The sequence below is a fragment of the Phreatobacter sp. GW821-FHT04C01 genome (genome assembly GCF_059420385.1).
Map to the genome: position 1 here is coordinate 1481046 of NZ_JBWKTP010000001.1, position 56112 is coordinate 1537157.

The following is a 56112-nucleotide window of genomic DNA, read 5'->3' on the forward strand; positions in this document are numbered from 1 at the left end:
GACTGGTTCCGCACCGGTGACCTGTTTCGCCAGGACGAGCAGGGCTATTTCTACATTGTCGGCCGGCTGAAGGAGATGGTGCGGCGCGCCGGCGAGAATATCGCCGCACGCGAAGTCGAGACCGTGCTGCGCAACATGGACGAACTCGAGGAGGTGGCGGTCGTCGCCGTGCCCGACGACCGGCGCGGCGAGGAGGTCAAGGCCTATGTCCTTCCCGCCGCGGGAACCGCCGGGAACCAGGCCTTGATCGAGCGGATCATGCGGCATTGCGAGGCCAATCTCGCCGCCTTCAAGATCCCGCGCTACATCGCCTTCGTTGACGAGATCCCGCGTACGGCTTCGCAGAAAGTCGCCAAGACCGTGCTGACCGCCGGCCAGGGCGATCTGCGGATCGGGGCATTTGACCGGGTCGAAGGAATTTGGCGATGAGCGAACCTCTCTGGAGCCGTAGCGCGGCGGACCTGCTGCCCGACCTGAGGGCGGGTGCCCTGAAGGCCGAGACGCTGATGCGAGCCGTGCTCGACCAGGTCGCGGCGCGCAACGGCCCGGTCAACGCCTTCTCCCATCTCGATGCCGAGGCGGCGCTGACCGCGGCCCGCGAGGCCGATCGCGACCTGGCGGCCGGAAAGGCGCCAGGGCCGCTCCACGGCATCCCGTTCAGCGTCAAGGACCTGCTGGCCGTCAAGGACATGCCGCTCGAATATGCCTCGGAAGCTTTCGCCGGCCAGATCAGCGGTGACGATGCGCTGGCCATCGATCGGTTGCGCCGGGCCGGAGCCATTCCCTTCGCGAAGTCCACCACCCCGGAATTCGGCCACAAGGTGCTGACCGACAGCCCGCGCCAGGGCGTCAGCCGCAATCCCTGGAACCCGGAATTCAGCTGCGGCGGGTCGAGCGGCGGCGCCGCGATCGCGGCTGCCATGGGGTTCGGGTCACTGCATGTCTCGACCGATGGCGCGGGGTCGGGCCGCATCCCGGCCTCCTGCTGCGGCGTTGTCGGCCTGAAACCGACATGGAGCGCGGTGCCGCATGAAACGACCACCGATCTCTTCGGCTCGCTGACCTGTATCGGGCAGATGGGCCGCACGGTCGCCGACGTCGCCATGATGTTCAACGTCATGAAGGGGCCGGACCCACGCGATCCCTGGTCGCATGGCGGCTCGTCCGCGCCGGTCGTGCTTTCCGAGGACCCGCTGGCGGCGCTGCGCGGCCTGCGTCTGCGCTATGCGCCGAGAATGCAAAACCGCTGGGTCGATCCGGATATCGAGGCGGCGGTCGGCGCGGCCGTCGACCGGCTCATCGCCGCCGGCGCGGAGCAAGTCGCGATGCCCGCCGGTTTCGCCGTCGACACGGCCTCAGCGCTCATCCTGATGCGGGCCTATCAGCATGCCCGCTTCGGTTCGTTGCTGGATGAATTCGGTGGGCGCATGGACCGTACGGCGCGCCTCGGCCTGACGCCCCAGCCGGAGACGCAGACCTATCCCCGCCTCGCCGCGGCCGCCCGCGCCCGCACCGACATTTTCCGCGAGGTCGAGCGGCTGTTCGAGGGCGCCGACATCTTCATCACGCCGACGGTGGCTTCTCCGGCGCTGCCGGCGGGCCAGGCGTCGGACGAGCCGCTGGTCGTCGATGGTGTCGACCATGGTCCGCTCCGGGATGCCTGGTATCCCTACACCATTCCGTACAATGCCAGCGGCCATCCGGCCATTTCGATCCCCTGCGGCCTGTCGTCGGGCGGCCTGCCGATCGGCCTGCAGGTCGTCGGCCGCTGGCATGACGAGGCGCGCCTGCTGGCCGTCTCGGCGGCGCTCGAAACATTGCAGCCCTGGGCCGGGCATTGGGCCCCGCTTGCCGGCAAAGGACAGCCATCATGATCATCGACTATGGCAGCCGGCCGCCGGTGCCGGGCTTCGGGCCGAAGGGCGCGCAGCATCTCGCCCGTTATCGTCAGGTCTATTCCAGCAGCGAAAGTGCTGCGGAGGCGCTGCAGGGCGATCTCGGCGGCTATCTCGCCGAATATGACAAGGCCGGGGTCAGCCATATCTGCGTCAAGGCGCGCGATCTCGAGACGACCTATGGCTGGCGCATCCGCAACGAGGACGTCGCCGAATTCTGCGAGACGCAGGGCCCGCGCTTCATCGGCTTTGCCGGCGTCGACCCGAACAAAGGCATGACGGCGGTGCGCGAACTCGACCACGCCGTCCGCAATCTCGGCCTGCGCGGGCTGAACCTTCAGTGCTTCGAGCACAAGATGGCGATCAACGACCGGCGCATGTATCCGCTTTATGCCAAGTGCATCGAGCTGGACATTCCCGTGAACATTCACTGCTCGATCAATTTCGCCACCTCCACGCTGATGCGCTATGGCCATCCCTCGCTGCTCGACGAGGTCATGGTCGATTTTCCGGAGCTGCGCGTCTGCGCCTCGCCACCGGGATTTCCCTGGGTCCACGAACTGATCGGCGTGGCCTGGCGCCATGCCAATGTCAGCATCGGCCTCGTCGCGGTGCGGCCGAAATATCTCGAGGTCGCCGGGTCGGGTTATGAGCCGCTGCTGCAATATGGCCGCACCATCCTGAAGGACCGGATCATCTTCGGAAGCGCCTATCCGCTGGGGCCCATCGGCCGGGCGATCGAGGAGATCAAGGCGCTGCCGATCGGCGACGACGTTCGCCATCTCTGGCTCTACGAGAATGCGCGCCGGTTTCTGCGGCTGCCGCCGGCGCCGGCCTCCTGACGCGGCGATCCGCGGCCGTCGATATCGGCCGCGGGACGTCGACCCGGTTTACACCGCCGAGGGTCTTGCCGGCCGGCGCGTTCGAGCCGAAGCGGCGCGCGGGCCATCGGCGATGAACCTCGCCCGATCCAAAGACGTCAGTCGGCCATCGCCCAGGCGAGGACAATATCCTTGGCGCGCTGCCCTTCGCGGGCGCCGCGCGCCTTGGCCGTCGCGTTGACGGCGGAAATGACGCCGTCGAGGGTGGATTGGCCATTGCCGATGCGCGCGCTGGCGGCGGCGATGGCGATCGCCGCGATGCCGCGGGCGTCGAGGGCCGCGAGCCGGCCGAGACCGGCGCGGTCGATGCCGATGCCGGCATCGTTGAAGGCCGCGGCCACCCCCTCGGCACGCAATGCCATCGCCGGATCGCCGCCGACCAGGCCGCCATGCGAGCCGGTGACGATGACCGCACCTCGATCGGCCGCCGCGTCGACCAGCGCGGCGGAATCGATGATGGTGATCGGCCGCCGGGCGCCGTCCGGCCGCCAGACGCTGCGCGCTTCCTTGGACTTTTCCAGGTGCGCGCGACGGTAGGGCGCCCGCGCCAGCAGGGTGGCAGCCTCGGCGCAGGTGCGGCCAGGGGTGACGCCGAGCGCGGCCGCGGCGGCATTGGCCCGGCTCAGCACGCCGCGCGCCATCATGTCGTCGGTGTCGCCGATCCGGCTGGTCAGATGCGAAACGGCCGCCGCCGCGATGCCGAGACGGTCGAGGATCGCCAGCGCTTCGACGCCGGCCTCGTCGAGGCCGATGCCGGCATCGTGGAAGATCGCCGCCCTGACGCCTGCCGCAACCGCGAGCTGGCCGCAATAGGCGCCGCCATGGGAACCGGTGACGACGACCAGGCCCTGGCAATCCGGCAGTTTCGTCATGGTCGGCGCGATCACCGGCGCTGGTTGGTTTGCGCCGCCGAAGGGTGTCTCCTGCACCATCGTGTTTTCCCCTCTTGTTTCTTTTGTTCCGAAATGATCCTATCGAACGATAGGAAAATGGAACAGAGGCGCTGAAGCGCCCGCTCCGGGAAACGTTCAAGGCGAGCATAGTGCAAGATTTGACGGTCAAGACCGTCGATCGCGTTGCAGCGATCCTTCATGTCCTGTCGACCGGCGGGGATGAGGGCGTCAGCGTGACCGACATGACGGTGGCGACGGGCCTGAGCAAGGCGACCGTGCACCGGTTGCTCGGCGCGCTGGTCAGCGTCGGTTATGCCTTTCAGCAGTTCCCCGAACGCAATTACCGGCTCGGCGCGCGCGCCGTGGCGCTCGGCGGCGCGGCGCTGCGTCACCACTCGGCCGGCCTGGTCCAGCCGATCCTGCGCCGCATCGCCGACGAGACCGGCGACACCGTCTTCGCCTCGGTCCGCGAGGGGCTGGCCGCCGTCTGCGTCGCCCGTGCGGTCGGCACCTATCCGATCCGGACGCTCACCCTCGACGTGCGCGACCGGCGGCCGCTCGGCGTCGGCGCCGGCAGCCTGGCGCTGCTGGCCGCGATGTCGGATGGCGAGATCGACGCGATCCTCAGGCAGAACGAGAACTGGCTCAGGGACTTCCAGGCTTTCGACCGGGACTCCCTGCAGGCCCTGGTCGCGCGCACCCGCAAGGATGGCTACGCGCTGAACGAAGGCCGCATCGTGCCGGGCATGTGCGCGCTGGGCGTGGTCGCCCGCGACCCCGACGGCCGGCCCTTCGTCGCGCTCAGCCTGGCGGCCATCAAGGACCGCATGAGCGAGGGGCGCATCGCCGAGATCGTCCGGCTGCTGCAGGCCGAGGCGCACAGGCTCGAAGCCGATTTGGCGTCGCCCTTGCCGGCGACAGGAACGTGAGACGACAGACATGACCCAGCAAGGCTCACCGGATTTCACGCCGCATCCCCGAACCAATCTCGACGTCGCGCGGCTGCGCGGCCACCACCTGCTGATGCATCGCATCCGCGCGCTGGAGGAGGTCGCGATGCGCGGGCTCGACGACAAGGTGGTGCTGGGCGCGATCCATCCCTCGATTGGCCAGGAGGCGGTCGCCGTCGGCGTTCTCGCGCATCTGACGCCGCGCGACCTGCTGCTGTCGACCCATCGCGGCCATGGCCACACACTGGCCAAGGGCGCCTCCAGCCAGGCGATGTTCCACGAATTGCTCGGCCGGCTCGGCGGCAATTGCGGCGGCAAGGGCGGCTCCATGCATATCGCCGATTTCGGTGTCGGCATGCTCGGCGCCAATGGCGTGGTGGCGGCCAATATCGTGATCGCGGCGGGCGCCGCCCATGCCATCAAGCTGAAGCGCGAGGACCGCATCGTCGCCTGCTTCTTCGGCGATGGCGCGACCAATCGCGGTCCCTTCCTCGAAGGACTGAACTGGGCCGCGGTGTTCAAGCTGCCGGTGCTGTTCGTCTGCGAGGACAACGGCTATGCGGCGACCACACGGACCCGGACCATGACGGCCGGGCCGGGCTTGTCCGAGCGCGCCCGCAGCCTGGGCGTGCCGGCCACCGAGGTCGACGGCAACGACGTCCTGGCGGTGGAAGCGGCGGCAGCCGACCTGGTGGCGGCGATCCGGGCCGGCGGCGGCCCGCGCTTCCTGCATGCCCATACCTATCGCATCACCGGGCATACCGGCGCCGACCCCGCCACCTATCGTCCGGCCGGCGAAGTCGAGGCCCAGCGCGGCAACGACCCGATCGGGCGGCTCGGCCAGGTGCTGATCGCAGCCGGCGTCGCCATGGCCGATCTCGATCACGACCGCGCGGCCGCGCTGGCTGAAATGGAAGCCGGCTATGCGAGCGCTAAGGCGGCGCCGTTCCCGCCGGCTTCGGCCGCTTTCGAGGACGTCCAGGACGTCGGTTCTCCGCTGGTGGATGCATTCTGATGGCGAAAATCTCCTATCTCGAAGCCGGGCGCCTGGCGCTCAGCGAGGAAATGGATCGCGACCCCATGGTCTGGGCGCTGGGCGAGGATCTCGGGCGGGGCGGCGTCTTCGGCCAATATCGCGGGCTGGTCGAGAAATTCGGGCCCGAGCGGATTTCCGATGCGCCGATCTCCGAGGCGGCGATCCTGGGCGCCGCCGTCGGCGCCGCCATGATGGGCACGCGGCCGGTGGTCGAGATGCGCTTTTCGGATTTCGCGCTCTGCGCCATGGACGAACTGGTCAACCAGGCCGCCAAGGCCCGCTACATGTTCGGCGGCCAGGCGCGCGTGCCGCTGGTGGTGCGCGAGCCGACCGGCATGTGGCGCTCGTCCGCCGCGCAGCATTCGCAGTCGCTGGAAGCCTGGTACGCCCATGTGCCGGGGCTGGTGGTGATCTGCCCGGCGACGCCGGCCGACAACAAGGGCCTGCTGAAGTCCGCCATCCGCTGCGACGATCCGGTCGTCTACATGGAGCACAAGTCGCTCTGGGGTTTCGAGGACGAGGTGTCCGACGATCCCGATCTGCTGGTTCCGATCGGCAAGGCGCGGCTGGTGACCGAGGGCGGCGATATCACGGTCGTGTCCTGGTCCAACCAAGTCCATATCGCCGAACGGGCGGCCCGGGCGCTTTCCGGACAGGGCGTGGCGGTCGATCTCATCGACCTCAGGACCATCTGGCCGTGGGACAAGGAGGCGGTGTTCAGGAGTGTCGAGAAGACCGGCCGCCTGCTGGTCGCCCATGAGGCGGTGGCGGTCGGCGGTTTCGGTGCGGAAATCGCCGCGACCATCGCCGAGCGTTACGGCGCCGATCTCAAGGCGCCGGTCCGGCGGCTCGGCGCGCCGCGCGCGCCGGTCGGCTACGCGCCGCCGGTCGAGGACGCCCTGCGCGTCACCGAGGCGGCCATCGTCGCTGCCGCCCATTCCATGATGAAACCCATTACCCAACGCGCCGGAGCGCTCGCATGAAGAACGAAATGACCGGTGGCGAAGCCCTGGCCCGGATGATCCTGGCCCACAAGGGCGGACCGATGTTCGGCATGGGCGGTTTCCAGCTTCTGCCCTTCTACGATGCTGCCCGCCGTCTCGGCCTGCAGCACCATCTGATCAATGACGAGCGCGCCGGCGTGTTCGCCGCCGATGCCTATGCCAAGATCACCGGCCGTGTCGGGCTGGCCGATGCGACGCTCGGACCCGGCGCGACCAATCTCGTCACCGGGCTGGTCGAGGCACTCAATGCCGGCACGCCGATGGTCGTGCTGACCGGCGACACCCATCGCCTGCACTCCTGGAAGAACATGACCCAGGAGACACGCCAGATCGACATCCTGCGCCCGGCCTGCAAGGAGGTCATCCGCGTCGAGGTGGTGGAGCGCATTCCGGAGCTGATGCGGCGCGCCTTCGCCATTGCCACGACGGGCCGGCCCGGGCCGGTGGTGGTCGACGTGCCGGAAGATGTCTGCCACGGCACTTTCGGTTTCGACGACGACGACTTCCACGCCGACCCGTCCCACGAGGCGGCGCCCTCGCTGCGCTGCCGGCCGGACACCGAGAGCTTGCGGCAGGCCGCGGCCCTGATCGCCAAGGCGGAGCGTCCGCTGGTGCTGGCCGGCGGCGGCGTGCATCTGAGCGGCGCCACCGAGGCGCTGACGGCCTTTTCCCGGCGCTTCGGCGTGCCGGTGGCCCATACCATGACCGGCAAGGGCGCCATTGCCTGCACCGATCCGCTCAGCGCCGGGCTGTTCGGCCGTTATGACCGCATCGCCAACAAGCTGATCGAAGAGGCGGATCTCCTGCTGGTCATCGGCTGCAAGCTCGGTGAGATCGCCACCAAGCGCTACACCGTGCCGCCGGCGGGCAAGGCCATCGTGCATCTCGACATCGTCGCCGAGGAGTTCGGCCGCACCGTCGATCCGCGGGTCAGGCTGTGGAGCGATGCCCGCGCGGGCATCGAGGCGCTGGGCGAGGCGCTCGCCGATCAGGCCGGCGCGATCAAGGCGCGTCTCGCCGGCTATGGCGACGACGTCGCCCGGCGCATGGCGGAATGGCGCGAGGCGACCCGGGAGCGCTATCTCTCGGAAGAGGTGCCGGTGGCGATGGGCCGCCTGATGGGCGAACTGAACCGGCTGATGCCGGCCGACGGCATCCTGCTCGCCGATGGCGGCTTCGCGGCGCATTGGGGCGGACTGCTCTACGACACCAAGCAGGCCGGCCGCGGCTTCGTACCGGACCGGGGCTTCGCGTCGATCGGCTACGGGCTGCCCGGCGCCATGGGGGCGGCATTGGCCGCACCCGACCGCAAGATCGTCAGCCTCACCGGCGACGGCGGCTTCAACATGATGCTCGGCGAAATCGAAACCGCGCGACGGATGAACCTGAGCTTCGCGCTGATCGTGGTGAACAACGCCGCCTCCGGCTACGTCAAGGCGTTGCAGCACCTGATGTACGGACCCGGCGCCTATCACGCCTCCGATCTCGCCGAGACCAATTATGCCGGGGTCGCCGAGGCGCTGGGCTGCACCGGCATTCGCGTCGAGACGCCGGACGCGCTGGCGCCGGCCATCGAGAAGGCTTTCCGCACCAAGGGGCCCGTGGTGATCGACGTGGTGGTCACCCGCGACCCGGCCAAGATGCTGCCGGCCGCCGACAATCGCGCCGTGCAGGTGAAGAAGGGCGACCGCGTCGCCTGACCGGCGATGCGGCACGAGGACGACAGAGGGAGGACGCAATGGCGAACCTGACGAGACGCATCATGCTGGCCGGGACCGTGGCTGCCCCGGCGCTTTTGACCGGCCACCAGCTCAGGGCGGCGGAATTCTCCTACAAATATGCGAGCAATGTACCGCTCGACCATCCGCTCAACGTGCGCGCCAAGCAGGCAGCCGACCGCATCCGCACCGATAGCGGCGGCCGGCTCGACATCCAGATCTTCCCGAACAACCAGCTCGGTTCCGATCCCGACATGCTGAGCCAGTTGCGTTCGGGGGCGCTTGAGTTCTTCACCCTGTCCGGGCTGATCCTCTCGACGCTGGTGCCGGTCGCCTCGATCAACGGCATGGGCTTCGCCTTTCCCGACTACCAGCGCGTCTGGGAAGCGATGGACGGCGATCTCGGCGCCCATGTCCGTGCCGCGGTCGCCAAGGTCGGCATCATCGCGATGGACAAGATCTGGGACAATGGTTTCCGGCACATCACCTCCAGCTCGCGGCCGATCCTGACGCCGGCGGATCTCGAAGGTTACAAGATCCGGGTGCCGGTGAGCCCCTTGTGGACCTCGATGTTCAAGAGCTTCGGTTCGGCGCCGATCAGCATCAGCGCCGCCGAAATGTACTCGGCCCTGCAGACCAAGATCGCCGAAGGCCAGGAAAATCCGCTGGCCGCGATCTGGACCACCAAGCTGTTCGAGGTCCAGAAGCACCTCTCGCTCACCGGCCACATGTGGGACGGCTACTGGTTCCTCGCCAACCGCCGCGCCTGGGAAGCCCTGCCGCCGGACATTCGTGCGGTCGCGGCCAAACACCTGAACGAGGCGGCCGTCGACCAGCGGCGTGACCTCGAACAGCTGAATGTCAGCCTGCGCAAGGACCTGGAGGCCAAGGGCATGGTGGTGCACGAGGTCGACAAGACGGCCTTCCGCGAACGCCTGCAGAGAGCGGGCTTCTTCACGGAATGGAAGGGCAAATACGGCGCCGAGGCCTGGGCCGTGCTGGAGAAATATACCGGCAAGATCGCCTGAGGCGTGACCAAGCGGGTGGACCGTGCGCGGTCCACCCGACGATGCAGGACGATGCGGCCGCGTCAATGATCTCCCGCCGGCCCGGCGGAGATGCCGATGCGACCGTTTTTCCAACCAAGACGATCGCGCGCATGCGCGCAGGGCCGGAAACGAAGCGCCGCATCAGACGGTGCGCGGTCCACCGAGGGGAGAGATGCCGTGCAGATCGAACAGGTCCAATCATCGCCGGCGGGCACGGGCGAGGTTAGCGCCGGGGCGCTGCGGTCCCACCCGCTGCTCGCCCGGCTCGAGCACGGCATCGGCGCCCTGGCCGAAACCGCCGCCGGCATCCTGGTCGCGGTCGAGATCGTCATCCTGTTCGGCGGCGTCGCCTCCCGCTACGTCTTTCACAGTCCGCTGACCTGGTCGGATGAACTCGCCTCCATCCTGTTCCTGTGGCTCGCCATGCTGGGCGCGGTCGTCGCCTTCCGCCGCGTCGAGCACATGCGCATGGGCGCCTTCGTCGACGGTGCCTCGCCACGCCGCAAGGCTTTCGCGGCGGCGCTTGCGCTGATGGCCGGCATCTGCTTCCTCGGCCTGATCCTGCATCCCTCGATCGACTATGCGGTCGACGAGATGATGATCACCACCCCGGCGCTCGACATCCCCAATGCCTGGCGCGCCGCGGCCCTGCCGGTCGGTATCGTCCTGATGATCCTGCTCGGGGTGCTGCAGATGATCCGCACCACGCGGCTCGTCGACGCCGCGCTGGCGCTCGGCCTGATCGTCGCGGTCGGCCTTTTGCTGTTTGCCGCCAAGCCGCTCCTGATGGCCATGGGCAATTACAAGCTGCTGGTCTTCTTCGTGGTGCTGGTGGGCGCCTGCGTCTTGACCGGCGTGCCGATTGCCTTCGCCTTCGGCCTCGGCACCTTTGCCTTCCTGGCGCTGACCACGCGCACGCCGGTCAGCGTCGTGGTCGGGCGCATGGACGAAGGCATGAGCCATCTGATCCTGCTGTCGGTGCCGCTCTTCGTCTTTCTCGGGCTGATCATCGAGATCACCGGCATGGCACGGCGCATGGTCGATTTCCTGGCGAGCCTGATCGGGCACGTGCGCGGCGGCCTGCAATATGTGCTGATCGGCGCGATGTACCTGGTGTCGGGCATTTCCGGCTCCAAGGCGGCCGACATGGCCGCCGTCGCGCCGGTGCTGTTCCCCGAGATGAAGGCGCGTGGCGCCAAGCCCGGACAGCTCGTCGCTCTGCTCTCGGCCACCGGCGCCCAGACCGAGACGATCCCGCCGAGCCTGGTGCTGATCACCATCGGCTCGGTGACCGGTGTGTCGATCGCGGCGCTGTTCACCGGCGGCATGCTGCCGGGCGTGGTGCTCGGCATCGTGCTGTGCCTGGTCGTCTGGTGGCGCTATCGCCATGAGGATCTGAGCGCGGTGCAGCGCGCCAGCTGGGGCCAGGCCGGCCGCGCGCTGCTGGTCGCCCTGCCGGCCCTGATCCTGCCGGTGGTGATTCGGGCCGCGGTGGTCGAAGGGGTGGCGACCGCCACTGAAGTCTCGACCATCGGCGTCGCCTATACATTGGTCTATGGCGCCATTGCCTGGCTGCTGCTCGGCGAGAAGGTCGGCTGGTCCAGGATGTGGCCGGCGCTCGTCGCCACCGCCTCGCTGTCGGGGGCGATCCTGCTGATCATCGGCACCGCGACGTCCATGGCCTGGGCGCTGACCCAGTCGGGCTTCTCGCGCGAGCTTGCGGCGGCGATGACGGCTCTGCCGGGCGGCGCCTTCACCTTCATGGCCGCCTCCATCGTCGCCTTCATCATCCTCGGCTCGGTCCTGGAGGGCATTCCGGCGATCGTCCTGTTCGGGCCGCTGATGTTCCCGATCGCCAAGCTGCTGGGCATCCACGAGGTGCATTATGCCATGGTGGTGATCCTGGCGATGGGTGTCGGCCTGTTCGCGCCGCCCTTCGGCGTCGGTTACTACGCGGCCTGCGCCATTGGTCGTGTCGATCCGGCGGAAGGCATGCGTGCGATCTGGCCCTATATGATCGCCCTCATTGTCGGCCTGATCGTGGTCGCCGCCGTGCCATGGATCTCCATCGGCTTCCTGCACTGAGCGAGCGATCGCCAGCACGCGAGGGCACGTTGGTGCCGTGAAGGGATTTGCGCGGCGCGCCCGCATCGCCGCCTTTTGTCTCGTGCCCCCCAGGGGCAGGCGGTGCGGCCGACACACCCAGGCAATATTGCCGCCTGGTTTCCGTCACCTTTGGTTCAAGTGTCATTCAGAGCGGATCACGAAGAATTCAACGCCAAGAGAACGAGCGGGACCGGGAGGATCTGCGATGCTCGGGGGTCGAATTCTTCATTTCGCGATTGTATTATTTGTCTTCCTTTACGGTCTCGGTCCCGGCCAGGCACAGCAGATCGAAAAGCGGATTGCCCTCGTCATCGGCAACAGCGCCTATCAGGCCGGCCCGTTGCCGACGGCGGCGAATGGTGCCGGTCTGGTCGCGCAGAGCCTGCAGGCGGCGGGCTTCGACGTGGTCGGCGCGCGCGACCTGGATGCCGCCAACCTGCGATCGGCGTTCCGCGAATTCCTCGACAAGGCCTGGATGTCGGGGCCCGATACCGTCGCCTTCGTCTATTTCGCCGGCCATGCCGTGCAGTTCGACGGTGAGAATTATCTCGTGCCGGTGGATGCGCGCATCGGTCAGGCCAGCGAGGTGCCGCTGGCGGCGATCCGCCTGACCGATCTCACCAAGCCCCTGGCGGCGCTGCCCCTGAAGGCGCGGGTCGTCGTGCTCGACGCCGCGCGCGCCAACGGCTTCGCCGCATCGGGCGAACGGCTTGCCGCGGGTCTGGCCGTGATGCGCTCGGACGCGGCGACGGTGATCGCCTTCAACGCGACGCCGGGGACGATCGGCTCCGACGGCGGGGCGCCCTACGGCCACTATGCGGCGGCCTTGGCGGAAATGATCAAGGCCGGCGGCCTGCCACTCGACGAGCTGTTCGCGCGCGTCCGGGTGCGGGTCAGCGAATTGACCGGCGGGGCGCAGCTTGCCTGGGATGTCGCGCTGGTCGGACGACCCGTCATGCTGCTCGAACGCAACGTCGCGGCGGAAGCTCCCGATCGTTTCCGCTCGTTGCTGGCGGATTCCATAAAGTCCTTCGACGTCCATGGCGCCTATCTCGCGGTCCTGGCCCGCGACGCATGGCCGGCCTATCGGGATTTCCTGGCCGCTTATCCCGACGACCCGCTCGCCAGGCGCGTGCGGGTCATCATGGCGGTCCAGCGCGAGGCGATCGCATGGTGGCAGGCCACGCGGGCCGATACGCCCGAGGGCTATTGGTCCTATCTCGGCCGTCATCCACATGGTTCGCACGTGGCCGCCGCGCGCCGTCGCCTGACGCTTCTGGCCGCCACGCCCGAACCGCCGTCAACCTTTGCCGCCATTGGCGTCGAGCTTGCGCCGGAGGACGGGATCAGTTCTCCGCGGCGCGCGATCGTGTCCTTCGCGGATCCCGCCCATGGCTTGCCGCCGCCGCCGGTTCCCGTGTTTTTCCTGTCGCAGCGGCCGGCCTATTTCGCCGAAATGCCGCCGCCTCTGCCGCCCGTCGGCGCATTCGTCCTGCCGATCCTGGCCGCCTACCATCCCGTGCCCGCCGGGGTCGAGCGCCCGGCTCATGTGGCGCCGGCGCCGATCAACGTCATCGGCGCCAATATCCACAACATGGTGGGCATCAACCCGGTCGATCGAACCGTGACCGTGACCAATCCGGCCGGCCAGTTGGTTCGGCCTTATCCGGGCCAGGCGCGCGCCGTGGCAGCTATGGCGCTCGCCATCGCCTTGCCGGCGGGTCTCGCTTCGCCGGAGCAGCGGCGCCATGAGGGCGAGGCCCGCCCGGTGGTCCCTGACCGGCGTTCGTCGGCGCCGGCCGCGGCCGGGCGGGTGGCGCCTGTCGTCTCGCCACGGCAGGACCGCGTGCAACGGCAGCGGCTGATCGAGCTGGAGGCGGCGCAGCAGGCGGCCGAGGAGGCGGCCGACGAGCGGGCGCGGGCCGCCGAGCAATCGGCGCAGGAGTGGGCGGAGGCGGCCGAGCGCGACGCCCGCGAACGGGCGGAGGAAGCCGAGCGGTTTGCCGAGCAGGCTACGCAGGAGGAGCGGCAAGCCGCCCGGCAAAGGGTGCTGGCGGCGGAGCAGCAAGCGCGTGACGCGCGGCAAAGAGCGCGCGAGCTGACCGAGCAGCGCGGGCGGGAGGCTCAGCACCGAGCGCGCGAAGCGGCGGAGCGCCGCGCACGGGAGGGGCGGCAAAGGGAGCGCGAGACGGCCGAGCAGCGGACACGGGATGCCCAGCAGAGGGCGCGTGACGCGGCCGAGCAGCGGACGCGGGATGCCCAGCAGAGGGCGCGTGACGCGGCCGAGGAACGGACACGGGATGCCCAACAGAGGGCGCGTGACGCTGCCGAGCAACGGACGCGGGATGCCCAGCAGAGGGCGCGTGACGCCGCCGAGCAACGGACACGGGACGTCCAGCAGAGGGCGCGCGATGCGGCGGAGCAGCGGACACGGGACGCCCAGCAAAGGGCGCGCGAGACGGCCGAGCAGCGGGCGCGGGATGCACAACAACGGGGACGTGAAGCGGCGGAGCAGCGGGCTCAGGACGCTCAGCAAAGGGCGCGTGATGCGGCCGAGCAGCGGGCCCGTGACACACAGCAGCGGGCCCGTGAAGCGGCGGAGCAGCGGGCCCAGGAGGCGCAGCAAAGGGCCCGTGATGCCGCCGAGCAGCGGGCGCGTGACGCACAGCAGCGGGCACGCGAAGCGGCGGAGCAGCGGGCTCAGGAGGCGCAGCAAAGGGCACGCGAGGCGGCGGAGCAGCGGGCGCGAGAGGCCGAACAGAGAGCACGTGAGGCGGCTGAACAGCGGACCCGCGAAGCCCAGCAGAGGGCGCGTGAGGCGGCCGAACGCCAGAGGCGGTAGGACCGCGGGCATCCGGGCGCGTCGCCGCCTTGTCGATCGCGCGGTCGGAGCAAGGCGACCGGCATGGCGGCTCGGGGGCATCCGGCACGGCCATCGGCCACCGCCCGTGGCGGCGGGGCCGGAACCGTGGCGGCCTTTGCCTGTTGTCCCTTTGAAATGCAGGGAGGGTCGTCACATGCCGGATCTCGAACCGAACAGGCTGATGCCCGATCCGGCGCCGGGCCAGCAGGATGGTCCGCCGCCGGTGCCCGAGCCGGAACCCGATCCGGCCTCTCCGCCTATCAAGGAACCGGAGCCGGAGGGCTTGCCCGATGAAACGCCGGATCCCAATCCGGACGAGCGGCGGCCGCCGATACGAACCGCGGGCCGCGGCCCCGCCGCGCCAGCCGGCGCGGCGGCCTGATCACCGGGGCGCGGCGCCGGGCCGCGGTATCGCTCGCGTTCCGTATCGTCCAGGCGCAAGCTCGCCGAGACTCCCGACGGGATCGCCGGCTACGATATTGACCGGCGGCGCCTCGCCGTCGACCTGAACGCGACCGACGGGGGATGCCGCATGCCGACAGTCCGGGCCAACGACATCGACATCTTCTATGACGAGGTGGGTCCCGCCGGCGCGCCCGCGATCCTGCTCATCATGGGGCTCGGCACGCAGATGATCGCCTGGCCCGAGGCGTTTTGCGGCAGGCTCGCCGATCGCGGCTTCCGGGTCATCCGCTTCGACAACCGCGATGTCGGCCTGTCGTCCAAATTCGACCAGGCGCCGAAGGTCGATGTCGCCGCGGCTTTCGTTCGCGCCTTCATGGGGCAGCCGGTCGAGGCGCCCTACAATCTCGACGACATGGCCGGCGATGCGCTCGGCCTCATGGACGCGCTCGGCATTGCCAAGGCCCATATCGTCGGCGCCTCCATGGGCGGCATGATCGCCCAGACGCTCGCCGCCAGGCATGGTGACCGGGTGCGCAGCCTCGTCTCCATCATGTCGTCCAGCGGCGATCCGCGCCTGCCGCAGGCGCAGCCCGCCGCGGCCGCCACATTGACGGCGACACGCCCCCCGGGCGACGAGCGCGAGGCGTCGATCCAGTTCGGCATGACGATCCTCAGGACGATCGGCAGCCCCGGCTATCCGACACCGGAGGCCGAACTGCGCGCCAGGGTCGAACGGGCCTTCGACCGCTCCCACCATCCCAGCGGCATCGCGCGCCAACTGGTCGCGATCCTGGCGAGCGGCAGCCGGGTCGAACGTCTGAAGACGGTCGCCGTGCCGACCCTGGTGCTGCATGGCCAGGACGATCCGCTGGTGCCGGTTGCCGCCGGCGAAGACACCGCCAGGCACGTCCCCGGCGCCACGCTGCGGATCATACCCGGGTGGGGACACGACCTGCCGACCAGCCTGATCCCGACCCTTGTCGAGGCGATCGCCGGGCATTGTCAGGCGGCCGACAGGTCGGCGGGTTCACCATGATGGCGCTGCCCGGTGCCAGAAATCCTGGGGTAGTTCCTCATCCGGAATAGTCAGAAAGCCGGATTGCTCGTAATACAATGCCGGGTGATCTTGACCAGGGGATCTTGCCCAAGGGGTCTTGCCGCAATGCGGAAGCCCGTCGCGGTGTCCTTGGCCGCAGCAATGGTAAACGGGGCTTCGCCGCGAGGGCGGCCCATGGACGGTGACGGTGGCGATCGAAATCGAACGCAAATTCCTGGTAACGGGTGAGGGATGGCGCCAGGGCGCCGTCGTCAGGCGGATCGAGCAGGGCTATCTGCCCGTCACCGGCGATGTTTCGGTCCGTGTCCGCCTGCAGGACGGCGCGGCGACGCTCTCGGTCAAGGGAGAGCGCGCCGGAATCTCCCGCGAGGAATATGAATATGCGATCCCGCTGGCGGATGCTCAGAACATGCTCCGGCTCTGCCCGCATCAGCCCATCGTCAAGCATCGCTACGAGATCGCCCATGGCGGCAAGCTGTGGCAGGTCGATGCCTTTGACGGGCGGCACGCCGGCTTGGTGATCGCCGAAATCGAGCTGGACCACGCGGCCGAGGACTTCGAGCGGCCGGATTGGCTCGGCGTGGAGGTGTCGGAAGATCCACGCTATCGCAATTCGGCGCTCGCCCGCTCGGGAGTACCGGTGGAGGGCGAGGTTCTGCCGCTGCGCCGGCCGGCGACCGGCCTGGCCGCTACCGACCTTTCCAGGCAGCGCAAGGCGCTTTGAACCCATCGACATCGCCGCGAACGGATCGGTGGCCGGGGTGGCCTCGCCGCGCGGCCGGATGGCGGATCGCAAGCCGAGCCTTGTCCAGGCTGGCATGCTGCCGGCCGGAACGGCCCGCCGCGGCGTCATGGCACCCGACCGACAGGGCTGGCGCGACAGCCGCTTTCCCCGCTTCACATCATCGCGAGGGCGCGCCGGAACCGGTGGCAAGCGGGGATATTCCGCCTCGAGGGGAATGGCCCTATTCCATTGCCGGCCATCCGCCTCTTTAGTGTCTCGTAACTTTTCGGACATCGAATGAAATTCGACCGAACGGCATGGGCCCGGGGCTGAGAACGACTGATGGAAACGGCGGCGCCTTCCGAAATCTTCCCGCATGTCCGAATCGTTCTCGGCATGGTCATCGGCCTCGGCATCGCCCGCATCCTGACGGGGGTCGCGAGTTTCATCCAGCATCCCGGGCGCAACCGCGTCTCCGTGCTCCATATGTTCTGGGCCGCCTCGATCCTGATCGAGCTGGTGCTGTTCTGGTGGTGGGAATTCGGCCTGTCCCGCATCAGCTACTGGAGCTTCAGCGTCTTTCTCTTCCTGATCAGCTATGCCGTGGTGCTCTTCCTTCTCGCCGCGCTCCTGTTTCCCGACAACATCTCGGAATATGGCGGCTACGAGGACTTTTTCATCAAGCGGCGGCGCTGGTTCTTCGCGCTGCTGGCGGCCACCTTCGTGTTCGACGTGGTCGACACGCTCATCAAGGGGCCGGAACACTGGAACCGGCTCAGCGCCGAGCATCTGGTTCAGGTGCCGCTCGGCCTGACGCTGTGTATGGTCGCCTGGGCTTTCAAGAACCGCAAGGTCCAGCTCGCCGTCGTCCTGATCCACATCTCCTACCAATTCGTCTGGATCGCGCGGGTGTTCAACAGGATCCATTGAGGCCCGCCGGCCGCTTGGGCGGCGATCACGATGCGAGAGCGGCAAGATCCGTTCCGGCCGGGCAGGGCGTCCCTGCCGAGGACGCACTCCTCTCCGGCGCAAGGCTGAGCGAGATTGCGCACATCCCATCTTCCAGAGGACCAGGTCGCCATGATCACCCACGACAAACAAGCCGCGCTCGACCGACTGATGCGCTTTCTGCGGATCGAGGGGGTGACCGGCCAGGAGGCGGCGATCGGGGCCGACGTTGGGCGGGCGCTCGTGGAGGTGGGTGTCCCCGCCGATGTCATCGGCTTCGACGATGCCAATACGCGCATTCCGGTGCCGACCGAGACCGGCAACCTGATCGTCAAGCTGCCTGGGCGCGGTGCGCTCAGCAACAACCCGCCGCTCATGTTCATGACCCATCTGGACACCGTGCCGCTCTGCGCCGGCGCCAAGCCGCGGATCGACGGCGAGCGGATCGTCAGTGGCGGCGACACGGCCCTCGGCGGCGACAACCGGACGGGCTGTGCGGTGCTGGTGTCGCTCGCAGCCGAACTCGCCCGCCAGAATCTCGACCATCCGCCGCTGGTGCTGGTGTTCTGCGTCAGGGAGGAAAGCGGGCTCTGGGGCGCGCGCTACATCGACCTGGAGCGGGTCGGGCCGGTGGCCATGGGCTTCAACTTCGATTCGAGCAAACCATCCGACATCGTGACCGGCGCGGTCGGAGCCGATAGCTGGGAGGTCGAGATATCGGGTCGCGCGTCCCATGCCGGCGTTGCGCCCGAGCGCGGCATTTCCGCGACGATGATCGCGGCGCTGGCTCTCGCGGAGGTCCAGGCCGGCGGGTGGTTCGGCAAGGTGGTCAAGGATGGCCGGACCGGCACCAGCAATGTCGGTACCGTCGCCGGTCACGGCGGCAAGGCGGCCGGCGACGCGACCAATGTGGTCACCGACTATGCCTTCGTCGAGGGCGAGAGCCGCAGCCACGACATGGCTTTCGTCGATGACATCACCAACGCCTATGAGGCCGCGTTCCGCAACGCGGTGAAATCCCTGCCCAACAGCGAAGGCAAGACCGGCAGCATCACGTTCACCCGCCACCGGAAATATCACGCCTTCGCGCTGGATCGCAGCTTGCCCGTCGTCGCCCATGGCACGGCTGCGGTGTCGAGCCTGGGGCTCACTCCCAATCTGCGGCTTGCCAATGGCGGCCTCGATGCGAACTGGCTGACCCTGCACGGCATACCGACCGTCACGTTCGGGGCAGGACAGAACGAGCCGCATACCGTCGATGAATGGATCGACATTCCCGCGTTCCAGGACGCCTGTCGCCTGGCTATCGCGCTGGCGACGCAGCGCTGACCGCGCCGGATCGCCCGCGCCGCCGCGGCAGGCCAGATGCGGGCGATCGCTGTTGACGTGCCGGCCCGTCTTGCGGGCCGGCAGGTGCGCGCCTCGCCCCCGCCTGGGCCATGCGCCGGCCGTCACCCGGGTCGACCAGGCATGCGGGAGGGCCGCTGCCGCCTTCGTGCGGAGCGTCGCCGCGGTCCGCGTCCACGCCTGAAATCGCCGCGCCGAACCGATCGCGCCATCGTCACATGCGCCCCGACCAGAATTAACGCCCGTATAACGCTCGATTAACGGCCACGCCGACGGCAACGGGATTGTTGTCGACTGCAAGGAGCCTCGTTCCGGGCGCGGATCGTTGGGGGAAGCATGAACAGTTTGTATCCGTTTCGGGTACGGGGGCGAGCGAAGCGGCTCTCCACTGTCGCCGCCATGTCCGCCGCCGATGTCAGCGCCCTTGCGTCGCGAGCGCTGCATCGACGTTCTCGCGTCGGGGCCGTCCTCAGCGGCGGCAGCGCCGCGGCCATCGAGGCTGGCTTCCGAGCCGCTCCGGCACGCCCTGGCGGCTGTGGCATCGATGGCGCCGGAGCAAGCGATGGCCGTTGACCCGGGCTTCAATGGCGGAGCGGGGGCGGGGGCGGAGCTTGCCATGAAGCTGCAGCTCACGTCCCTGGCGCTGGGATGCTCGACCAGCAAGGAGCTCTGCGCACGCTTTGCGGCGGTCAATCCGGAGACGGCGTTCACCGTGCAGAATGCCTATAAGTGGGTGCGCGGCAAGGCGACGCCGCGACTTTCGAGCGTCTATGACGATTGGGCGCGCATTCTCGGCGGCGGGCTTGCCGCCTCCTTCGTCGCAGCCTCCTCCTTCGACGAATTCGCCCAGACGGTCCGCCGTCACCTCCCGGTCCCCGATGCGGCGCTCGCCAGGCTGCGCCAGGATCAATCCACGCCGCCGGTCCCGGCACGGGCAGTGAACGAGCCTGCCTCCAGACCGGCGATACGACAGACGTCCTGGCGGCCGAACCATTGGCTGGCCGGGCGCTACCTGGCCATTTCGCCGTCCTGGTCGCAGGCGGAGATGGGCAATCTCATTCTCGGCCGCGCCGAGATCATGCCCGCCGACGGCGACGACTTCGCGGTCCGCTACACCGAGAGCCTGTTCGGCCAGGACATCACCATGACCGGCCCGATGTTCTGCGACGGGCGAACGGCGCAGGCCGCGTTGCGCTGCAGCTTGAGCCTCCGGACCTATTTTCTGGCGCTCCGCGCACCATCTCCGCCGGCCAATATCGTCGGCGGCATCCTCAGCGGCGCAGCCCTTCACGACTTCGAGGCGCGCTCGATGGCGGGGCGCATCGTCCTGGTGCGTGATCATCTGGAACGCCGCGATCCGCTCCACGGACAAGGATATCTCGCCGCGTCGCCCGATCTCCTGGACGAGCATATCGGCCATCTCGGTTATGTCGATGACCCGCGGCGCATGGTCGCGAGCAGGCAATTGCTCGCCCTGCTCCAGGCGCCGGCCGCGCAAGGCCTGCTCGAAATGCCGCCCGCCGCGCTGGGGGCGCTCGGCCTGGACTTCGACCGCGTCGCACCCAGCGAAACCCACCCCGCCTCCTGACGGCCCGCCGCCCGGGCGGATCTCAACGCGAGGCGCCGCCATCGGCCGCCTTGCCGATGGCACGCAACGCGACGCCCGCAAGGACATCCTGCTCGATCATTTCGAGCGAGCGTCCACGCGTCTCGGGCACGAAGCGGATGCAGATGCCGAGCGCCGCCAGACAAATGGCCAGGAACAGCCCGATCACGCCGGCCAGGCCGATCCATTCGACCAGCGAGAGAAAGGTGAGAGCGACCAGCATGTTGAACAGCCAGCTGGTCGCCGAGGCGACGGCAATGCCGGTTTCGCGAATGGCCGCGGGAAAAAGCTCCGACATGAGCACATAGGGCAGGGCGCCGAGGCTCATCGCAAAGGCCATGATGTAGACGCCGAGGCCCGCGAGGCCGACCCAGGGCCAGTCGCACAGGGCCGCGGCCACCACGGCGGCCAGGCCGAGGGCCATGACGGCGGAGCCGATGATCAGCAGGGGGCGGCGGCCGACGCGATCGACGAGGAGGAGCGCCGCCAGGGTCGCGGCGAAATTGAGCAGGCCGAGGCCAAAGGTCGCGGCCAGCGCCGCCGTGCCGGCCGAGAAGCCGAGATTCTGGAAGATGCGCGGGGCGTAATAGAGAATGCCGTCGATGCCGCTGAGGTTCTGAAGCACGAACAGGGCGCTGCACAGGACGAGAACGGCGCGCGTGCTGCCGAGCGGAATGACCGACCGGAGCGTCGCGCCTCGCCCGGCGGCCGGGTGCGGGACCTCCGCCATGTCGGCTTCGAGGCCCAGCATGCGTGCCGCACGGCCGTCGGCCTCGCGCCCGCTGGACCGAAGCCAGCGCGGGCTCTCCGGCAGGATCATGACCACGACGAGGCCGAATGCCGCGGGCACGATGCCGAGCCCGAGGATCACGCCCCAGGATGCCCCGGGCAGCCCGAGCGGGGTTCCGTAGGCGATGAGAATGCCGGCGGTGATCGCGAGCTGGAACAGCGCGACGACGGCGCCGCGCCGGCGCGCCGGCGTGATCTCGGCGGCATACATCGGCGTGACCATCGACGACAGCCCGATCGACAGGCCGACCAGGACCCGCGCGGCGATCAGCCAGCCATAGGACGGCCCGGCCAGGATGACGACGAAGCCGGCGCCGGCGAGGACGAGGGCGATCAGCAGCGACAGGCGCCGCCCGTGCACGGCCGATAGCGGGCCGGCGACGACGGCGCCGACAAAGCTGGCGCCCGGCAGGCAGGCCACCAGCAGCTGCTCCTGGAAGACGTCGATCGCAAACTGTTCCTTGAGGTGATCCAGGACGCCCGCGATCGATGCCGTGCTGTATCCAAAAAGTATTCCTGAAAATGAAACCATGAGTATGACTAGAATAGTCGCTATTCCGCGCATGTTTTCCACTTTCTTCCGGAAATTTCCGATATCAGCGAATTATGCCGATATCGACGCCGGGGTGAGCTGTGCAATACTATTTCTTGGCGCGGTATAGTCGATATTGATAAGTATTTCCAAACATATTTGGAGATCGTCGAAATGAAAAAGAGAGTATAGATCGATGGCAACGGAAGAATCCGCCACGCTCAACCCTCAGCATCTGCGTCCCAATCGACTTGCGATCGACGGTGGGACACCGGTCCGCGCGGAGCCGCTTCCCTGGGAGCTGCCGGGTGCGCAGTGGATCGGCGAGGAGGAGCGGGTGCTGGTGGAGCGCGTCGTCCTGTCGCGAAGCCCATTCCGCTTCTATGGTCCCGACCCGCAGCATATGGTCGAGACATTCGAGCGCGAATGGTGCGAGATGTTCGGCCACCGCCATGCGCTGGGCGTGTCGTCGGGCACGGCGGCGCTCGCCATCGCGGTCTCCGCCCTGGATATCGGCCCGGGCGACGAAGTGCTCATTCCCGGCTATCTCTGGGTCAGCTGCGTGGCGGCGGTGGTGCGCGCCGGCGCGATTCCGCGGCTGGTCGATATCGACGAGACGTTCTGCATCGATCCGCAGGATCTGCGCCGCAAGATCGGGCCGCAGAGCCGCGCGGTGCTCTGCGTCCACATGAGCGGCGCGCCCGGCCATATCGAGGAGATCGCCGCGATCTGCCGCGAGCACGGCCTGAAGCTGATCGAGGATTGCGCGCAAGCCGCCGGAGGCAGCCAGAACGGGCGCGCGGTCGGCCGGTTCGGCGATATCGGGATCTTCAGCTTCCAGCTCAACAAGAACATGACCTCGGGCGACGGCGGCCTGATCGTCTGCGAGGACGACGCCCCGTTCAGGCGGATCGTCGCGCTGCACGATCTCGGCTATCCGCGCACCGCCGCGGGACGGCTCGATACCTCGGACGAAGCGTGCCAGCTCTGGGGCATGGGCGCCCGCATGTCCGAACTTGCCGGCGCCATGGCGCTCGGGCAGATGCGCAAGCTGCCCGCCATTACCGCGGCCATGCGCACGGCGAAATGGCGGATCCGTCACGCCCTGGAGGGCGTTCCGGGGCTCACGTTCCGCAATGTGCCGGATCCCGCGGGCGATACCGGTCCGGTGCTCTTCATGCTGCTGCGCGACGAGGCGACCGCCGCGCGGTTCGTCGCGGCGCTGCGCGCCGAGGGCATTGTCGGTCCGCCCGGAAGCCTTGTCTGCATTTCCACGCGGGAGTGGGGGCTGCACTGGTATTCGAACATCCCCAGCCTGGTGCATCGCCGCTCTAATTCCCGCGACGGCTTTCCCTGGTCGCACCCGGCGAATGCCTTCGCGGCGGACTATCATTATGGCCATGGCGCCCTGCCGGCCTGCGACGCTTTCCACGCGCGGGGCGCGCTTCTGACCATCGGCTCGGTTCTGAGCGAGGCCGATGTCACCGACATCATCCTGGCCATCCGGAAGGTGGCGAGCACTCTCCCGTAATCGGCGGTCTGGTGGAAGTGGAGAGGCTCACATGATCTATTTCGTCGCGGCAATCGCGGGAATTGCCGGTTTTCTGTTCGGCTTCGACGAAGGCGTCATTGCCGGCTCGCTCCATCTGTTGCGCGGAGAATTCAGCATCACGCCCCTCAACGAGGGGCTGATGACGGCGGCCGTTCCGCTCGGCGCGCTTTTCGGCGCCCTTGTCGCGGGCCGGGCGGTCGAGACTTTCGGCCGGCGGGCGCTGCTGCTGTTCGCCGCGGTCCTGTTCGCGGTGGGGGCCATCCTGTCGGCACTGATCGTCGCGGTGTGGATGCTGAGCATCGCCCGGCTGATGCTCGGTCTCGCCGTCGGGATCGCGGCGCTCGTCGCGCCGCTCTACATTGCCGAGAGCGCGCCTCCGGCCCGGCGCGGCATGCTGGTGTCGATCTATCAACTGGCCATCACGCTGGGCATTCTGGGCGCCTATGTCGTCGGCTATGCCTTTTCCGAGTCCTGGCGGACGATGTTCCTGTTCGGCGCGCTGCCGGGCATCGCGCTGTTCGTCGGCATGTTCGTCCTGCCGGATACGCCGCGCTGGCTGGCGATCAAGGGACGATCCGCTGAGGCGGCCGCGGCGATCGCCCGGATCCGGGCGGTTGCGCCCAACAGCCCGCTGGTCACGGCCGAACTGGCGGAGATCGCCCGGATCGCCCGGGATGACCGCGACAAGGCAACCTGGTCCGACCTGTTCGGACCGGTGATCCGCCCGGCACTGGTCGTCGGCATCGGATTGTTCCTGCTGCAGCAGATGAGCGGCATCAACGCCGTGATCTACTACGCTCCCGTCGTCTTCAAGGAAGCCGGCTTCGGCTCGGCATCGACGCAATTGCTCGCCACCGTCGGCATCGGCGTCGTCAATGTCGCGATGACCGTCGTCGGCATGATGCTGATCGACCGCATCGGGCGCCGCAGGCTTCTGTTCATCGGATTTGCCGGCACCGCGCTCAGCTTGGGACTGATCGCCATTGCCGCGGCGACCGACGCCGCCGCGCTCGACGTGCTCGCGATGATCGGCCTCGTGCTCTATATCGCCGCCTTCGCCGCCAGCATCGGCCCGCTGCCCTGGGTCATGATGTCGGAGATCTTCCCCCTGAATGTCCGCGGCATCGGCATGAGCGTCGCCTCGCTGGCGAACTGGGCGTTCAACTTCATCGTCGTCTTCTCCTTTCCCCTGCTGGTATCCTCCATCGGCCTCGGCGGCGTCTTCGCCATCTATGCGGTGGTCTGCGCGGCCGGCATCCTGTTCACGCTGCGCTTCGTCCCGGAGACCAATGGCGTGGCGCTCGAGGAGATCGAGCGCCATCTGCGATCCGGCCGGCCGTTTCGCGACCTCGGGAACTATCCTGGGGAGCCGGAGCGCGGCGGCCTGCAGCCGACTTATGCCGCGCCCGGCGCGGGGAAGGCGGCCGGCCGATGAACGCAGCCGCGATCATGCCACATCAGGACGCGGAAGCGCTCTTGCGGGCGATCATCGGGTTCAGCCCCTACCGCCGTGTCCTCGCGCCGCTGGAGGCCGACATCACGCGCATCGCGCTGGCCAATCGGCAGGTGAGCAGCGCGCTCGCGGCGGTGATCGAGCGTTCCGGCTTCACCGCCGGCGCGAGCCTTCGCCGGGGAGACCTCGGGCCCGAGGCACGGATCTTCGCGGCCTTCCTCGAACATATCCACTTCGCCTCCCCACCTTTCCTCAAATCGGTCGGCGAATGGCCAGTCGGAGGCCGCCGTGGCGGATGAAGCGCAGTGCGATGTCTGTATCGTCGGCACCGGGGCCGGCGGCGGCATCCTCGCCCATACGCTCGCCAAGGCGGGCTTGAATGTGGTGTCGCTGGAACAGGGCGAAATGCTCGCGGCCGACTATTTCCGCACCGTGGCGCCGGCGGGGCCGGCGCGGGACTTCGGCATTGGTCCGGACACCGTCTGGCCGAGCGACCCGCATGACAGCCTGTTCGTGCATCCGCTGTTCGCCGACGGCGCCACCGGCTCGACCAGCCGTCCGGATCGCGGGTTCCGCCATTTCCAGATCCTGGCGGTCAACGGCCTGCAGAATCTCTGGAACGGGGTCAGCGTACGCTTCTCGGAGGCCGATTTCGCCGGCTGGCCGATCGATTATGCGACATTGGCCGGCGACTATGCCGCCGTGGAGCGCCGGATCACGGTCTGCGGAACGACCGAGAACATCCCGGAACTGCCCGACGGCCATTTCGTCGCGCCCAAGCCCCTGCGGCCGGCCGACAGGATGATCGTCCGCGCCGTCCAGTCGCTGCGCGAACCCTATTCTCACGCCATTCCCAATCGCAAGGCGATCAATACCCGGCCGGGAATGGCCAATTCATGCACCTCGACCGGCATCTGCACGTCGGGTTGCCCGACCGGAGCGATGTACAAGTTCTCCAGCCATCTCCTGCCGGAACTGGCCCTGCTGCCGAATTACGAATTGCGAACCCACGCCAAGGTGGTCCGGCTGACGCGCGACAACGGATCCCGCCGCGTGTCGGGCGTGGATTATGTCGATACCCGCAGCGGCGAGCGTCGCATCCTGCGCGCCAGGATCGTCGTGCTCGCCGCCGGGGCACTGGAAAGTCCGCGCATCCTGTTCAATTCCGCCGACGAGGCGGCGCCGTCGGGGCTCGGCAATCGCAACGGCCGCCTCGGGCGGGACTTGCAGGACAATCCGAAAGCGGTGCTGTCGACCTCGCTCTGGCGCCTGTGGGGCAAGCGGCGCGACTACGATATCGGCTATGGCGACCTGCTGATCCTGCTGTCGCGCGGACAATTGCCGGACGGATCGTCCTTCCCGTTCATCGGCCACGCGATCCACGGCATTCCCGACGTGCCGCACTATCTCACCGGCCTCGCACCGTTTCCGGCGGTCCTGAAGACGCCGTTGGCACGGGCCCTGTTCCACAGCTACGTCACGCTCGGGCTGTTCTGCGCGGGTGAGGCGATGCCTGGGAACCGGGTGCGGCCGGGCACGACCTTCGATCGCTACGGCATCCGCCAGGTCGAGGTCGATTTCACCGTGCCGCCCAAGGCCGTGCTGCAGATGCAGTCCATGATGGACTGGGGCAAGAAGGTCCTGCGCAAGGCGTCGTCGACGCTCGTCCATAGCAGCAGCGACAATAGCGGGACCGGCATCCACTACGCCGGCACCACCGCGCTCTCGGGCGATCCGTCGACCGGCGTCGTCGATGCCGACCTGCGCAGCCACGACATCGACAATCTCTTCATCTGCGACGGCGGCGTCATTCCATCGCTGCCCGACAAGCACCTGACCCTGACGATCATGGCTCTGTCGCACCGTCTCGGCCGCCACATCGTGCAAAGGGTGCGCGCGCAAGATTTCGAGGCCGCCTGAAACCACGCCGAAGCGGGTCGCCGGGCCGTGCGCAGGCCCGATGGCGAACCGGTCAGCCGGAAATGCGGGTTCCGACACGGGACACAGGGCGCGACGGTTCCGCGGAAATCCGTCGTTCAGGACGCCGCCAGCTTGCCGGCCTTGGCGGCGAGCAGAGCCTTCAGTTCCCTGGGATAGAGTTCAGGGCCGCCATCGCAATCCAGGCCGTTCAGGTCATACCAGCTTGCGACACCGGGGGCGCCATTGTCCTCGTGGAACGCGATGCGCTCCTGGCCGTCGAAAGCACCGGCGGGAAAGGCGACGTCGAATATGAAAAGGATCTCGTGACCGGCGGTACCTTCGTGGATGTAGAGGTTTTCCACGACGACCGGCTCGCCCAAAACGACGACATCGATGCCGAGCTCCTCCTTGAACTCCCGCACCACCGCCATTTTCGCGGGTTCGCCGAACTCGACGCTGCCGCCGAGCGGACGCACACCTTTGACCGCGCCCGTGTCGTCATGGACTTCGGCGGCAAGCAGCCGACCGTTGCGCCAATGCAGGCCGAGGGCTTTCACCCGGACTCTCGAAGCTGGTCGCCAAGCACCCATGGCCGCTCATTATCGCGGGCGCTCGACGGCCGCAATGGAGGCGATCCGGCCATTCGGTCCTCGCGACGGTCGCGGCCATCAGGGCGCGCGACCGGCACGACGGCGCCGCCCTTTGGCGGCGCCGGCCGGAGAGATGGCGATCGAGCAAGCCGAGAACCCGGCTGTGCTGCTTCCGCGTGGTGACCAGCCGCGCCGGGCAAAGGCGGGATCAGAGGATGGCGCCGGGATCGCGCCGCAATTCGCGCCGGGCGAAATAGGCGAATGTCAGGTTGAGAACCTTCGGCTTGCGCAGAAAGTCGCGCGACTCGATGGCAAGCTCAGGCGCGATGCTCCGGATGGCGCCGATAGCGCGGGCACGCAGCTGCATCTCGGCGGCGTGTTCCATCCAGACCGCCAGCATCGTGGCCTCCTCAACGGTCTTGCCGGCCGTCAGCAAGCCGTGATTGGCGAGCAGGATGGCGTGTTTGCTGCCCATCGCTTCGGAGATGATGCGGCCCTCGTCGTCGCCGATCGGCAACCCCGGCCATTCGGCGAGAAAGGCGCAATCGTCGAATAGCGGGGTCGCATCCATATGGGCGACGGCCAGCGGCTCTCCGATCATCGAAAGCGCCGCGCAGGCCGGCGGATGGGTATGGACGATGGCGCCGACATCGGGACGTTTCGCGTAGACCCAGGCATGAAAGCGAACCCCGGGGTTCGGCATCCGGCTGCCCTTCAGCGGCGTCAGGTCCTTGTCGACCAGGGTCAGCGTGCTCGCGCAGGCTTCGTCGAAGCCGACCCCGAAGCCGAGCGTCAGCATGTCCGAGGGGTCGGCCGCCCGGCAGGTGATCTGCCCGGCCAGGCCGCGCCAATGACCTTCCGCGCACAGAATGCGGCTCGCCAGCGCCACCTTCTGGCGCAGTGTCCAGGGCGACCCGGCCAGCGTATCCATTTCGGTGTCGAGGCGCGATGCGATGGAGTCCTTGGGCTGAACGTTCATGGGACGAGGTTCCTTTCTCTGGTTTGCCGGCCATGTTCGCCGGCGCCGGCCGGCGTGGCGGCAGCGGCGCCGGATCGACGGCGGGGCGCGGTTGTCCCGGCTGCCGCCGGACGGGAGGAGGGATCGCAGGACGGGCATCGCCGGTTATCCCGGCGTGCCGGGAGACCGCATCAGGGCGGCGCAGAGCGCGGCCAGCAGTCCAAGCGCCGCGATATAGACGCCGACCGAGACGATGCTGCCATAGGCGGCAACCAGGGCACTGGCGACGATGGGGGCAAGGCCGCCGCCGATGGCTGCGGCGATCTGGATCCCGAGCGACATGCCGCTATAGCGCAGCTCGGCGGGAAACTGGGCGCCATAGAGGTCGGACTGCGGGCCGAACATGCTCGCATAGTTCAAGGCCAGTGCGACGATCACGGCAATGGTGAAGGCGGTGAGCGAGCCGCTGCCGATGGCCAGAAACAGCGGGATCGCCATGATCGCCAGAAGCGCGCCGCCGAAACCGTAGACCCGGCGCGAGCCGAACTTGTCGCCGAGCCATCCGAAGAAGGGAATCATCACAATCTGGCAGGCCGCGCCGATCATGATCGCGCGCAGGACGTCGCCCCGGGCAAAGCCGAGCGTCGAGATGGCATAGGAGACGGAGAAGACGACGATGGTGAAGTACAAGGTCACTTCGCCGAGCTTGCCGCCAATGGTCAGCAGCAGCGGGCGCATGTGGCGCAGGACGACGTCGCGGGCCGGAAAGGGCGATGTCCTGCGGGCGGCCTTGACCTGGGCAAATTCGGGCGATTCAGCGACGCTGAGGCGAATGAAGAGGCCGACCACGATCAGGATGGCACTGGCCAGGAACGGCAGCCGCCAGCCCCAGCTCAGGAAGTCGGCCTCCGGCAGCATCGTGCTGGTGGCTGCGAAGGCGCCGGTCGACAGCAGCAGGCCGATCGGCGTGCCGCCTTGCGGCAGGCTGCCGAAGAACGATTTCCGGCCGGCCGGGGCATGCTCGACCGCCATCAGCATGGCGCCGGCCAGCTCGCCGCCGAAGGACAGGCCCTGCAGCACGCGCAGTGTCACCAGTGCGATGGGGGCCCAGATACCGGCCGACGCATAGGTCGGCAGCAGCCCGATCAGCACGGTCGCCACCCCCATCAGTACCAGGCTGAGGGTCAGCATGGCCTTGCGGCCGAGCCGGTCGCCATAGTGGCCGAAGATCACGCCGCCGATCGGCCGGGCGAAGAAGCCGGTCGCGAAGGCGCCGAAGGCCGCCAGCGTGCCGGTCGCCCCGTCGACGCTCGGAAAGAACAGCTTGTTGAAGACCAGCGCCGCGGCGGTCCCATAGGCCAGGAAATCGAAGGCCTCGATCGCCGATCCGACCATGGTCGCCGCCGCGACCTTGGTCATGGACGAGCTTGCCGCGGCGACGGGCGGGGCGTCGGCTTTCAATGCGGGATCGATGGTCGTCATGTCGGTTTTCCCCTTGGACAATTAGTTGTCTCTCGGCCAACACATGACCTATCCAGCGGAATGGTTCAAGAGGGGAGTTTCGGCGACAGTTGCTCGTCCGGCGGTCGATCGCACCGGCGAGATGTCAATTCGTCACCGGTCGACGCCTGTCGGCCGGCGTGCTAGGCAGCGTTGAAATTGTCCGGGAGGCGATTTTCGGCCAGGGAGGCAACACGTTGCAGCGGGCTGACGAGCAGGCGACCGGCTTGCAATACGGGCTGTTCGTGCGCGACCTGCGGGTTCGCCGCAATTTGACGCTGGACCAGCTTGCCGCGCAGACCGGCCTCAGCAAGGGACACCTGTCGCGCTTCGAGCGCGGCGAGAAATTCCTCTCGGTCGCCGCCCTGATGCGTGTGGCGAGCGCGCTGGGGGTGTCGGTCTCCGCCATGCTCGGCGAGAGCGTGGTCGATGACGCGCTTCATCTCGTGCGCCATGGCGAGCGCACGGTTCACAAGGCGCCGAAGGCCGATGGAGCCTACCAGTTCGCGCCGCTCAGCCGGCCCGGGTCGCAAACCGGGCCAATGTCCTTCGTCGTCGATATCGCGGCGCAGTCACGCCGGACCGGACAGGCCTTTCATGCCGGCGAGGAAATTCTCTTCGTCATCGAAGGCAGTATCGAGGCCGAATTCCCGGACCGGACGATCACTCTGGACAAGGGCGACTATCTGCAGTTCCCCGGCCATCTCAAGCACGCGCTTCAGGGACTGGCGCCGCGCAGCCAGGTGCTCATCGTCGTGGTCAGCCAGGATGGCGCCAGGACCTGAGGCGGTGGCCGGCGTGACGGATGGGCAAGCCCTGGCCGCCGCGCCGCCGGCCCGCCGAGCCCGGCCTCGAAGTCCGGGCCAGGCAAGCTATAGTCCGGCATCCTCCATTCCGCTGGACGATGAGACCCGTCGATGCTCGACCTCAACGACTTTCGCTATTTCGTCCGGATCGTCGATTGCGGCGGGCTCACGGCCGCCAGCCGCAACCTGAACGTTCCGAAATCGACGGTGAGCTACCGCTTGCAGCAGCTGGAGGCGTCGCTTGGGGTGCGGCTGATCAACCGGACGTCGCGCAGCCTGAGCACCACCGATGCGGGCGATCTGTTCTACCGTCACGCCGTCGGCATGCTCGAACGCGCGGACCTCGCCGAAAGCGCGGTCCGCGAACGCCTCGTCGAACCGAGCGGCACCATTCGCTTCACCACCGGCGTCGCGACCTCGCTGTTCGCGCTGCGGCCGATATTGCCGGCCTTCATCCGGCGCCATCCGAAGCTCAGCGTGATCCAGCATACCAGCGACGATCAGGTCGATATCGTCGGCGGCAGCTATGACCTCGCCGTGCGGGCCCATACCGGACCGCTCTCGGATTCGACATTGGTGCAGCGGGCGCTGGCGCCGGCGCCCTGGTTTCTGTTCGCGTCGCCGGATTATCTCGCGCGGCGCGGCCTGCCGCTGGCACCCGAGGACATCGCCGGGCACGATACGTTGCTCATGCCGAGGCCGGGCCGCCCACTGACATGGAAGCTTCGGCATCCGACCCGCGGCGAGCTTGTCGTGCCGGTGGAGCCACGGCTTGCCGGCAATGACATCGTCATGCTGAAACAGGCTGCGCAAGACGGCCTCGGCATCGTGGCCTTGCCCGGCTATGTCTGCCGCGACGACGTCAGGTCGGGCGCGCTTACACGGGTGCTGCCGGACTGGCTCGCCGGCGAAGCCAGGATCACGGCCGTGGTGCCCTTCCGGCACGGCCTGCTTCCCTCGGTCCGGGCCTTTGTCGACTTTCTGGTCAAGGAAATCCCCGGGATTGTCGGCTGAAGTGTAGCATCCAATGCATTGGATACAGCATCCGACAAGACGCCTCTGATGGTTCCGCGGATCGAACCCCAGCTTCGAACAGGACCGATCGATGCCCGTGCGGCGCGTCGGCCGGCGCAGCTTCATCGACGGCCGGGGCATCCTTGGGCCGCCGGCAGGGAGAACGACAGATGACGATTTTCGTGACCGGGGCCACGGGTTATATCGGCGGCGCGATCGCGGCCCGGCTGATCGCCGAGGGCCGGGCGGTCCGCGGCCTGGTGCGCAGCGAGAGCAAGGCGAAGCTGCTGGCGCAGGCCGGCGTGACGCCGGTGCTGGGCGAGCTCGACGACACCGCGCTTCTGACGCGGGAGGCGCAGGCCTGCGAAGGCGTGATCAATGCAGCCGACAGCGATCATCGTGCGGCGCTGGAGGCGCTGATCGCCGGGCTCGCGGGCTCCGGCAAGCCGCTCCTGCATACGAGCGGCTCCAGCATTGTCGCCGACCATGCCCATGGCGACCGCGCTTCGGACCGGATCTTCGACGAAGATACGCCGCTGACGCCGGAACCCGGCAAGGCGGCACGCGTCGCCATCGATCAACTGGCGCGCGCGGCGGCCGGGCGCGGGGTTCGATCGGCTGTGCTCTGCAACACCATGATCTATGGCGTCGGCGCCGGCTTGCACCGGGACAGCGTGCAGGTGCCACGGTTGATGGCGGAGGCACGCCGAGCCGGGATCGCCCGCCATGTCGGCCGGGGCGTCAATATCTGGTCCAATGTTCACGTCGACGACATGGTGGATCTCTACGTGACCGCCCTCGCGAAGGCGCCGGCGGGATCGTTCTATTTCGTCGAGAACGGCGAGGCCTCGTTCCGAGAGATCGCCGAGGCGATCAGTCGCCGGCTCGGCCTCGGAGCACCACAATCCTGGCCGTTCGACGAAGCGGCCGAGGCCTGGGGTTACAGCCACGCCGCCTATACGTTCGGCTCCAATAGCCGCGTCAGGGGATTGCGTGCCCGCGCCGAGCTCGGCTGGCGGCCGAAACACCGTTCGCTGATCGAATGGATCGAGAACGAGGGTTGAACGACGGCAGCACATCCATGGCGATCGGCTCTTGTCCGGACGCAGCGGTGATGACGATCCAACGTGATCGGCCGCCTGCCGGACCGGTGCCGGCGCGGCCCTGCGTCAGCCCTGGGTCACCGGCCGGACGACCAGTTCATTGACGTCGACATTGTCCGGCTGGCCGATCGCGAAGCCGATCGCCTCGGCGATGGCCGAGGCCGGGATGGACGCCTCGTCGGCCATGGTCCGCATCGCGGTCTTGACCTGGATGTCGTTGATGCCGTCGATCAGTTCGCTCTGCGTCATTCCCGGGCTGACGATCGTCACGCGCAAATCCTTGCTCTCCTGCCGCAACCCCTCGGAGAGCGCCCGCACGGCGAATTTCGTCGCGCAATAGATGCCGGCGGTGGGGGCGACGCTGTGCCCGGCGGTCGAGGCCACGTTGATGACGTGACCGGCGCCCTGCCTGCGCATGATCGGCAGGACGGCGGCAATGCCGTAGAGCACACCACGCAGGTTGACGTCGATCGTCCGGTCCCATTCGTCGACGCGCAACGCCTCGAACGGCGATAGCGGCGCCACGCCGGCATTGTTGACCAGCACGTCGACCCGGCCGTACCGCCGGTCGGCGGCGGCGACGAAGGCCTTCACGCTTGCGAGGTCGGTCACATCGAGCGCCTGGTGCAAGGCATCGCCGCCGGCGTCCCGGATGTCCCCGGCCAGCGCGGCGATGCGGTCCTCGCGTCGGGCGCCGAGCACGATCCTGTGGCCGCCGGCGGCAAGGTGGCGCGCCGTGGCCGCGCCGATACCGCTGCTCGCGCCGGTGATCAGCACGACCTTGCGCGCGACGGATGGTGATGAATTGGTCATGGAATGCTCCGCATCGTCCTGGCTGGGAGCACGCTCCCGACGGCGGAGTTATGCGATGGAGCGCCGCCCGGGCGTTATCGCGATCCTGCAAGATTTATCGACGATCCTGCAAAGCGGGCGAGCCGCGGCTGGCCCGAGCGACAGGATCGGATAGAGTGGCGATGCCATGGCCATGCGAACGACAACAGGTGCGTCTTGACGCTGCCCCCTGATCCCAACCGGGAGATGGCGGCGATCATCGCCCGGTTCGCCACCCGTGACGCGGAGGTTCCGACCGCGATCGGCAGCCTGTTCTTCTCGCGGCGCTCGGCGCCGACGCCCTGTGTCCACGCCGCCCAATGGCCGTGTTTCGGCCTGGTCGTTCAGGGCGCCAAGAGCCTCGTGCTGGGGGCGGATGTCTATCGCTACGGGGTCGGCGACTATCTGGTGGTTTCGCTCGATCTTCCCGTCGTTTCCAGCGTGACGGAAGCGAGCACCGAAGCGCCGAGCCTGGGTTTCGGCCTGAGGATCGATCCGGATCGGCTGAAGCAACTGCTTGGCCGCGTCGACGTGACGCGACCGGCGCCGACACCCGATGACATGCGGGCGGTGGCCGTGAACAAGGCGGCACCGGACCTGCTGGATGCCGCCCTGCGATTGCTACGACTGCTGGATCGGCCGGAGGATATCCCGGTCATGGCGCCGTTGATCGAGCAGGAGATTCTCTATCGCGTGGCGACCGGCCCCTTCGGTCCGATCCTGCTGCAGATGGCGCTCATCGAAAGCCCGGCCAACCGGATCGCCCAGGCGGTCGCCTGGCTGCGTCAGAACTTCACCCGATCGCTGCGCATCGACGAGCTGGCCGGGCGTGTCGGCATGAGCCCGTCGTCGCTGCACCATCATTTCAAGGCGGTCACCGCCATGACGCCCATGCAATACCAGAAGCAGCTCCGTCTTCACGAGGCGCGGCGCCTGATGCTGACGGAACGGCTGGATGTCGGAACGGCGGGCTATGCCGTCGGTTATCAGAGCCCGTCGCAGTTCAGCCGGGAGTATGGCAGGCTCTACGGCCTGTCGCCGCTGCGCGACGTGAGCGGTGTCCGGGAGCGAATGGCTCAGGAATAGCGCTCCGGGGGCCGTGCGGGCCGCCCATGGCGGCGGCCCTGGTCCGGGGGCAGAGGTGTTGCGGCCGGACGGCCCTGGTCATTTCCGGTTCGCGGGACGAGACACGACAGTCTGATGCGGCATGCCGGCCCGGTGCGGTCGAGGTGCGGCCGAGGCGAGGGGCGTGACACCGTCATTGTTTCCCAGCTGGGCCGAAGCCGTGTCGTCGCGCGTCGGGCGGTCCCGGCGTTCGAGCAATCTCGCCAGTTCGGGATGCAGGCCGTCGCCGCGTCCGGCGGCAATGCTGTGCAAGGCAAGAAAAGACATCATCGGCCAATTTCCCTTTTGCGATCCCGGGAGCGGGCTCAGTCGAGCTCGGCGGAGGGGCGGGTTCGCTCAAGATCGGGCAGCCGGCCGCCAAGGGCACTCCGCTTCTTGCGGTGGAAACGATCCGCGTGAGCGCGCCAGCCTATCCGGTGAAAGCCGGGCGTCCGGGGTGGCGCCTGGCCCTTGCCGGATGGCCTCGCGGAGCAGGCGAGGGCATCCGCGTGCCGGGCCGGGTCTCGATCGGGCGGACCCCATCGGACGGCCTATCGCGGCTCGCGCGCGATCGGCCTTCGCCGGCTTTCAATCGATGCCTTCGACGTCGCGGAGCCTGGGGATCACGAAATCGGTAAAGGCCCGGACGACCGGGCGCATGAATTTGGTCGATGGGTAGGCCAGGAAAGCCTCCGTCGGCTTCACCTCGTAGTCCGGCAGGATGCGGACGAGGCGGCCGTCGGCCAGTTCGTCGGCCACGAGGATCAACTGGACCGGGCCCGCGCCGCGTCCAGCCTTCAGGCTGTTCGTCAGGACCTGGGCATTGTTGGTCTTGAGCGACGGCCGGACGGCCACCTCGATCGTGCCGCCGGCCTTGCACAGGGTCAGCGTATCGCGCGGCGACAGGATCGTCGTCGTCGTCACGATGGCGACATCCGACAGGCGCTCCACGCTGTCGATGGGGCCGACGCGCCGCAGATAGTCCGGCGATGCGACCAGGATGCGGCGGATCGAGCCGACGCGGCGGACGATGAGGTCCTGGCTTTCGGGCTTGCCATAGCGAAGGGCGAGATCAAAATTCTCGTAGATGAGATCGACATGCCGGTTGTCGAGCACGAGATCGACACCGACGCCGGGATGGGCGTCCTGAAACGCCATCACCATGCCGTGCAGGTGCTGCGTTCCGAGACAGGACGGTGCGTGGATCCGCAAGGTGCCCTCGATCTCCCCCATGTCCCGGCGCACGCCCTCCATCGCCGCGTCGATCGCGGCGAGCGCGGTGCGGCTCGCCTCGTAGAGCGTCAGGCCGTGAGCGGTCGGCCGAACCGAGCGCGAGGAACGTTCGAGCAGGCGCGCATTCACATGGCGTTCGAGGTTGCGCAGGTGCTTGGTGACAGCCGGTTGCGATATGGCGAGATCGCGCGCGGCTCCCGTGACCGAGCCCTTCTCGACGGTCCGGACAAAGGCGCGCAAGGCCGCGTTGATGTCCATCCATATCTCCTGGTTATGGCTATGATCATAGCATAACGGATAGACGCGGTTGTCGTCACGGGCTTCCATGAGCCGGACGCAACACGTGCCCGGAGTTCAAGTCGACGATGTCAATTCGCAGGCGTTCATTCGTTATCGGTTTCCCCTTGCTGGCGGCGGGCTGCGTCTCGCGCCAGGCCGTGGCGCCGGCCATTCCATCGGCGGCGGACGAGCCGTATTACCGCTCGATGTATGCCGCCATCGACACCGAGCCGTTCCCGGTCCCTGCCGTCGACCTGGCGACCATTTCGCCGCGATTCTACCGCCAGGAAGTGCCCTATCGGACAGCCGAACGGCCCGGCACGGTCGTCGTCGATCCCAATGCACGGTTCTGCTATCTCGTCCAGGAGAACGGCACGGCATTGCGCTACGGTGTCGGCGTCGGCAAGGTCGAAGCCTTCAATTTCCAGGGCGAGGCGACGGTTGGGCGCAAGGCCCAATGGCCACGCTGGACGCCGACACCGAACATGATCGCGCGGGAGCCCGAGCGTTATGGCCCGGTCAGGGCCGGCCTGCCGGGCGGCGAGGGCAATCCGCTGGGGTCGCGCGCGCTCTATCTGCACCGCGACGGACAGGACACGCTCTACCGGCTGCACGGTACGGTGGAGCCATGGACGATCGGCACGAAGGTCTCATCCGGCTGCGTCCGCCTGTTGAACCAGGACATCATCGACCTCTATCGGCGCGTTCCGGTCGGAGCCAAAGCGGTCGTGCTACCCGCCAGGGTGACGATGACGGGTTGAAGGGCGATGCCGCGGAGACAATCTCCGTGCGCGACCATGGCGGGATCACGACAGATATTGGCGCCGATGACGGAGCGTGGCTCCCGGCTCTTGGCCATTGTGCCGATCAACGGGCGTCGCCGTTGGCCGCGTCCGCCGAAGCGATCCGCGCAAATCGTGTCGGGGCCCCGTCCGGCTGGGGCGCCGGCGTCCGCCACCATACCGGCCGGCCTTCGCGACGATCGTGCCGGCGCGCAATCTCCCAGGAACCGATCCCAATGCAAGACGAGATGTTCGACGTCGCCATCGCCGGCGCGGGCCCTGTCGGGCTGTGGCTGGCCTGCGAGCTTCGGCTGGCCGGGATCGCGGTGGTGGTGCTGGAACGGCGTAGCGAGCGCATCAATCAGTCCCGGGCCCTGACCATTCATGGCCGCACGCTGGAGGTCTTCGCGCTGCGCGGCCTGGCCGAGCGCTTCATGGCGCGCGGCAGGCCGCTGCCGACCGGGCATTTCGGGCTGCTCGACACGCGCCTGGATTTCTCCGGGTTCGAAACGCGTTTTCCGCACAGCCTGTTCATTCCGCAGGCGACGACCGAGATCCTGCTGGAAGAGCGGGCGCTGGAGCTGGGCGTCGTGCTGCGGCGCGGCCATACACTCACCCATCTGGATCACGCCGCCGACGGCGTGGTCTTCCACGGCGAGACCACGGGCGGATCGTTCCGGGTCGGCGCGCGCTACGGCATCGGCGCCGACGGAGCGCGCAGCCTGGTTCGCTCCAGGGCCGAGATCGACTTCCCCGGTTCGCCCGCCACCCAGACCTTCGCGATGGGCGACGTGCGGCTCGACCCTCCCGACGGGCCGCCCATGCTGTCGCGGATGAACGAGAACGGGCATGTCCTGATCGCGCCGCTCGGCGACGGCGTGCACCATCGCATCGTGCTGCTCGATCGCGAAAGGCGCACCCTGCCGCAGACGGAGCCGCTGACCCTGGACGAGCTGGCTGCGTCGGCCCGGAAGATCCTGGGGACCGATTGCAACGCGCGTGCGCCCTTGTGGCTGACCCGCTTCACCGACGAGACGCGACTGGCCACGCACTATCGCAAGGGCCGTCTCTTCCTGGTCGGAGATGCCGCCCATATTCACACGCCGGCCGGCGGCCAGGGCATGAATGTCGGCATTCAGGATGCCATGAATCTCGGCTGGAAGCTGGCGGCGGTGCTGAAGGGCCAGGCGCCGGAGGCATTGCTCGATACGTTCGAACGGGAGCGCCGGCCGATCGGCCGGAGCCTCTATGAGAACACGCTGGCGCAGACCGCGCTGATCTCCTCGTTCGACCCGTCGGGCCTGGCCCTTCGCGCGCAGTTCGGCCGCTATCTGCAGATCGCGGAACTCAACAAGGCCGTGGCGGGCGAGATGTCCGGCTTTGCCGTGGGCTATCCCGGCGGGTTGTTGCCCGAAGAGGCGGAGACGGGTTCGCGCGTGGGGCAGCGGGTCCCCGACGAAGACCTCATCCTGGCCGATGGGACGAAAAGCGCGCTGTTCGGCAATCTCTCGCAGGGGCGATGGCTGAACCTGTCGCTGCGCGACGGTCGCCGGGCGCCGGTCCCGTCATGGCTGGCGCGGGAGGCCGTGGCCGATGTGACGGCGCGGCGCGGCAATCACGGCGGCGAACTCGCGGGGCGGGCGGCCGTCCTGGTCCGCCCGGACGGCTATGTCGCCGGCTCGATCTCCTGCGAGGGCGACGTCGCGTCGCCGGCGGCGCCGGAGATGCGGGCGCCGCCGATCCTGCTGCCCGCGCCATCGCTCTGACCCGGAGACAAGCATCATGCGGAGGCTCAATCCCGCTGGCCTGGCACCGCCCATCCAGGATCTCTATGCGCAGATCGTCGTGGCGCCGGCCGGCCGGCGCATGGCGGCGATAGCGGGCCAGGTGGCGATCGATGCGCGCGGCGAACTGGTCGGAGCCGGCAGTCACGAGCAGCAGGCCCGGCAGTGCTTCCTCAATATCCGGGCCGCGCTCGATGCGCTCGGCGCAACTCCGGGCGACATCCTGCAAATGAAGATCCATGTCGTCGACCACCGACCGGACCGGATCGCGGCGATATTCGGCGCGGGACACGGTGTGTTCGGGGCGGACTGGCCGCTCTGCGCCAGCACCTATCTCGGTGTCGCCTGTCTGGGTCTGCCGGAGTGGCTCGTCGAGATCGATGCCTTGGTGGTGATGGCCTCGTGAGGACCGGCGCCATCGGCAAGGGTCCGCTGGCCTGGAGCCGTCTCACGGCGCCCTGACAGGCCTTCCCTGGCGCCCTGGCAGCGCAATCACGTTCCGCGCCGCCGCGGCCCTGGCCCGGTTCGGTTCCACCGCCTCCGGCATGGCCGCGGGATGATCGGAAAAATAGCGGGACGGCGTGGTGCCGAGCGTCCGCTTGAACATCGCGATGAATGCGCTGGGGCTTTCGTAGCCGAGGTCCAGCGCGATGGTCGTGACGCTCTGCCCGGAGGCGAGGTGCTGAAGCGCAAGCCCGATATGGAGTTGCTGCCGCCATTTCGCGAAGGTCAGGCCGGTCTCGTGGCGGAACAGCCGGCTGAGGGTCCGGTTGCTGGCGCCGACACGCGCGCCCCATTCGTCGATCGTCATGCGCCGGGCGGGATCGCCGAGAAACATGTCGACGACCCGGACAAGCCGGCGATCCCTCGGCATCGGCAGGCAGAGCGGCTCCTCGGGAGCGGCATTGAGCTCGTCGATCAGGACGTCGACCAGCCGCGATTCACGGCTATTGCCGGTTTCGTAGAGCCTGGGGCCGGCCATGAAGCGGAACATCAGTTCGCGCAGCAGCGGCTGCACGAAGATGATGCCGCATTCGGGCCGCAGCGCCGCCGAGACGTCCGGTTCGACATAGAGGCAGCCGACGGAGACCTGACCCATGACGCTCGCGCTGTGGACGCAGCCGCTGGGGATCCAGATGGCGCACGAGGGCGGCACGGTCCAGAGCCCCGACGCGGCCCGGACGGTGATGGCGCCGCTGACGACATAGAGCAGCTGGGATTTTCGATGCGCGTGCGGGGAGAGTTCGGTCGTGTTGGCGAGATCGAGCGCCTGGCCGACCACCGGGCGCGGAACGGAATCCGGAAAATCCTCCTTGATCAGGTCGCGCCAGGCCGGGTCGTTGCTCATCAGGTGGCTCCCCTCCGGGCCAGCGTCCGGCCGCCGAACAGAAGTCATTCCGTTCGAAATGACAAGGCGGCGGACGCCGGTGGCCGGCCCCCTGCGCGATTGTCCGGACGCTGCCCCATGATGGGCGCCCGGCACGGTTCGCCGCGCCTCCGAAACCGCCAAGAAGTCGCGCGTTTCGGCCAGATCCATTGGCGGCACGCCAAGGCCGGCATGTGCTGGCGGGCTCGCGACATCATTTGACCGGCTCGCGGGCGCGCCATCCGCCGGCGACGGCCAATGCTTTGAACGGGGGGCGGCGCGCGCGGGTGGTTCGCGACGAGGCGGCCGGTACCGGCGATCGCGCCCGATATCAAGGTTCAGGAGAATGGCATGTCGAAGATCTGGTTCGTTACAGGCGCCTCGCGCGGGCTCGGCCGCGCTTGGGTGGAGGCCGCGCTCGGCCGCGGTGACAAGGTCGCGGCCACCGCCCGGAAGCCCGAGGATCTGGCGGCGCTGAAGGCGCGCCATGGCGACGCCATCCTGCCGCTGATGCTCGACGTGGCGGACCGCCGGGCGGTCTTCGCCGCCGTGGCTTCCGCGATCGCGCATTTCGGCAGGATCGACGTCGTGGTCAGCAATGCCGGCTATGCCCTGCTCGGCACGATCGAAGAGAGCGAGGACGGGGCTGCGCGCGCCCAGATGGAGACCAATTTCTTCGGCACCTTGTGGGTCGTCCAGGCTGCTCTGCCGCATCTGCGTGAACGGCGAAGCGGCCATATCCTGATTACCTCGAGCATTGCGGGGATCACCACCTTCCCGACCGCCGGCATCTACAACGCCAGCAAATGGGCGGTGGAGGGCTTGTCGGAAACGCTCGCATCGGAAGTCGGCGAATTCGGCATCAAGGTCACCCTGATCGAGCCTGGCGGCTATGCCACGGATTGGCGCGGCTCGTCGGCGAGCCGTGCCCGGCCGATGCCGGCCTATGACCCTTTGCGCGAGCGCCTGAAGACGGCGGGCGCGGCAACCCCGCTCGGCGATCCCGCGGCGACCGGCCCGGCCATTCTCGAGGTGGTCGATGCCGCCGAACCGCCACTGCGCCTCATCCTGGGCAATGCCGGCCTGGCCATCGCCAAGCGGGTCTATTCCAGCCGATTGGCGACGTGGGAGGCCTGGGCCGCCGTTTCCGCGAACGCGCAAGGCTGAGAGACGAACGGGCCGTCTCTCCACCTTTCGACATCTGATCGCGGCCGATCAGGCCGCGAGCTTTGCCGCGATGCGCTCGGCCAGCATGATCGTGGTGATGTTGGTCGCGACCGATGGGATGTCCGGCATGATCGAGGCGTCGACCACATGCAGGGCCGCGACGCCGCGCACCTTGCCCCAGGCATCGACCACCGCGGTCGGATCGGTCTCGGCTCCCATCGGCACGGTCGAGGTGGGATGCAGATAGGCCGCGACATTGGCGACGATGGCGCGGCGGAGCGCCTCGTCGCTGTCGTCGATCGCATTGCCCGGCGCCATTTCGTGATCGATGAGATCGGAAAAGGGCGCCGTCCGGCCGATCCTGCGCGACAGGCGGACACCCTCCATCAGCCGCTCCAGGTCATTGGGATCGTCGAAGAAATTGTATTGGATCTCGGGCGCCACGCGCGGATCGCGGCTCGCCAGGCGCAGCGAGCCGACCGAGTTCGGCAGCGTGACGGCGACCGCCAGCACGATCGCGCCGCCGGTCGGGCTCGCCTTCGGATCGATCAGGTGCGTGGCCGAGATGTGGAGGTCGAGCTCACCGGGCCGGGCGCTCCGCGAGTGGGTCCAGACGATCGCGCCGGCAGCCGGCGTCATCGCCTTCGCCGGCTCCTTCAGCGCGAAGACGTTGTAGAAGAAGGGCTGATCGAAGAGCCGCTGCCCGACCGGCAGATCGGTGATCATGGGAATGCCGAGTTCCGCCAGATGGCGGGACGGCCCGATGCCGGAGCGCATGAGGATGGCGGGGCTGCCGAAGGTGCCGGCGGCGAGGATCACCTGGGCCGCGCTGACGCGTGCGCCGTCGGCGAGCGCCACGCCGACCGCGCGCTCACCCTCGACAAGGACACGATCGACCTCGGTTCCGCCGCGAATGGTCAGATTGGGCCGAGCCCGCACGGCCTCGGTCAGATAGGCCATGCCGGTATTGATGCGCAGGCCGCCGACGATATTGAGCGGGTAGGGGCCGACGCCGTCCTGGGTGGCGCCGTTGAAATCGGCGATCGGAGCCAGCCCGACCGCTTCCGAAGCGGCGACGAAAGCGCGCAGCGACGGCGTGTTTTCGTCGGCGGTCCACTGGTGGACCGGCATCGGGCCGCTGCGCCCATGCCAGGCATCGGCACCGGCGGTCGTGCGCTCGAGCGCCTTGAAGGCCGGCAGCACCTCGTCCCACGACCATCCCGCGATGCCGCGCCGGGTCCAGCGGGCGAAGTCGGAGGGCCTGGCCCGCATCGCCACGGCGGCGTTGACCGCGGAACTGCCGCCGACCACGCGTCCGCGCGGGACTGGAACAGCATGCCCGAGGCGGTCGGTGTCGCCGGTCTGATAGTTCCAGTCGAAGTCCGGCGAGCCGGCGACGATATCGGCCTTGGCCAGAACCGCTGGATAGGCGCCCGGCGCGAAGTCCGGACCGGCCTCGAGCAGAAGCACCTTGCGCTTCGGCTCGGCGCTCAGCCGCGCCGCCAGGACGGCGCCGGCCGAACCGCCGCCGACGATGATGACATCGAACGGACCTGATCCGGCCTTGTCGTCGAGCAAACTCATGATGGTTCTCCCGGGCGTTGCGGGCGCGGCTCCGCGCCGTTGCATTGGCCGTCGTCGGCGGGGACGTTCGGCACTGCCGGGAAGCTAGGGTGTCCTTGGATGGACGATAAGATGGATGTTGCCAGACACTATGTCCAACAGGCTGGACATCAGTCCAGCCGGACGGACGTCGTCGGGGTCTCGGCGCAGCCGCATCGCCGCCTTCGCTGCCGGCGGCCGGTGATCGATGTCGGGAGCAACCTATCGGCGGTCCCGCCGCTCCAGGAAGCCCGCCAGGCCGGAGCGTGCTTCCTGTGTGTTGATGGCGCTGCAGAAGTTCTCGACCGCATAACCGATTTCGCTGCGCGTGTCGGTCGCGCGCATGAACGCGTCGCGGGCGAGCTTCATGATGCCCGGCGGCTTTTCGGCAAAGGTCCGGGCCAGATCGAGGGCGGCGTCGACGACCTCATCGTCATCGACGACACGGCTGACGAGGCCGAGATCGTAGGCCTCCTGCGCCGAGAAGGCGCGGCCGGTGAACAGGAGCTCGAAGGCGCGATGCCTGCCGACGATACGCGGAAGATGGCCGAAATGAATCGCGGGAATGAGGCCGACATCGATCTCGGGATAGCCGAAGGTCGCGCTCTTTCCCGCGATCAGCACGTCGTTCGAGATCGCCAGGGTCATGCCGCCGGCGCGGGCGGCGCCGTTGACCGCCGCAATGGAGGGTTTGCCGAGATGATATTGCGCCTCCGACAGCTCGACATAGTGCTTCCGCAACAGCGCGTGAATGCTCTCGCCGTGGCCACCGCTCAGGATGTTGATATCCAATCCGGCACTGAAGCGGCGCGGTATCGCGCTTTCGAGCAGGACGACGCGGACGTCATCGTCGGCCCGTGCCTGACGCAAATGACCGAGCAGCGTTTCCACCATGGGAAGGCTGAGCGCGTTGGCCGGAGCGTGATCGAGGACGATCCGCGCAATATGATCTTCGACGCGATACTGGATATAGGACATTCAATTCACCACCCGATGCAGGCCGTTGGTCAGGCCGCGGGACCAAGATCGATCTGCCGCGCGACGTTGAGCCAGGTCTCCGTCGCGCGCTCCAGGAAGCCCGGCAGCTCGGCCCGCGGCACGACGAGGGGTTCCGCGCCGCGCGCCTTCAGTGCGGCGGCATAGCTCGCTCCGCTCGCGATGGGATCGAAGGCGTCCTGCAGGCGGGTCATGAGAGCGGCCGGCATCTTGACCGGGGCCATCAGCGAGAACCCGAAATTGAGATCGAAGCCGTCGAAACCCGCTTCCTTCATCGTCGGAATGTCCGGAAGAACGGAGGAGCGCGTTGCCGAGGTCACGGCGAGGCCGCGGACGGTTCCCGCGTGGATCTGCTCGGCCGAAGTCGTGATGTTGTCGAACAGGAAATCGAGTTGCCCGGCGAGAATATCGGTCATGGCGGGGGCGCTGCCGCGATAGGCGACCGGCACGGCCTCGAACCCGGCCTTCTTCTGAAACAGAAGGCTCAGGATGTGGGGCGACGTCCCATGCCCGAAGGTGCCGAAGGTCAATCCGCGCGGCATCTTGCGCGCAAGCTCGGCGAGCTCTCCAACCGTCTTGATGTCGTGCTTCTTGGGCTGAACGACGAGCACGTTCGGCAAGGCCGCGGTGGTGCCGACCGGGGCGAAATCGTTGAGCGGCCGCAGCCGGGACGACGGCATGAGGACAGGATTGAGCGCCTGTGTCGCGATCGTCGTGTGGAGCAGCGTGTAGCCGTCCGGGTCGGCGTCGGCGACCCCCTGTGCTCCGAGATTGCCGCTCGCGCCGGGACGGTTCTCGATGAGCACCTGCTGGCCAAGCGCGTCGCTCAGCGGTTTGGCAATGAGGCGGGCAACGAAGTCGGTCGGGCCGCCGGGGGCAAAGGGGACGATGATCCTGATGGGCCGATTGGGCCAGTCGGTCGATGCGCCGGCGCGCGTCGCCATCAAGGAGAGCCCGCCGGCGACGACGCTTCGCCTTGTTATCCTGGTCATTTGCTTTCTCGCTCTTGGCAAGGGTTGTGCGGTCTTGCGTGTTGCGCGTCGGCCTGCCGTGCTTGCAGGACGTCGGATGTGTCGGCGCCCAGCGCGAGGCGCGGTCGCCGCGGCCCGGGGCGCTTTCCATTGATCGAAAGCGGCAGTCCCATGAGCCTGATGTCCTCGTTCTCCGGGGTCGCCTGCATCATCTCCAGGGCGAGCGTCTGCGGGTGCTGGAGGACTTCGGGAATCTCCATGATCGGCGCGCAGGGAATCCCTTTTTCTTCGAACAGCGCGATCCATGCGTCGCGCGGCTTCTGCTTCAGCGCGGCCGCGATCAGGTTCTCGAGCTCGACACGGGCCCGGACACGGCCATCGTTCTTCGCGAAGCGGTCGTCCCGGGCCCAGGGGGGATTGTCGAGAGCCTGCGCCAATCGTTCAAACAGGCGATCATTGCCGGCGGCGACGATCAAGGGGCCGGTCGCGGTCGGAAATGCGCCATAGGGCACGACCGACGGGTGACCGGAACCCATCCGCTCGGGCCTAGTGCCAGATGCCAGATGATTGGCGACCGGGATCCCCGTCCAGCATAGCGCGGTTTCGAACAATGAGGTTTGCAGCAGGCAGCCCTCTCCGGTCTTCGCACGATTGACGAGCGCCGCGAGGATCCCGATCGCCGCCCACATGCCGGCGCCCAGGTCGTTGATCGAAGGGCCGGTTCGAACCGGCATCCCGGCCGGCTCGCCGGTAATGCTCATGACGCCGCTGAAGGCCTGGAGAAGAAGTTCATAGCCAGGGCGCTTGTTGAGTGGCCCCGCATGTCCAAAGGCGCCGATATCGGCATAGATCAGGCGCGGATATGTCTTGCGCAGGTTCTCGGCGCCGAGGCCGAGCGCGTCGACGGCTCCCGGCCGCATGTTGTGGACGAAAACGTCGGCGGTGCCGATCAGCTCGACGATGCTGTCGATGCCCTCGGGTGTCTTGAGATCGAGAACGACGCTGCGCTTGTTGCGGTTCATCTGATGAAACAGCGCCGCGTCGCCTTCCCAATAGGGCGGTCCCCAGCCGCGCGCATCGTCGCCGCCGTTCGGTTTCTCGACCTTGACGACATCGGCGCCGAGGTCACCCAGGATCTCCGCCGCGAACGGAGCCGCAAGAATCTGGCCGAGCTCGACCACCCGGACGCCATTCAACAAGGCCATCGCCAACTCTGTTCCGGAAAAACGTGCCGAACACCCGGCGATCACTCGTATCCGAGGCCGGCGCGGCTGGATAAGACAGAGTCGATCTGGCAGTCAGACCGCTTTGTTATGGCTGCCGACAAAACGCCCGGGCCACCGCTCGTCATCAATCAATTGCCGGGTCGTTTCGACGAGAACCCGCGCGACGATGGCGGCCGCGCGCGTCGGCGGAATTTCCGTCGACCGGCAGAGAATGACACGGCGCGAAATGACCGGCTCGATCACCCGCCTCGCACTCAATTTGCCGTCGGCGAGCTCGGCCTGGACCGAAGCCTGGGTCAGAATCGTGTGGCCGACGCCGGCGGCAACGAAATCCTTCAGCTGCGGTACGGCGTCCACCTCGCCGACGACGTTCAGCGCCAGGCGATTGTTCCGCGCATAGTCGTTGATCAGTTCGCGCAGGCTGTGCGGACGCCCCGGCAGTATCAGCGGCAATCGCGCGGCGTCCTCGAAGGTGACGGTGCGGTTGCGCTCGCCGGGCAGCGCATCGGCGGGACCGATCAGATAGAGATCTTCCTCGACCAGCGGCATCTCGTGAAGGGCAGGGTCGTTCTGCGCTTTGAAGGTGATGCCGAGATCGATCTGACGTTGCCGCAACAGCGTCGGGACATGACCCGTATTGCTCTCGCTCAATCGCAGCGAAATGCCGGGATACTCGCTCATCACGCGTTGAAAGACCGGCAGCGCCAGCGTCTTGGCCACCGACTGGGTCATGGACAGCACGACGTCGCCCACGGCCGACGCCGCATGAGCCCGAACCTCTTCCCGCGCCAGATCGATCCTGGTCAGGATGTCGCGCGCATGCCGATACAATTGTGCGCCACTCTCGGTCGCCGTCACGCCGCGCGCGGTTCGATGCAGGAGCTCGGTATGGAGGTCTCGCTCGAGGTTGAGGATGTGCAGGCTCAACGCCGGCTGGGCGACGTGCAAGCGCAACGCGGCGCGCGAAATGGAGCCTTCCTCGACGACCGCGGCGAAATAGGTGAGGGCGCGCAAGTTCATGAGCTCAGCCAGCGAGAGGTCTTCGCTCGCCTGAATGCCGAGAAAGCGTCCAAAGTTCAATCGTTTGGTAAAAGCGGCACGATCGCTTGCGGCGCGTCGGCGCATGCCGCCCGAGGCGGCAATGTGGACCGGCCCGTCGTGGTTGCCGCGGGTCTGGCGACAGCGAGGTGCCGGCCTCCTAGAGAATCTCCCGTTTCAGGACTTGCTCGAGCCAATCCGCGAAGACCTGGAGCCTCCGGGAGAGATGCTGGCGGTGCGGGTACAGCAGCGTCATCGGCATCGGCGCGGCGCGATGCCCGGGCATGACCTCGACCAGCGCGCCGGCGTCGATGTGGCGCCTGACGTCATAGGCCGGAATCTGGATGAGCCCGAGGCCGGCAAGGCAACAGGCGATGTAGGCTTCGGCGTTGTTGACGGTGACGCGCGCACGCATCGGCAGCATCCGCACCTCGCCGTCCTCGATCCACTCCCAACCCTCGACACGGCCGGTCGATGGCGAGGCATAGTTGACGGCGAGATGCTCACCAAGATCGTGCGGCGCGTCAGGCGTACCGTATCGGGCGAGATAGGCGGGACTGGCGGCATTGATGAGCGGCAGGTCGCCGATCTTGCGGGCCATGAGCCCGGAATCACCGAGCGGTCCGACGCGCAGCACGCAGTCGACGCTCTCTTCGACGAGGTTGACCGCGCGATCGGTGACGCGCAGCTCGATGTCGAGCTGGCCATGACGGGCGAGGAATTCCGGCAGGGCAGGCGCGATGATGAGCCGGCCGATCCGGCCCGGTACGTCGATGCGGAGCGTGCCGCTCGGCCCGACCGAGGTCTGGCGGAACAGCCCCTCCGTCTCCTCGACATCGGCGATCAGCCGCAGGCAGCGTTCATAGAAGGCGGCGCCGTCCTGAGTCGGCGAGACCTTCCGGGTGGTCCGGTGAAGCAGGCGCGCGCCAACTCGTGCTTCGAGATCGATCACGGCGGCCGAGACCGAGGAGCGCGGCAACCCGAGCGTATCGGCGGCGCGGGTGAAGCTCGCGCATTCGACGACGCGGGTGAAGGTGCGGAAAAGATCGATACGGTCCAACGATACCGGCCCTCACGATTGTCCTCATTTTCTGACAAGTGGTGTCAGAATGGTCGGCTTTAGGGCGAAATCATAGACGCTACCTTGCGTTTCAGGAAGCGGTCGCGCGTGGCCGCCGGCAAACGAGGAGGCCAACGTCAATGACCGATCACAGCATCAGGGGAAAAACCGTTCTGATCGCCGGCGGTGCGAAGAATCTCGGCTGCCTGCTCGCACGCGATCTCGCCGCATTCGCTTCCTCGTCTCGGACGGCCGGTGGATGACCGGCCAGGCCATCCTCGTCGACGGCGGCCATACGACGAAGTAGCCGGTGGTGCGGCCGGGACCGGCACCCGGCCGCATGGCGCTCCCTGTTGTCTTGATGGCGCCAACGCCGCGTCGCCGTGCCGGTCGCCGTCGCGGGCATCGGCCCCGGCAATTCCCGGTCCCCTGGGACGCTCTCGACGCAGGCCATCGGGGAGGCGCCGAACCGCGGCTGCGGCGGGCCTCCCGGCCCGCCGCCCGTCGACGGGGAGCCCCTTGCCGGTCAAGACCTCGGGCGCGGCTCAACGCCTGGGCGGATGGGGCCGGGCTGCGGCATGCGTGAGGCGCCGCGACGGGGAGCGGCTTCCGAGGCTGGCGAGGCGCACCGATGCATGTGGTCGAAGCGCCGGCGCCGCCCACTGCATCGATCACCACGCGCTACGAGGCCGTGGCGCGCAGAAACTGCTCGATCCGCGTGATCAGATAGATCGGTATCTCGTCGACCGGGTAGTGTCCGGCATTGGCGAGGACCTCGACCGTCAGCCCGGCATTCGGGAACAATTGCGGAAAGACCTCGGCGACGATTTCCTTGCGCACGCCGTTGTCGTGCTCGCCGGCGAGCGCAAGGATGGGGCAGGTCACCGTCGCCGATCCCGCGGAGAGGTCGTCGCGGATGAATGATTGCATGTAGGCGCGAAAGGCCTCGGGCCGCGCCGTTTCGCGGGCGCCGGCAAGCAGGCGCTTCATCCATGTCGCGGAGAGGCGTTGCCCCACTGACTGCCCGATCAAGGCCAGGGCCGTGTCGTCGCTTCGGCATACGTCCGAGAAGAACGTGTAGGTCGCGTCATCGACGGGCATGGCGGGTGCCGGAACCGGCGTCAGCGCCACGGCCGATTTGACGCGCTTGCCGCCGTCGATGGCGACTTTCTGGGCCGCCTTTCCGCCCATCGAATGACCGATGATATGGAACGAGTCCCAGCCGAGATGATCCGCCAGCGCCAAGGCGTCCTGCGCGACCTCGCCGATCGTGTAGTCGCCGGCAATGTCGCGTGACCGGCCGTAGCCGCGAATGTCGGGGAAGGCGTAGGTGAACCGGTCCGTGTCGAGGATGTCGAAAATCGACGCATAGGCGCGGTGGTCGGCGAACCAGCCGTGCAGCGCGATGACGTGATCGGGTCCGTCGCCGATCATCTTGCACCAGGGTGTCTGCTTCGGGTTTTGATGCGTCATCTCTGATCCGCCGCCTCGATGATCAACTTCCATTTCTCGGTATCGGAAACAATATAGGCGCGAAATTCGGCCGGGCCCGCGCCCACGGCGTCCATTCCCTGCGTCTGCATCGCCGACTTCACCGCCTCGGTCTGAAGCGCGTCGTTGGCAATACGCGCAAGCCTCTCGACGACCGCCGGCGGCGTCCCTGCCGGCGCCAGCAGGCCGACCCAGACACCGACATCAAAGCCTGCAACGCCCTGTTCGTCCATCGTCGGCACGTTCGGCATGATGGCCGTGCGCCGCGGCTGGCCGACGGCCAAGGGTACGAGTTGCCCTGCATTGGCATAGGGGGCCAGCACGACCGCGACATTGAACATCGCGGTAATGCGCCCGGTGAGCAGGTCCGTGACCCCCTGGCTGGCACCACCCTGGTACTGCACGGCCACGATCTTCGTCCCGGCCCTGGCGTTGAACAATTGCGCGGCGAGATCACTGGCGGTGCCGATGCCGGACGAACCAAATGTCAGCGTTTCCGGCTTTGCCCGCGCGAGCGCCATCAGCTCCTGTACGGTCCGGGCCGGGATCGAGGGGTGGACGACCAGCACATTCGGGCTGACCCCCAACAGCGCGATCGGCTCCATGTCCTTTGCCAGGTCGAACGGCGAGCGCATGCGCAACGGGTTGAGAACGTTGGCGACCGTCCCCATGAACAGCGTTTGCCCATCCTTCGGTGCGCGGGCGACCGCCTCGGCGGCCAGCATGCTGCTGTTGCCCGGCCGATTTTCCACGACCACGGGCTGGCCGAGCTGGGTGGTCATGTGCGCCGCCACGAGCCGCGCCAGAATATCGGCGGTCGAGCCGGGGCCGAAACCAACGATCATTCGGATCGGGCCGGTCGGGAAGGCTTGAGCGGACGCGGATGAAGAACACCAACAGAAAAAAAGACCGACCAGGGCAAACGCCCTCAGGACGGAACGGCTGCCGATACGCTTGGCAGGAGCCATGGGCATTTCCTCGGTTGATCGTTTCCTCCGTGGCGACTTATTCTGTCTGGGAGATATTCAACGATCTCACTACGCAGTTCGCCACTCCGTCCCATCTATACCCGGCTGCCGTAGCGTGTCTGTCACAATAAGCTGTGACATCCACCCCTTCAAGGACTACCTATAGAAGTCGCGACAGGCCTTCACGAGCAGGACCGATCTCATGGAAACAGGCACTCATCGCCGCGAGCTTGGCGCACGGAAAATCGGTGAGATACTTGGACAAAGCCGAGAGCAGGTCGAGCAGTCGCTGGGCGATATTGCACCGCAACTCGCAACCTATGTGCTCGAGACGATCTACGGGGAGATCTATCAATCCCCCGTGCTCGATTCACGGACCCGGCAAATCGTGACCGTCGCGGCGCTGGCGACGCTGGGCACGGCCGGCCCGCAACTGCGGACGCATATCGGAGGCGCCATGCGATGCGGCGTCACGCGCGAAGAGCTCGTCGAAATCATGATGCAGCTCGTTCCCTATGTCGGGGTCGCGGCGGCCATCAATGGTGTCGTGGCGTGCCGGGACGTCTTCGCGGCGAGCGACAAGAAATAATTCCAGAGCGGAGCAAGGCATTGGCCATTTGCAAAGGCGTGCGCGAGATCGCGCATCTCGATTGCCCGGGCGGCGGTCAGATCGTCGTCGACGGATCCTTCGGTTATATCGGGCATATGCGTGCGCCCAGCGGCACGTCCATTCTCGACCTGAGCGATCCATCCCGCCCGAAGAAAATCGCCCATCTGGAGGTGCCGAAAGGGCTGCATTCGCACAAGGTGCAGGCCGCAAACGGCATCATGCTGGTCAACCAGGAGATCGTGTCGCCGGAGATCGCGGCGGCCGAGGGCCTGCGCGGCGGACTCGGCATCTACGACATCAGCAATCCGCGGCAGCCCAAGGAGATCACGCGCTGGCAGTGTGACGGCACCGGCGTCCACCGCTTCACCTTCGACGGGCGCTACGCCTTCATCTCGCCGGAGGTCGAGGGCTATCTCGGCAATATCGTGATGATCCTCGACCTGGCCGATCCGGCGCGGCCGCGCGAAGTCGGCCGCTGGTGGATGCCGGGCCAGTGGATCGCGGGCGGCGAGGTGCCGTTATGGCCGGGCCGCCAGCACCGTTGCCACCATGCCATCCGCAGCGGCGACCGCCTCTATGTCAGCTACTGGCATGGCGGCGGCGTCATCCTCGACATCAGCGACATGAGCCGCCCGCGCCAGATTTCCGGATTTGACTGGAGCCCGCCTTTTCCGTGGCCGACGCACTCCATCGTGCCGGTGCCTTTCGCGATCAACGGACGGCGCTACCTGCTGGTCGCCGACGAGGACGTGAACCCGCTCGATGCCGGCCTGGCACCCGAACTTGCCGCGTTCATCTGGATACTCGATGCCACCGACGAGACCCGTCCGGTCCCGGTGGCGACATTCCAGGTCGACGGCGTTCACGGCAAGCGCAATCCGGAAATGACCGGCTGCCACCAGCCTGTCGAAATCATCCGCGGCACCGAGGTGCCTGTCGCCTGGTTCGCGCAAGGCCTCCGGTTCGTGGATTTCTCCAATCCCATGCGCCCCTACGAAACGGCCCACTACATTCCCGACGCGCCCGCCGGCGAAAGCCGGGTCTCCAGCAACGACGTGTTCATGGACGAGCGGGGGTTGGTCTATCTGATCGATCGCGTCGCGGGCCTGTCCATCGTCGAGCGAACCTGACGGGCCAAGGGAAACGCTGCCTGGATGAATAGCGGACGGTCGGGCACCGCCGCTGCCGGCTTGGCTGTTGGGGGCGCCGAGGAGGCGATCCCCGGTCGATTGACAGTCGCGTCAGGCGCATGTGAGTCTGCATGCAAACAAGAATGCGAAGAAGCGCCCCGCATGGACGAAGAGCGCCCGCAGATCGGCCGGGAGCAAAGCGATGCATATCCACGATCTCGGCCGGTTCGCCGGCCCCCGCGACGGATCCCAGAGCCTGTTGGCGAACCTGATCGGTCAGATCGGTCGCAACGAGTTCGGGCCGGGGTTGCTGCACCTGTCGCGGCGCATCGTCGGCGCGGAGCACGTGACCGCCTTCGCCGCCTCGCCCGGCGCCATCCAGACCGTCGTGGCCGAAAATAACGGCCCCCGCCGCGTGGCCCGCGCGGTTGCCGAGCGCTATGTGCGGCGGCACTGGCACGACGATCCGGTGACGCGGCTCCTGCGCACCCAGGGGCAGCAGGATCGCCGCATCATCGTCGACATCGACGCGGACGATGTGGAGAAGGGCGACTACCGCCGCGAATGCTACACCGCGATCAGCCTCGGCCACCGGCTCTCCGTCGCCGAGAGCCGCGGCGAGGGAACCATGCGGCTCAACTTCTATCGCGGCAAGGGCGAGGGCTTCCGCGACGACGACATCGATCGCATCGGCCGGCTGGCGGATGTCCTGCTCGCCCTGCTCTGGCGCCATGACGAAACCACCGCGCGCCCCGCGAGCGACCCCGAAGCGCTCTTCAGCGCGCGCCTGGCGAGCCTCGCACCGGACCTCAGCGACCGCGAGCGGCAGGTCTGCGCCCTGATCGCGCTCGGCGTGACGTCGGAAGGGATCGGGCTGCGCCTCGACATCGGCCTCAACACGGTGCTGACCTATCGCAAACGCGCCTATGCCCGGCTCGGCATCAGCTCGCAGAACGAACTGATGCGCCGCCTGATGATGTGAGCGCCGCCGCCGGTCGAGCGCCGGCGGCGGCGGCCCACCCATCGCGTTGCCCGACAGCGACGGGCCGTTGCCGACCGTCCGGCGCGCGGGCGGGTTTGCACCCATTGCCTTTCCGAACCTGCCGCGGCGCAATCCCGCCGGCGCTCGCCGGCCGACGGCCTGTCACCCTCGCTTGGGACAGATGCGGGGCGGCCGACGCGATAGGCTGAAGCCAATCGACGGGAGCCTGGCCAAGGCCGCGCCCCGGAACGTCCCAGGGAATGGACCCGATGAGCAGCATGCGGCAGGGCGGTCAAGGCGAATACCGCCTTCAGGGGCGCGTCGCGGTGGTGACCGGCGGCAGCGGCGGCATCGGCGCGGCGGCGGTGAAGCGCCTCGCCGGGGCCGGCGCGGTCGTCGTGGTCGGCTACAATACCGGCCGGGATCGCGCCGAGGCGCTGGTCGCGGATCTCTCGGGCAGCGGCCATCTGGCGCTGCGCATGCCGATGGAGGACAGCGCGGCGCTCGCCGCCGCGGCGGCCGAGGTGCGACGGGTTTTCGGCAAGGTCGACGTGCTGGTCAATTCCGCCGGCGTCACGCGCGCCGTGCCGCATGCCGATCTCGACGCGCTCGACGACGCCACTTTCGACCGCATCCTGCTGACCAATGTGCGCGGGCCCTTCGCGACCATCCGCGCCTTCGCGCCGCTGCTGCGCGCGAGCGGCGATTCCATTGTCGTGAACGTGTCGTCGCTTTCCGGCGCCACCGGGCTCGGCAGTTCGATCGCCTATTGCGCTTCGAAAGGCGCGCTCGACACGATGGGCCTTTCGCTCGCCCGCGCACTCGCGCCCGGGACGCGGGTCATTTCGGTCGCCCCGGCGGCGGTCGCGACCGATTTTGTCGCCGGACGCGGCCGCGAGGCTGTCGAAAAACAGGCCGCCGCCACGCCGCTCAGGATCGTCGCCGAACCCGACGATGTCGCGCTGTCCATCATTTCGGCCGTCACGCATCTGCGGCTGACCACCGGCTGCTCGATCGTCGTCGATGGTGGCCGGCACCTCTGAACGCGCCGTTTCCGCACGGGAGAACCGAACCATGAACGCCAACATCGCGACGGCCTATAGCGAGGCCGTTCTGTCGCCGCGCGACGGGTCCGTCGCCTATATGACGGGTTTCGAGAACTCGTTCGCGACGGAAGCCGTTGCCGGCGCGCTGCCGATCATGCGCAACTCACCGCAGAAGGCGCCGCAGGGCCTCTATGCGGAGCAGCTCTCCGGCTCCGCCTTCACGGCGCCCCGGCACGCCAACAAGCGCACCTGGTTCTACCGGATCAGGCCCTCGGTGAAGCATGGCCGGGGCTTCCGCCAGGTCGACCACGGGCTGATCCGAACCGCCCCCTGCCGCGACGAGAGCACGCTGCCGATCGCGCAGATGCGCTGGCATCCGGTGCCGATCCCGTCCGAGCCCTGCACCTTCCTGTCCGGCCTGAGGACGATCTGCACGGGCGGCGATGTCTACATGCAGGCCGGCATGGCGAGCCACGTCTATGTCGCCAACCGGTCCATGGGCGACGACTACCTCTACAATGCCGACGGCGAGCTGCTGATCGTGCCGCAGGAGAACATGATCCGCGTCTTCACCGAATGCGGCATTCTCGATGCCGCGCCGGGCGAGATCGTGATCGTGCCGAAGGGCATGAAGTTCAAGGTCGACCTGCCCGGTGGCCCGGCGCGCGGCTATGTCTGCGAGAATTACGGCTCCTACCTCACCTTGCCGGAGCGCGGGCCGATCGGCGCCAATTGCCTGGCCAATCCGCGTGATTTCCTCGCGCCCGTCGCGGCTTATGAAGAGAAGGAAACGCCCTGCCGGCTGTTCGTGAAGTCGCTCGGCAAGCTCTACGTGACGGACCTGCCGCAATCGCCGCTCGACGTGGTCGCCTGGCACGGCAATTTCGCGCCGGCGAAATATGATCTGCGCCGGTTCTCGCCGGTCGGGTCGATCCTGTTCGATCATCCGGATCCGTCGATCTATACGGTGCTGACCTCCGCCTCCGACACGCCGGGCACGGCCAATGTCGACTTCGTCATCTTTCCCGAGCGCTGGATCGTGATGGAGAACTCGTTCCGTCCGCCCTGGTACCACATGAACGTCATGAGCGAGTTCATGGGCCTGATCTACGGCGTCTACGATGCCAAGCCGGGCGGCTTCGTGCCCGGCGGCATGAGCCTGCACAATGCGCTGATCGCCCACGGCCCCGACGCCGAGGCCTTCGAGAAGGCGTCCAACAAGCCGCTCCACCCGGAGAAACTGTCCGGCACCATGGCATTCATGTTCGAAACGCGCTTTCCGCTCAGTCCGACCGCCTATGCCTCCAGCCTCGACCTGATGGACGGCGACTACCCGGCCTGCTGGAATACGATCGACCGGAAGTTCGCGCCGGCCTGACGGTCCCGTCCGGCGTGCCCGTCGGGGGCATCGCCGGCCCATCCGCCGACCGAAATCCAAGGGGGCCCCCCGCGCCGGCCCGCCGGAGCATGTCCGGCGGCGGAATGTGCCGGCGTCAGGCCAGGGGGCGCCGCATGGCCGATGCCGGGCAGGACAGGATCGAAAAGCCGGTTCCGCCCAACCGCCGCGCCACCGGATGCAAAACAGCGATCGGCGAGCCGGCTGGAGAAACGCGGAAATCGGCCCGTGCCGCCGGGACCATTCCCGCTGTCAGCGCCACCCGAGGGCGGGCGCGACATGCTTCAGAATGGCCTCGATCACATGGGCATTGTAGGCGACGCCGAGCTGGTTCGGCACGGTGAGCAACAA

Annotated in this window: 48 protein-coding genes and 2 pseudogenes (1 of these 50 cut by a window edge); 33 read left to right on the forward strand and 17 right to left on the reverse strand. The window is 67.7% G+C overall.

The genetic code is table 11. The features are described 5' to 3' along the window. The 3 genes in view from AC07WJ_RS06825 to AC07WJ_RS06835 are tightly spaced (each overlapping or abutting the next) and all read left to right on the forward strand, a layout consistent with a single transcriptional unit that may run on beyond the window. Nucleotides 1-429, forward strand: the 3' end of a protein-coding gene (locus tag AC07WJ_RS06825) for a class I adenylate-forming enzyme family protein (RefSeq protein WP_494933752.1). It extends 1278 nt beyond the left edge of the window; only the last 429 of its 1707 coding nucleotides appear in the window; the start codon falls outside the window, past its left edge; its stop codon occupies nucleotides 427-429. Beyond that, on the forward strand, nucleotides 426-1874 hold the full coding sequence (locus tag AC07WJ_RS06830; RefSeq protein ID WP_494933753.1) for an amidase: 1449 nt from the start codon (nucleotides 426-428) through the stop codon (nucleotides 1872-1874). The genes AC07WJ_RS06825 and AC07WJ_RS06830 overlap by 4 nt, the downstream gene beginning before the upstream one ends. Next, nucleotides 1871-2737 carry an amidohydrolase family protein gene (locus tag AC07WJ_RS06835; protein ID WP_494933754.1) on the forward strand — a complete coding sequence of 289 codons (867 nt, stop codon included), beginning with the start codon at nucleotides 1871-1873 and terminating at the stop codon, nucleotides 2735-2737. Before AC07WJ_RS06830 ends, AC07WJ_RS06835 begins: the two co-directional genes overlap by 4 nt. A gap of 137 nt (nucleotides 2738-2874) precedes the next feature. Here AC07WJ_RS06835 and AC07WJ_RS06840 read toward each other — a convergent pair whose 3' ends face one another. Continuing rightward, on the reverse strand, nucleotides 2875-3708 hold the full coding sequence (locus AC07WJ_RS06840) for a hypothetical protein (RefSeq protein WP_494933755.1): 834 nt from the start codon (nucleotides 3706-3708) through the stop codon (nucleotides 2875-2877). 110 nt (nucleotides 3709-3818) lie between these two features. On the opposite strand from AC07WJ_RS06840, the gene AC07WJ_RS06845 reads away from it, so the two are divergent. From AC07WJ_RS06845 to AC07WJ_RS06900, 12 genes are all read left to right on the forward strand, one after another. After that, the gene (locus tag AC07WJ_RS06845; RefSeq protein WP_494933756.1) at nucleotides 3819-4598 is read left to right on the forward strand and encodes an IclR family transcriptional regulator; all 780 of its coding nucleotides are present in this window, start codon (nucleotides 3819-3821) and stop codon (nucleotides 4596-4598) included. A gap of 10 nt (nucleotides 4599-4608) precedes the next feature. Next, complete coding sequence (locus tag AC07WJ_RS06850; protein ID WP_494933757.1) at nucleotides 4609-5634, forward strand: thiamine pyrophosphate-dependent dehydrogenase E1 component subunit alpha; 1026 nt, start codon at nucleotides 4609-4611, stop codon at nucleotides 5632-5634. Continuing rightward, the gene (locus AC07WJ_RS06855) at nucleotides 5634-6638 is read left to right on the forward strand and encodes an alpha-ketoacid dehydrogenase subunit beta (protein ID WP_494933758.1); all 1005 of its coding nucleotides are present in this window, start codon (nucleotides 5634-5636) and stop codon (nucleotides 6636-6638) included. Before AC07WJ_RS06850 ends, AC07WJ_RS06855 begins: the two co-directional genes overlap by 1 nt. After that, nucleotides 6635-8359: a thiamine pyrophosphate-binding protein gene (locus AC07WJ_RS06860; RefSeq protein ID WP_494933759.1), complete on the forward strand. Its 1725-nt coding sequence runs from the start codon at nucleotides 6635-6637 to the stop codon at nucleotides 8357-8359. The genes AC07WJ_RS06855 and AC07WJ_RS06860 overlap by 4 nt, the downstream gene beginning before the upstream one ends. 38 nt (nucleotides 8360-8397) lie before the next feature. Further along, nucleotides 8398-9405, forward strand: coding sequence for a TRAP transporter substrate-binding protein (locus tag AC07WJ_RS06865; protein WP_494933760.1), 1008 nt, complete (start codon nucleotides 8398-8400; stop codon nucleotides 9403-9405). A gap of 258 nt (nucleotides 9406-9663) precedes the next feature. Continuing rightward, nucleotides 9664-11511: a TRAP transporter large permease gene (locus AC07WJ_RS06870; RefSeq protein WP_494933853.1), complete on the forward strand. Its 1848-nt coding sequence runs from the start codon at nucleotides 9664-9666 to the stop codon at nucleotides 11509-11511. A 226-nt stretch (nucleotides 11512-11737) separates the two neighbouring features. Then, nucleotides 11738-14374 (forward strand): caspase family protein, encoded by a 2637-nt coding sequence (locus tag AC07WJ_RS06875; protein ID WP_494933761.1) that lies wholly within the window; start codon nucleotides 11738-11740, stop codon nucleotides 14372-14374. A 553-nt stretch (nucleotides 14375-14927) separates the two neighbouring features. Further along, nucleotides 14928-15836 (forward strand): alpha/beta fold hydrolase, encoded by a 909-nt coding sequence (locus tag AC07WJ_RS06880; protein ID WP_494933762.1) that lies wholly within the window; start codon nucleotides 14928-14930, stop codon nucleotides 15834-15836. Between the two features lie 208 nt (nucleotides 15837-16044). Further along, a complete protein-coding gene (locus tag AC07WJ_RS06885; protein ID WP_494933763.1) occupies nucleotides 16045-16581 on the forward strand; it encodes a CYTH domain-containing protein in 537 nt (178 codons plus the stop codon). Between the two features lie 342 nt (nucleotides 16582-16923). Further along, nucleotides 16924-17511, forward strand: coding sequence for a hypothetical protein (locus AC07WJ_RS06890; RefSeq protein ID WP_494933764.1), 588 nt, complete (start codon nucleotides 16924-16926; stop codon nucleotides 17509-17511). Between the two features lie 153 nt (nucleotides 17512-17664). Then, nucleotides 17665-18858, forward strand: a complete 1194-nt coding sequence (locus AC07WJ_RS06895; RefSeq protein ID WP_494933854.1) for a M20/M25/M40 family metallo-hydrolase — start codon at nucleotides 17665-17667, stop codon at nucleotides 18856-18858. A 634-nt stretch (nucleotides 18859-19492) separates the two neighbouring features. Continuing rightward, the gene (locus AC07WJ_RS06900; RefSeq protein ID WP_494933765.1) at nucleotides 19493-20464 is read left to right on the forward strand and encodes a hypothetical protein; all 972 of its coding nucleotides are present in this window, start codon (nucleotides 19493-19495) and stop codon (nucleotides 20462-20464) included. Nucleotides 20465-20486: 22 nt separating this feature from the next. On the opposite strand, the gene AC07WJ_RS06905 is transcribed toward AC07WJ_RS06900, so the two are convergent. Continuing rightward, a complete protein-coding gene (locus AC07WJ_RS06905; protein WP_494933766.1) occupies nucleotides 20487-21836 on the reverse strand; it encodes a sugar porter family MFS transporter in 1350 nt (449 codons plus the stop codon). 163 nt (nucleotides 21837-21999) lie between these two features. Between AC07WJ_RS06905 and AC07WJ_RS06910 the strand changes: the two genes are divergently transcribed. Genes AC07WJ_RS06910 through AC07WJ_RS06925 form a run of 4 tightly spaced genes read left to right on the forward strand, consistent with a single transcriptional unit; the run spans nucleotide 22000 to nucleotide 26728 of the window. Next, on the forward strand, nucleotides 22000-23334 hold the full coding sequence (locus AC07WJ_RS06910) for a DegT/DnrJ/EryC1/StrS family aminotransferase (RefSeq protein ID WP_494933767.1): 1335 nt from the start codon (nucleotides 22000-22002) through the stop codon (nucleotides 23332-23334). Between the two features lie 31 nt (nucleotides 23335-23365). Next, a complete protein-coding gene (locus tag AC07WJ_RS06915) occupies nucleotides 23366-24790 on the forward strand; it encodes a sugar porter family MFS transporter (RefSeq protein WP_494933768.1) in 1425 nt (474 codons plus the stop codon). Between the two features lie 41 nt (nucleotides 24791-24831). After that, nucleotides 24832-25107 (forward strand): hypothetical protein, encoded by a 276-nt coding sequence (locus AC07WJ_RS06920; RefSeq protein WP_494933769.1) that lies wholly within the window; start codon nucleotides 24832-24834, stop codon nucleotides 25105-25107. Further along, complete coding sequence (locus tag AC07WJ_RS06925; RefSeq protein WP_494933770.1) at nucleotides 25097-26728, forward strand: GMC oxidoreductase; 1632 nt, start codon at nucleotides 25097-25099, stop codon at nucleotides 26726-26728. Before AC07WJ_RS06920 ends, AC07WJ_RS06925 begins: the two co-directional genes overlap by 11 nt. Before the next feature lie 116 nt (nucleotides 26729-26844). Here the strand turns inward: AC07WJ_RS06925 and AC07WJ_RS06930 are convergent, their stop codons facing one another. The 3 genes from AC07WJ_RS06930 to AC07WJ_RS06940 all read right to left on the reverse strand — a co-directional run bounded on the left by AC07WJ_RS06930 (nucleotide 26845) and on the right by AC07WJ_RS06940 (nucleotide 29758). Then, nucleotides 26845-27285: an NUDIX hydrolase gene (locus AC07WJ_RS06930; protein ID WP_494933771.1), complete on the reverse strand. Its 441-nt coding sequence runs from the start codon at nucleotides 27283-27285 to the stop codon at nucleotides 26845-26847. Nucleotides 27286-27526: 241 nt separating this feature from the next. Next, on the reverse strand, nucleotides 27527-28297 hold the full coding sequence (locus AC07WJ_RS06935) for an aldolase (RefSeq protein WP_494933772.1): 771 nt from the start codon (nucleotides 28295-28297) through the stop codon (nucleotides 27527-27529). 144 nt (nucleotides 28298-28441) lie between these two features. Then, nucleotides 28442-29758 carry an MFS transporter gene (locus tag AC07WJ_RS06940; RefSeq protein ID WP_494933773.1) on the reverse strand — a complete coding sequence of 439 codons (1317 nt, stop codon included), beginning with the start codon at nucleotides 29756-29758 and terminating at the stop codon, nucleotides 28442-28444. Nucleotides 29759-29973: 215 nt separating this feature from the next. Here AC07WJ_RS06940 and AC07WJ_RS06945 point away from each other — a divergent pair, with 215 nt between their 5' ends. The 3 genes from AC07WJ_RS06945 to AC07WJ_RS06955 all read left to right on the forward strand — a co-directional run bounded on the left by AC07WJ_RS06945 (nucleotide 29974) and on the right by AC07WJ_RS06955 (nucleotide 32660). Continuing rightward, the gene (locus AC07WJ_RS06945) at nucleotides 29974-30561 is read left to right on the forward strand and encodes a helix-turn-helix domain-containing protein (RefSeq protein WP_494933774.1); all 588 of its coding nucleotides are present in this window, start codon (nucleotides 29974-29976) and stop codon (nucleotides 30559-30561) included. A 132-nt stretch (nucleotides 30562-30693) separates the two neighbouring features. After that, nucleotides 30694-31596 carry a LysR substrate-binding domain-containing protein gene (locus tag AC07WJ_RS06950; protein WP_494933775.1) on the forward strand — a complete coding sequence of 301 codons (903 nt, stop codon included), beginning with the start codon at nucleotides 30694-30696 and terminating at the stop codon, nucleotides 31594-31596. A 170-nt stretch (nucleotides 31597-31766) separates the two neighbouring features. Then, the gene (locus AC07WJ_RS06955; RefSeq protein WP_494933776.1) at nucleotides 31767-32660 is read left to right on the forward strand and encodes an NAD-dependent epimerase/dehydratase family protein; all 894 of its coding nucleotides are present in this window, start codon (nucleotides 31767-31769) and stop codon (nucleotides 32658-32660) included. Between the two features lie 105 nt (nucleotides 32661-32765). Here AC07WJ_RS06955 and AC07WJ_RS06960 read toward each other — a convergent pair whose 3' ends face one another. Beyond that, nucleotides 32766-33512 (reverse strand): SDR family oxidoreductase, encoded by a 747-nt coding sequence (locus AC07WJ_RS06960; RefSeq protein WP_494933777.1) that lies wholly within the window; start codon nucleotides 33510-33512, stop codon nucleotides 32766-32768. A gap of 195 nt (nucleotides 33513-33707) precedes the next feature. Here AC07WJ_RS06960 and AC07WJ_RS06965 point away from each other — a divergent pair, with 195 nt between their 5' ends. Further along, on the forward strand, nucleotides 33708-34616 hold the full coding sequence (locus AC07WJ_RS06965; RefSeq protein WP_494933778.1) for an AraC family transcriptional regulator: 909 nt from the start codon (nucleotides 33708-33710) through the stop codon (nucleotides 34614-34616). Nucleotides 34617-35222: 606 nt separating this feature from the next. Here the strand turns inward: AC07WJ_RS06965 and AC07WJ_RS06970 are convergent. Continuing rightward, complete coding sequence (locus tag AC07WJ_RS06970) at nucleotides 35223-36125, reverse strand: LysR family transcriptional regulator (protein ID WP_494933779.1); 903 nt, start codon at nucleotides 36123-36125, stop codon at nucleotides 35223-35225. 107 nt (nucleotides 36126-36232) lie between these two features. Here AC07WJ_RS06970 and AC07WJ_RS06975 point away from each other — a divergent pair, with 107 nt between their 5' ends. From AC07WJ_RS06975 to AC07WJ_RS06985, 3 genes are all read left to right on the forward strand, one after another. Beyond that, nucleotides 36233-36907 carry a L,D-transpeptidase gene (locus AC07WJ_RS06975; protein WP_494933780.1) on the forward strand — a complete coding sequence of 225 codons (675 nt, stop codon included), beginning with the start codon at nucleotides 36233-36235 and terminating at the stop codon, nucleotides 36905-36907. A 269-nt stretch (nucleotides 36908-37176) separates the two neighbouring features. Then, nucleotides 37177-38694 carry an FAD-dependent monooxygenase gene (locus AC07WJ_RS06980; RefSeq protein WP_494933855.1) on the forward strand — a complete coding sequence of 506 codons (1518 nt, stop codon included), beginning with the start codon at nucleotides 37177-37179 and terminating at the stop codon, nucleotides 38692-38694. 16 nt (nucleotides 38695-38710) lie between these two features. Continuing rightward, nucleotides 38711-39118 (forward strand): RidA family protein, encoded by a 408-nt coding sequence (locus AC07WJ_RS06985; protein ID WP_494933781.1) that lies wholly within the window; start codon nucleotides 38711-38713, stop codon nucleotides 39116-39118. A 42-nt stretch (nucleotides 39119-39160) separates the two neighbouring features. Here AC07WJ_RS06985 and AC07WJ_RS06990 read toward each other — a convergent pair whose 3' ends face one another. Then, a complete protein-coding gene (locus tag AC07WJ_RS06990) occupies nucleotides 39161-40060 on the reverse strand; it encodes an AraC family transcriptional regulator (protein ID WP_494933782.1) in 900 nt (299 codons plus the stop codon). 369 nt (nucleotides 40061-40429) lie between these two features. Here AC07WJ_RS06990 and AC07WJ_RS06995 point away from each other — a divergent pair, with 369 nt between their 5' ends. Next, nucleotides 40430-41245, forward strand: a complete 816-nt coding sequence (locus AC07WJ_RS06995) for an SDR family NAD(P)-dependent oxidoreductase (protein WP_494933783.1) — start codon at nucleotides 40430-40432, stop codon at nucleotides 41243-41245. A gap of 48 nt (nucleotides 41246-41293) precedes the next feature. Here the strand turns inward: AC07WJ_RS06995 and AC07WJ_RS07000 are convergent, their stop codons facing one another. The 6 genes from AC07WJ_RS07000 to AC07WJ_RS07025 all read right to left on the reverse strand — a co-directional run bounded on the left by AC07WJ_RS07000 (nucleotide 41294) and on the right by AC07WJ_RS07025 (nucleotide 48138). Continuing rightward, the gene (locus AC07WJ_RS07000) at nucleotides 41294-42829 is read right to left on the reverse strand and encodes a GMC family oxidoreductase (RefSeq protein ID WP_494933784.1); all 1536 of its coding nucleotides are present in this window, start codon (nucleotides 42827-42829) and stop codon (nucleotides 41294-41296) included. Between the two features lie 240 nt (nucleotides 42830-43069). Next, nucleotides 43070-43825: an enoyl-CoA hydratase/isomerase family protein gene (locus AC07WJ_RS07005; protein ID WP_494933785.1), complete on the reverse strand. Its 756-nt coding sequence runs from the start codon at nucleotides 43823-43825 to the stop codon at nucleotides 43070-43072. A 29-nt stretch (nucleotides 43826-43854) separates the two neighbouring features. After that, entirely contained in the window at nucleotides 43855-44835 is a 981-nt protein-coding gene (locus tag AC07WJ_RS07010) for a Bug family tripartite tricarboxylate transporter substrate binding protein (RefSeq protein WP_494933786.1), read from the reverse strand. Further along, nucleotides 44832-46019, reverse strand: a complete 1188-nt coding sequence (locus AC07WJ_RS07015; protein ID WP_494933787.1) for a CaiB/BaiF CoA transferase family protein — start codon at nucleotides 46017-46019, stop codon at nucleotides 44832-44834. The genes AC07WJ_RS07010 and AC07WJ_RS07015 overlap by 4 nt, the downstream gene beginning before the upstream one ends. 93 nt (nucleotides 46020-46112) lie before the next feature. Further along, on the reverse strand, nucleotides 46113-47165 hold the full coding sequence (locus AC07WJ_RS07020) for a LysR family transcriptional regulator (RefSeq protein ID WP_494933788.1): 1053 nt from the start codon (nucleotides 47163-47165) through the stop codon (nucleotides 46113-46115). Nucleotides 47166-47238: 73 nt separating this feature from the next. Further along, entirely contained in the window at nucleotides 47239-48138 is a 900-nt protein-coding gene (locus AC07WJ_RS07025; protein ID WP_494933789.1) for a LysR family transcriptional regulator, read from the reverse strand. Nucleotides 48139-48278: 140 nt separating this feature from the next. Here AC07WJ_RS07025 and AC07WJ_RS07030 point away from each other — a divergent pair. After that, nucleotides 48279-48368: pseudogene (locus tag AC07WJ_RS07030) on the forward strand (SDR family oxidoreductase); the annotation flags it as partial. 451 nt (nucleotides 48369-48819) lie between these two features. Here AC07WJ_RS07030 and AC07WJ_RS07035 read toward each other — a convergent pair. Further along, complete coding sequence (locus AC07WJ_RS07035; protein ID WP_494933790.1) at nucleotides 48820-49611, reverse strand: alpha/beta fold hydrolase; 792 nt, start codon at nucleotides 49609-49611, stop codon at nucleotides 48820-48822. After that, on the reverse strand, nucleotides 49608-50597 hold the full coding sequence (locus tag AC07WJ_RS07040) for a Bug family tripartite tricarboxylate transporter substrate binding protein (RefSeq protein WP_494933791.1): 990 nt from the start codon (nucleotides 50595-50597) through the stop codon (nucleotides 49608-49610). The genes AC07WJ_RS07035 and AC07WJ_RS07040 overlap by 4 nt, the downstream gene beginning before the upstream one ends. A 202-nt stretch (nucleotides 50598-50799) precedes the next feature. Here AC07WJ_RS07040 and AC07WJ_RS07045 point away from each other — a divergent pair, with 202 nt between their 5' ends. The 5 genes from AC07WJ_RS07045 (at nucleotide 50800) to hmgA (ending at nucleotide 55743) form a co-directional block, all read left to right on the forward strand. Then, complete coding sequence (locus AC07WJ_RS07045) at nucleotides 50800-51186, forward strand: carboxymuconolactone decarboxylase family protein (protein WP_494933792.1); 387 nt, start codon at nucleotides 50800-50802, stop codon at nucleotides 51184-51186. Between the two features lie 38 nt (nucleotides 51187-51224). Beyond that, the gene (locus tag AC07WJ_RS07050; RefSeq protein ID WP_494933856.1) at nucleotides 51225-52337 is read left to right on the forward strand and encodes an LVIVD repeat-containing protein; all 1113 of its coding nucleotides are present in this window, start codon (nucleotides 51225-51227) and stop codon (nucleotides 52335-52337) included. A 259-nt stretch (nucleotides 52338-52596) separates the two neighbouring features. Continuing rightward, nucleotides 52597-53319: a helix-turn-helix transcriptional regulator gene (locus AC07WJ_RS07055; protein ID WP_494933793.1), complete on the forward strand. Its 723-nt coding sequence runs from the start codon at nucleotides 52597-52599 to the stop codon at nucleotides 53317-53319. A gap of 269 nt (nucleotides 53320-53588) precedes the next feature. After that, nucleotides 53589-54362, forward strand: a complete 774-nt coding sequence (locus AC07WJ_RS07060) for an SDR family NAD(P)-dependent oxidoreductase (RefSeq protein WP_494933794.1) — start codon at nucleotides 53589-53591, stop codon at nucleotides 54360-54362. 31 nt (nucleotides 54363-54393) lie between these two features. Further along, complete coding sequence (hmgA, locus tag AC07WJ_RS07065) at nucleotides 54394-55743, forward strand: homogentisate 1,2-dioxygenase (RefSeq protein WP_494933795.1); 1350 nt, start codon at nucleotides 54394-54396, stop codon at nucleotides 55741-55743. 270 nt (nucleotides 55744-56013) lie between these two features. Here hmgA and AC07WJ_RS07070 read toward each other — a convergent pair. Next, nucleotides 56014-56112: pseudogene (locus AC07WJ_RS07070) on the reverse strand (flavin-dependent oxidoreductase); the annotation flags it as partial.

Bases quoted from the DNA above. Each gene is read 5' to 3' on its own strand.
- AC07WJ_RS07015 (WP_494933787.1), bottom strand. From the start codon at position 46,019: ATGGCCTTGTTGAATGGCGTCCGGGTGGTCGAGCTCGGCCAGATTCTT.
- AC07WJ_RS06995 (WP_494933783.1), top strand. From the start codon at position 40,430: ATGTCGAAGATCTGGTTCGTTACAGGCGCCTCGCGCGGGCTCGGCCGC.
- AC07WJ_RS06830 (WP_494933753.1), top strand. From the start codon at position 426: ATGAGCGAACCTCTCTGGAGCCGTAGCGCGGCGGACCTGCTGCCCGAC.
- AC07WJ_RS07020 (WP_494933788.1), bottom strand. From the start codon at position 47,165: ATGCGCCGACGCGCCGCAAGCGATCGTGCCGCTTTTACCAAACGATTG.
- hmgA (WP_494933795.1), top strand. From the start codon at position 54,394: ATGAACGCCAACATCGCGACGGCCTATAGCGAGGCCGTTCTGTCGCCG.
- AC07WJ_RS06990 (WP_494933782.1), bottom strand. From the start codon at position 40,060: ATGAGCAACGACCCGGCCTGGCGCGACCTGATCAAGGAGGATTTTCCG.
- AC07WJ_RS07060 (WP_494933794.1), top strand. From the start codon at position 53,589: ATGAGCAGCATGCGGCAGGGCGGTCAAGGCGAATACCGCCTTCAGGGG.
- AC07WJ_RS07045 (WP_494933792.1), top strand. From the start codon at position 50,800: ATGGAAACAGGCACTCATCGCCGCGAGCTTGGCGCACGGAAAATCGGT.
- AC07WJ_RS06910 (WP_494933767.1), top strand. From the start codon at position 22,000: ATGGCAACGGAAGAATCCGCCACGCTCAACCCTCAGCATCTGCGTCCC.
- AC07WJ_RS06915 (WP_494933768.1), top strand. From the start codon at position 23,366: ATGATCTATTTCGTCGCGGCAATCGCGGGAATTGCCGGTTTTCTGTTC.
- AC07WJ_RS07035 (WP_494933790.1), bottom strand. From the start codon at position 49,611: ATGACGCATCAAAACCCGAAGCAGACACCCTGGTGCAAGATGATCGGC.
- AC07WJ_RS06840 (WP_494933755.1), bottom strand. From the start codon at position 3,708: ATGGTGCAGGAGACACCCTTCGGCGGCGCAAACCAACCAGCGCCGGTG.
- AC07WJ_RS06905 (WP_494933766.1), bottom strand. From the start codon at position 21,836: ATGCGCGGAATAGCGACTATTCTAGTCATACTCATGGTTTCATTTTCA.
- AC07WJ_RS07040 (WP_494933791.1), bottom strand. From the start codon at position 50,597: ATGGCTCCTGCCAAGCGTATCGGCAGCCGTTCCGTCCTGAGGGCGTTT.
- AC07WJ_RS06970 (WP_494933779.1), bottom strand. From the start codon at position 36,125: ATGGACATCAACGCGGCCTTGCGCGCCTTTGTCCGGACCGTCGAGAAG.
- AC07WJ_RS06880 (WP_494933762.1), top strand. From the start codon at position 14,928: ATGCCGACAGTCCGGGCCAACGACATCGACATCTTCTATGACGAGGTG.
- AC07WJ_RS06855 (WP_494933758.1), top strand. From the start codon at position 5,634: ATGGCGAAAATCTCCTATCTCGAAGCCGGGCGCCTGGCGCTCAGCGAG.
- AC07WJ_RS06985 (WP_494933781.1), top strand. From the start codon at position 38,711: ATGCGGAGGCTCAATCCCGCTGGCCTGGCACCGCCCATCCAGGATCTC.
- AC07WJ_RS06940 (WP_494933773.1), bottom strand. From the start codon at position 29,758: ATGACGACCATCGATCCCGCATTGAAAGCCGACGCCCCGCCCGTCGCC.
- AC07WJ_RS06975 (WP_494933780.1), top strand. From the start codon at position 36,233: ATGTCAATTCGCAGGCGTTCATTCGTTATCGGTTTCCCCTTGCTGGCG.
- AC07WJ_RS07005 (WP_494933785.1), bottom strand. From the start codon at position 43,825: ATGTCCTATATCCAGTATCGCGTCGAAGATCATATTGCGCGGATCGTC.
- AC07WJ_RS06875 (WP_494933761.1), top strand. From the start codon at position 11,738: ATGCTCGGGGGTCGAATTCTTCATTTCGCGATTGTATTATTTGTCTTC.
- AC07WJ_RS06950 (WP_494933775.1), top strand. From the start codon at position 30,694: ATGCTCGACCTCAACGACTTTCGCTATTTCGTCCGGATCGTCGATTGC.
- AC07WJ_RS06935 (WP_494933772.1), bottom strand. From the start codon at position 28,297: ATGAACGTTCAGCCCAAGGACTCCATCGCATCGCGCCTCGACACCGAA.
- AC07WJ_RS06890 (WP_494933764.1), top strand. From the start codon at position 16,924: ATGGAAACGGCGGCGCCTTCCGAAATCTTCCCGCATGTCCGAATCGTT.
- AC07WJ_RS06960 (WP_494933777.1), bottom strand. From the start codon at position 33,512: ATGACCAATTCATCACCATCCGTCGCGCGCAAGGTCGTGCTGATCACC.
- AC07WJ_RS06865 (WP_494933760.1), top strand. From the start codon at position 8,398: ATGGCGAACCTGACGAGACGCATCATGCTGGCCGGGACCGTGGCTGCC.
- AC07WJ_RS06955 (WP_494933776.1), top strand. From the start codon at position 31,767: ATGACGATTTTCGTGACCGGGGCCACGGGTTATATCGGCGGCGCGATC.
- AC07WJ_RS06980 (WP_494933855.1), top strand. From the start codon at position 37,177: ATGTTCGACGTCGCCATCGCCGGCGCGGGCCCTGTCGGGCTGTGGCTG.
- AC07WJ_RS06860 (WP_494933759.1), top strand. From the start codon at position 6,635: ATGAAGAACGAAATGACCGGTGGCGAAGCCCTGGCCCGGATGATCCTG.
- AC07WJ_RS07010 (WP_494933786.1), bottom strand. From the start codon at position 44,835: ATGACCAGGATAACAAGGCGAAGCGTCGTCGCCGGCGGGCTCTCCTTG.
- AC07WJ_RS07000 (WP_494933784.1), bottom strand. From the start codon at position 42,829: ATGAGTTTGCTCGACGACAAGGCCGGATCAGGTCCGTTCGATGTCATC.
- AC07WJ_RS06900 (WP_494933765.1), top strand. From the start codon at position 19,493: ATGAAGCTGCAGCTCACGTCCCTGGCGCTGGGATGCTCGACCAGCAAG.
- AC07WJ_RS06850 (WP_494933757.1), top strand. From the start codon at position 4,609: ATGACCCAGCAAGGCTCACCGGATTTCACGCCGCATCCCCGAACCAAT.
- AC07WJ_RS06835 (WP_494933754.1), top strand. From the start codon at position 1,871: ATGATCATCGACTATGGCAGCCGGCCGCCGGTGCCGGGCTTCGGGCCG.